The 57,671-nt window shown below is 40.0% G+C and carries 42 protein-coding genes, 1 tRNA gene and 1 other RNA gene (1 of these 44 running past the window's edge); 29 read left to right on the plus strand and 15 right to left on the minus strand.

The genetic code is table 11. From position 1 onward, the window contains the following. Position 1 precedes the first annotated feature (1 nt). From Q0791_RS08165 to Q0791_RS08195, 7 genes are all read left to right on the plus strand, one after another. Positions 2–77: transfer RNA gene (locus Q0791_RS08165), tRNA-His, on the plus strand. A gap of 409 nt (positions 78–486) precedes the next feature. Beyond that, entirely contained in the window at positions 487–1,791 is a 1,305-nt protein-coding gene (tig, locus tag Q0791_RS08170) for a trigger factor (RefSeq protein ID WP_299004668.1), read from the plus strand. Between the two features lie 91 nt (positions 1,792–1,882). Beyond that, positions 1,883–2,494, plus strand: coding sequence for an ATP-dependent Clp endopeptidase proteolytic subunit ClpP (gene clpP / locus Q0791_RS08175; protein ID WP_299004670.1), 612 nt, complete (start codon positions 1,883–1,885; stop codon positions 2,492–2,494). An 83-nt stretch (positions 2,495–2,577) separates the two neighbouring features. Next, positions 2,578–3,855: an ATP-dependent protease ATP-binding subunit ClpX gene (clpX, locus tag Q0791_RS08180; protein ID WP_299004673.1), complete on the plus strand. Its 1,278-nt coding sequence runs from the start codon at positions 2,578–2,580 to the stop codon at positions 3,853–3,855. A gap of 148 nt (positions 3,856–4,003) precedes the next feature. After that, positions 4,004–6,361 (plus strand): endopeptidase La, encoded by a 2,358-nt coding sequence (gene lon / locus Q0791_RS08185; RefSeq protein ID WP_299004676.1) that lies wholly within the window; start codon positions 4,004–4,006, stop codon positions 6,359–6,361. A gap of 257 nt (positions 6,362–6,618) precedes the next feature. Further along, a complete protein-coding gene (gene hupB, locus Q0791_RS08190) occupies positions 6,619–6,891 on the plus strand; it encodes a nucleoid-associated protein HU-beta (RefSeq protein ID WP_298769307.1) in 273 nt (90 codons plus the stop codon). 233 nt (positions 6,892–7,124) lie between these two features. Continuing rightward, positions 7,125–8,993, plus strand: coding sequence for a SurA N-terminal domain-containing protein (locus Q0791_RS08195; RefSeq protein ID WP_299004679.1), 1,869 nt, complete (start codon positions 7,125–7,127; stop codon positions 8,991–8,993). Positions 8,994–9,104: 111 nt separating this feature from the next. Here Q0791_RS08195 and Q0791_RS08200 read toward each other — a convergent pair whose 3' ends face one another. Together Q0791_RS08200 and Q0791_RS08205 are read right to left on the minus strand one after the other, a co-directional pair. After that, positions 9,105–9,452, minus strand: a complete 348-nt coding sequence (locus Q0791_RS08200) for an Hsp20/alpha crystallin family protein (RefSeq protein ID WP_366942487.1) — start codon at positions 9,450–9,452, stop codon at positions 9,105–9,107. Between the two features lie 307 nt (positions 9,453–9,759). Continuing rightward, positions 9,760–10,014: a hypothetical protein gene (locus Q0791_RS08205; protein ID WP_299004682.1), complete on the minus strand. Its 255-nt coding sequence runs from the start codon at positions 10,012–10,014 to the stop codon at positions 9,760–9,762. A gap of 298 nt (positions 10,015–10,312) precedes the next feature. Here Q0791_RS08205 and Q0791_RS08210 point away from each other — a divergent pair, with 298 nt between their 5' ends. Then, complete coding sequence (locus tag Q0791_RS08210) at positions 10,313–10,750, plus strand: hypothetical protein (RefSeq protein WP_299004685.1); 438 nt, start codon at positions 10,313–10,315, stop codon at positions 10,748–10,750. A gap of 75 nt (positions 10,751–10,825) precedes the next feature. Here Q0791_RS08210 and fabV read toward each other — a convergent pair whose 3' ends face one another. From fabV to pspF, 7 genes are all read right to left on the minus strand, one after another. Continuing rightward, positions 10,826–12,028: an enoyl-ACP reductase FabV gene (gene fabV / locus Q0791_RS08215; RefSeq protein WP_299004687.1), complete on the minus strand. Its 1,203-nt coding sequence runs from the start codon at positions 12,026–12,028 to the stop codon at positions 10,826–10,828. Positions 12,029–12,132: 104 nt separating this feature from the next. Further along, positions 12,133–12,915: an ATP-binding cassette domain-containing protein gene (locus tag Q0791_RS08220; protein WP_299004689.1), complete on the minus strand. Its 783-nt coding sequence runs from the start codon at positions 12,913–12,915 to the stop codon at positions 12,133–12,135. After that, positions 12,912–13,937 carry an oligopeptide/dipeptide ABC transporter ATP-binding protein gene (locus Q0791_RS08225; RefSeq protein ID WP_299004691.1) on the minus strand — a complete coding sequence of 342 codons (1,026 nt, stop codon included), beginning with the start codon at positions 13,935–13,937 and terminating at the stop codon, positions 12,912–12,914. The genes Q0791_RS08220 and Q0791_RS08225 overlap by 4 nt, the downstream gene beginning before the upstream one ends. A 3-nt stretch (positions 13,938–13,940) precedes the next feature. Next, positions 13,941–14,831 carry an ABC transporter permease subunit gene (locus Q0791_RS08230; RefSeq protein WP_299004693.1) on the minus strand — a complete coding sequence of 297 codons (891 nt, stop codon included), beginning with the start codon at positions 14,829–14,831 and terminating at the stop codon, positions 13,941–13,943. Continuing rightward, positions 14,818–15,849, minus strand: a complete 1,032-nt coding sequence (locus Q0791_RS08235) for an ABC transporter permease subunit (protein WP_299004695.1) — start codon at positions 15,847–15,849, stop codon at positions 14,818–14,820. Before Q0791_RS08235 ends, Q0791_RS08230 begins: the two co-directional genes overlap by 14 nt. After that, the gene (locus tag Q0791_RS08240; RefSeq protein WP_299004696.1) at positions 15,849–17,486 is read right to left on the minus strand and encodes an ABC transporter substrate-binding protein; all 1,638 of its coding nucleotides are present in this window, start codon (positions 17,484–17,486) and stop codon (positions 15,849–15,851) included. The genes Q0791_RS08235 and Q0791_RS08240 overlap by 1 nt, the downstream gene beginning before the upstream one ends. 64 nt (positions 17,487–17,550) lie before the next feature. Continuing rightward, a complete protein-coding gene (pspF, locus tag Q0791_RS08245) occupies positions 17,551–18,636 on the minus strand; it encodes a phage shock protein operon transcriptional activator (protein ID WP_299004698.1) in 1,086 nt (361 codons plus the stop codon). A 178-nt stretch (positions 18,637–18,814) separates the two neighbouring features. On the opposite strand from pspF, the gene pspA reads away from it, so the two are divergent. From pspA to Q0791_RS08315, 14 genes are all read left to right on the plus strand, one after another. Then, entirely contained in the window at positions 18,815–19,498 is a 684-nt protein-coding gene (gene pspA, locus Q0791_RS08250; RefSeq protein ID WP_299004700.1) for a phage shock protein PspA, read from the plus strand. A 15-nt stretch (positions 19,499–19,513) separates the two neighbouring features. Next, on the plus strand, positions 19,514–19,753 hold the full coding sequence (pspB, locus tag Q0791_RS08255) for an envelope stress response membrane protein PspB (RefSeq protein WP_299004703.1): 240 nt from the start codon (positions 19,514–19,516) through the stop codon (positions 19,751–19,753). Next, on the plus strand, positions 19,740–20,135 hold the full coding sequence (gene pspC, locus Q0791_RS08260) for an envelope stress response membrane protein PspC (RefSeq protein ID WP_299004706.1): 396 nt from the start codon (positions 19,740–19,742) through the stop codon (positions 20,133–20,135). The genes pspB and pspC overlap by 14 nt, the downstream gene beginning before the upstream one ends. 98 nt (positions 20,136–20,233) lie before the next feature. Further along, positions 20,234–21,685 (plus strand): YcjX family protein, encoded by a 1,452-nt coding sequence (locus Q0791_RS08265; protein ID WP_299004767.1) that lies wholly within the window; start codon positions 20,234–20,236, stop codon positions 21,683–21,685. 24 nt (positions 21,686–21,709) lie between these two features. Further along, entirely contained in the window at positions 21,710–22,813 is a 1,104-nt protein-coding gene (locus Q0791_RS08270; protein WP_299004708.1) for a TIGR01620 family protein, read from the plus strand. A gap of 97 nt (positions 22,814–22,910) precedes the next feature. Continuing rightward, complete coding sequence (locus Q0791_RS08275; RefSeq protein ID WP_299004710.1) at positions 22,911–24,137, plus strand: PLP-dependent aspartate aminotransferase family protein; 1,227 nt, start codon at positions 22,911–22,913, stop codon at positions 24,135–24,137. A gap of 169 nt (positions 24,138–24,306) precedes the next feature. After that, positions 24,307–24,630 (plus strand): ComEA family DNA-binding protein, encoded by a 324-nt coding sequence (locus Q0791_RS08280; protein WP_299004713.1) that lies wholly within the window; start codon positions 24,307–24,309, stop codon positions 24,628–24,630. 200 nt (positions 24,631–24,830) lie between these two features. After that, positions 24,831–24,927, plus strand: an RNA gene (gene ffs / locus Q0791_RS08285) — signal recognition particle sRNA small type. 115 nt (positions 24,928–25,042) lie between these two features. After that, a complete protein-coding gene (gene xylB / locus Q0791_RS08290) occupies positions 25,043–26,506 on the plus strand; it encodes a xylulokinase (protein ID WP_299004716.1) in 1,464 nt (487 codons plus the stop codon). Positions 26,507–26,776: 270 nt separating this feature from the next. Continuing rightward, positions 26,777–28,105: a xylose isomerase gene (xylA, locus tag Q0791_RS08295; RefSeq protein WP_299004719.1), complete on the plus strand. Its 1,329-nt coding sequence runs from the start codon at positions 26,777–26,779 to the stop codon at positions 28,103–28,105. 41 nt (positions 28,106–28,146) lie between these two features. Then, complete coding sequence (locus Q0791_RS08300) at positions 28,147–29,556, plus strand: sugar porter family MFS transporter (protein WP_299004721.1); 1,410 nt, start codon at positions 28,147–28,149, stop codon at positions 29,554–29,556. Positions 29,557–29,789: 233 nt separating this feature from the next. Beyond that, positions 29,790–31,181, plus strand: a complete 1,392-nt coding sequence (locus Q0791_RS08305) for a sugar porter family MFS transporter (protein ID WP_299004724.1) — start codon at positions 29,790–29,792, stop codon at positions 31,179–31,181. 27 nt (positions 31,182–31,208) lie between these two features. Further along, complete coding sequence (locus tag Q0791_RS08310) at positions 31,209–32,609, plus strand: sugar porter family MFS transporter (RefSeq protein WP_299004725.1); 1,401 nt, start codon at positions 31,209–31,211, stop codon at positions 32,607–32,609. Positions 32,610–32,703: 94 nt separating this feature from the next. Beyond that, the gene (locus Q0791_RS08315; RefSeq protein WP_299004727.1) at positions 32,704–34,101 is read left to right on the plus strand and encodes a sugar porter family MFS transporter; all 1,398 of its coding nucleotides are present in this window, start codon (positions 32,704–32,706) and stop codon (positions 34,099–34,101) included. A gap of 61 nt (positions 34,102–34,162) precedes the next feature. On the opposite strand, the gene Q0791_RS08320 is transcribed toward Q0791_RS08315, so the two are convergent. The 4 genes from Q0791_RS08320 to dinG all read right to left on the minus strand — a co-directional run bounded on the left by Q0791_RS08320 (position 34,163) and on the right by dinG (position 38,422). Further along, positions 34,163–34,837, minus strand: coding sequence for a DUF2057 domain-containing protein (locus tag Q0791_RS08320; protein WP_299004729.1), 675 nt, complete (start codon positions 34,835–34,837; stop codon positions 34,163–34,165). A 68-nt stretch (positions 34,838–34,905) separates the two neighbouring features. Next, a complete protein-coding gene (locus Q0791_RS08325; protein ID WP_299004731.1) occupies positions 34,906–35,571 on the minus strand; it encodes a primosomal replication protein in 666 nt (221 codons plus the stop codon). Beyond that, positions 35,568–36,341: a TSUP family transporter gene (locus Q0791_RS08330; protein WP_299004733.1), complete on the minus strand. Its 774-nt coding sequence runs from the start codon at positions 36,339–36,341 to the stop codon at positions 35,568–35,570. The genes Q0791_RS08325 and Q0791_RS08330 overlap by 4 nt, the downstream gene beginning before the upstream one ends. Before the next feature lie 8 nt (positions 36,342–36,349). Continuing rightward, positions 36,350–38,422 carry an ATP-dependent DNA helicase DinG gene (gene dinG / locus Q0791_RS08335; RefSeq protein WP_299004770.1) on the minus strand — a complete coding sequence of 691 codons (2,073 nt, stop codon included), beginning with the start codon at positions 38,420–38,422 and terminating at the stop codon, positions 36,350–36,352. A gap of 168 nt (positions 38,423–38,590) precedes the next feature. Here dinG and Q0791_RS08340 point away from each other — a divergent pair, with 168 nt between their 5' ends. The 5 genes from Q0791_RS08340 (at position 38,591) to Q0791_RS08360 (ending at position 53,368) form a co-directional block, all read left to right on the plus strand. Further along, complete coding sequence (locus Q0791_RS08340; protein WP_299004735.1) at positions 38,591–40,975, plus strand: DNA polymerase II; 2,385 nt, start codon at positions 38,591–38,593, stop codon at positions 40,973–40,975. A gap of 250 nt (positions 40,976–41,225) precedes the next feature. Further along, entirely contained in the window at positions 41,226–42,425 is a 1,200-nt protein-coding gene (locus Q0791_RS08345; protein ID WP_299004738.1) for a porin, read from the plus strand. Between the two features lie 1,018 nt (positions 42,426–43,443). Next, positions 43,444–46,230 carry a TonB-dependent receptor gene (locus tag Q0791_RS08350; protein WP_299004740.1) on the plus strand — a complete coding sequence of 929 codons (2,787 nt, stop codon included), beginning with the start codon at positions 43,444–43,446 and terminating at the stop codon, positions 46,228–46,230. 1,182 nt (positions 46,231–47,412) lie between these two features. Further along, on the plus strand, positions 47,413–50,238 hold the full coding sequence (locus Q0791_RS08355) for a TonB-dependent receptor (RefSeq protein WP_299004742.1): 2,826 nt from the start codon (positions 47,413–47,415) through the stop codon (positions 50,236–50,238). Positions 50,239–50,476: 238 nt separating this feature from the next. Beyond that, complete coding sequence (locus Q0791_RS08360) at positions 50,477–53,368, plus strand: TonB-dependent receptor (protein WP_299004744.1); 2,892 nt, start codon at positions 50,477–50,479, stop codon at positions 53,366–53,368. A 397-nt stretch (positions 53,369–53,765) separates the two neighbouring features. On the opposite strand, the gene Q0791_RS08365 is transcribed toward Q0791_RS08360, so the two are convergent. Beyond that, positions 53,766–54,533 carry a hypothetical protein gene (locus Q0791_RS08365; RefSeq protein ID WP_299004747.1) on the minus strand — a complete coding sequence of 256 codons (768 nt, stop codon included), beginning with the start codon at positions 54,531–54,533 and terminating at the stop codon, positions 53,766–53,768. A gap of 226 nt (positions 54,534–54,759) precedes the next feature. Here Q0791_RS08365 and cysB point away from each other — a divergent pair, with 226 nt between their 5' ends. Further along, positions 54,760–55,734, plus strand: coding sequence for an HTH-type transcriptional regulator CysB (gene cysB / locus Q0791_RS08370; protein ID WP_299004750.1), 975 nt, complete (start codon positions 54,760–54,762; stop codon positions 55,732–55,734). 77 nt (positions 55,735–55,811) lie between these two features. On the opposite strand, the gene Q0791_RS08375 is transcribed toward cysB, so the two are convergent. Beyond that, the gene (locus Q0791_RS08375; RefSeq protein WP_299004752.1) at positions 55,812–57,188 is read right to left on the minus strand and encodes an L-serine ammonia-lyase; all 1,377 of its coding nucleotides are present in this window, start codon (positions 57,186–57,188) and stop codon (positions 55,812–55,814) included. 260 nt (positions 57,189–57,448) lie between these two features. Between Q0791_RS08375 and nagZ the strand changes: the two genes are divergently transcribed. After that, positions 57,449–57,671: the start of a beta-N-acetylhexosaminidase gene (nagZ, locus tag Q0791_RS08380; protein WP_299004754.1), read on the plus strand. The gene runs 791 nt beyond the window's last position; the window shows 223 of its 1,014 coding nt (coding positions 1–223); it begins with the start codon at positions 57,449–57,451; its stop codon lies beyond the right edge, outside the window.

The following is a 57,671-nucleotide window of genomic DNA, read 5'->3' on the forward strand; positions in this document are numbered from 1 at the left end:
GGTGATTGTAGCTCAGTTGGTAGAGCCCCGGATTGTGATTCCGGTTGTCGTGGGTTCGAGCCCCATCAGTCACCCCACTTATTCAGTGTTAGAATACAAAAAAGCGACCTTAGTGAGGTCGTTTTTTTGTGTCTGTAATAAAAGTAATTTAAGCAAATAACCCGCCATGTATCACGGGTATAATCTGATTTTTTCCATTTGAATATATTCAGAGTAAACCCGTTACTCCGTCTGTTTTTTGAAAGAAAATATGCGCTATTGTTGTTCTTGTTATTAAATGTATTCCATTTACTGTTGAATTTTGTATTTCCAAAGGATTTGAGTATATAATATCGCGTCTTGATATCTATCAATGAATAAGTGACCAGTGCTAGACGCCAGTCTTTACGGGTAGACTCGTTAGATTAACGGATCAAGAAACGAATATTAGAATGGTTGAATTTTTCGACTATTTAAAGGACGTTAGACATATTTCGAGGTAATAAAATGCAAGTTTCTGTTGAAACCACTCAAGGCCTAGAGCGTCGCTTAACGATTTCTGTTCCTGCTGAGCAGATTGAAACGCTTATTTCAAACAATTTGAAGAGTGAAGCGAAAAAAGCACGTATTCCAGGTTTCCGTCCAGGTAAAGTCCCTGTCAGTGTTATCAAGCAACGTTATGGTAAAGCGATTCGTCAAGATGTGACGGGTGAAGTGATGCAGCGTAATTTCGTTGAAGCTATCATGGCCGAAAAATTAAACCCTGCAGGCGCACCGACTTTAACACCTGGCAACACTGAAGGTGAGAATTTTGAATTTATCGCCACGTTTGAAATCTACCCTGAAGTCGAGTTAAAAGATCTTGATGCCATCACTGTTGAGCAGCCAAAAGCGGAAGTGACAACGGCTGACATCGATGCCATGATTGAAACACTGCGCAAGCAACATGCTAAATTTGAAGTGGTTGATCGTGAAGCGGCGACAGGTGATAAAGCGAAAATCAACTTCACAGGAACCATCGATGGTGAAGAGTTTGAAGGCGGAAAAGCAGAAGACTTTGAATTAGAGCTAGGCAGCGGCCGTATGATCCCAGGTTTTGAAGCGGGTGTTGAAGGACATAAAGCTGGTGATGAATTTGAAATCGATGTAACTTTCCCTGAAGATTACCACGCTGAAAACCTAAAAGGTAAAGCGGCTAAATTCGCTATTACAGTCAATGAAGTACAAGGTGCTGATTTGCCAGAAGTGAACGATGAGTTTGCAAGCTTGTTTGGTATTTCTGAAGGCGGAATCGATGCGCTGCGTGCTGAGATCAGCAAAAACATGAGCCGTGAACTTGAGCAAGCGTTAAAAGCGAATGTGAAAGAGCAAGTGCTTAATGGTCTTTTAGAAAAAAATGACATTGAGCTGCCTAAGGCATTAATCGAAGGTGAAGTGAAAGTTTTACGTGAGCAAGCCATGCAACGTTTTGGCGATCAAGCGGCAAACATGCCTGAGTTACCTGCCGATTTGTTCACTGAACAGGCTGAGCGTCGTGTGAAAGTGGGCTTATTATTAGGTGAAGTGATTAAGACAAATGAACTAAAAGCAGAAGAAGATCGTGTTCAAGCTTTAATTGCTTCTATGGCTTCAGCTTATGAAGATCCAAGTGAAGTGGTTAACTACTACAACAACAATAAAGAGCTTATGCAGAACATGCGTAACGTTGCTTTAGAAGAACAAGCGGTTGAAGCTTTGTTAAAATCTGCTACATTGACAGAGAAAGAAGTCAATTTTGAAGAATTTATGAACAAGGCTACGGCTCGCGGTTAAGCTTAGCTTGACTTAAACGGCTGTTCGTCATTTATAATGGCTCGTATGAGGTTCGCTCATGCGAGCCATTTTTATTTAGGGAAGGTAAAACATGAACCAAGCGCCAGAAACAGTACTTAATGCACTCGTGCCTATGGTTGTTGAACAAACGGCTAAAGGTGAACGTTCTTATGATATCTATTCTCGCTTATTAAAAGAGCGTATCATATTCTTAGTGGGTCAAGTTGAAGAACATATGGCAAACCTTATTGTGGCTCAATTACTGTTTTTGGAGTCAGAGAGTCCCGATAAGGATATTTTTCTTTATATTAATTCGCCAGGTGGCTCAGTTACCGCTGGCATGGCGATATATGATACGATGCAGTTCATTAAGCCAAATGTGAGTACCGTTTGTATCGGTCAAGCGGCAAGTATGGGATCATTTTTACTTGCAGGTGGAGCGAAAGGAAAACGTCATTGTTTGCCTAACTCTCGTGTGATGATCCATCAGCCATTGGGTGGTTTCCAAGGGCAAGCATCCGATATTGCCATTCATGCACAGGAAATTTTAGGGATAAAAAGTAAACTCAATTCGATGCTGGCTGAGCATACAGGTCAGCCAATGGAAGTTATTGAACGTGATACGGATCGAGATAATTTTATGAGTGCGGCAGAAGCGGTTGAATATGGACTGGTTGACTCAATATTAACAACTCGAGGCTGATTTTTGTTTTAGGCTGAGCTATGCTGAGTTTAATGCAATGAAATGATTCAGGCAGTAAAGTAACTGCAAAAAGAGGTAGAGTAATGGGCGACAACAAAGATAACGGTGACAGTGGTAAGCTACTGTACTGCTCTTTTTGTGGAAAGAGCCAGCATGAAGTAAGAAAGCTGATTGCTGGGCCATCTGTGTATGTTTGTGATGAGTGTGTTGAGCTCTGTAACGATATTATCAGAGAAGAGATTAAAGAAATCTCACCTAAGGAAGAGCAAGATAAGCTACCTACACCTCATGAGTTAAGGGCACATTTAGATGATTATGTCATCGGTCAAGATAAGGCTAAAAAGGTCTTGTCTGTGGCGGTCTATAATCATTATAAACGCCTAAAAAATAGTGGTTCAAAAGATGATGTAGAGTTGGGTAAGAGTAATATCTTATTACTTGGCCCAACAGGAAGTGGTAAAACACTTTTAGCTGAAACCCTCGCGCGTTTTTTAAATGTGCCTTTTACAATGGCGGATGCAACCACATTAACCGAAGCGGGTTATGTGGGGGAAGATGTAGAAAACATCATTCAAAAGCTATTGCAAAAGTGTGATTATGATGTTGAAAAAGCAGAGCGTGGCATTGTCTATATTGATGAAATCGATAAAGTCAGTCGCAAATCTGATAATCCTTCTATTACTCGTGATGTATCGGGTGAAGGGGTACAACAAGCACTATTAAAACTTATTGAAGGGACGATTGCAGCTGTTCCGCCACAAGGTGGGCGAAAACATCCCCAACAAGAGTTTTTGCAAGTTGATACATCAAAAATTCTATTTATCTGTGGTGGTGCTTTTGCCGGACTTGAAAAGGTGATTGAGCAAAGAGCACATACAGGAACAGGCATCGGGTTTGGTGCGCAAGTTAAAGGTGAGAATGATAAAGCCACTATCTCTGATACTTTATTGCAGGTCGAGCCTGAAGATTTAGTGAAGTATGGTCTCATTCCTGAATTTATTGGCCGTTTACCCGTATTGGCGACTTTAGCTGAATTGGATGAGTATGCGCTAATAAAGATTTTATCTGAGCCTAAAAATGCATTGACTAAGCAGTTTGCGGCTTTATTTGAAATGGAAGACGTTGATCTCGAATTTCGTGAAGATGCATTGAAAGAAATTGCTTTAAAAGCCATGACGCGTAAAACCGGTGCACGGGGCTTACGTTCAATTGTGGAAGGCATTCTACTTGATATTATGTATGACTTACCATCAATAGAAAATGTCGCAAAAGTGGTTATCGATGAGTCTGTAGTGAAAGGTGAATCCGATCCTATTTTAATCTATCAAAATAGCGATGCAAAAACCGCCGCCGCAGAGTAATTTTTAGAACAAGTGCTATTCTTAATAAAAAGGAGTCAATCAGGCTCCTTTTTTTGTGCCATTTTTCATTTAATTTTTTATCTTCCATTGAAACCAAAGGTTTTATCCCAATATACTCAGTAAGAATTATATAAAACGGAATCGAGCTATGACACTAGAGCGTGAAGCGCGAATCGAACTACCCGTGTTACCACTGAGGGATGTAGTGGTATACCCCCATATGGTAATTCCGTTATTCGTCGGACGAGAAAAATCCATCCGTTGTTTAGAAGCGGCGATGGAGCAAGATAAACGGATCATTTTAGTGGCTCAGCGTGATGCTGAGTTGGATGATCCTACAGGTGATGATATTTTTGATGTGGGCACTGTTGCGTCTATTCTACAGTTACTCAAGTTACCTGACGGGACAGTGAAAGTGCTTGTTGAAGGTGGGCAAAGAGCGAGAATAGAGCGGTATTCCGATGAAAATGATATCTTTGTTGCGACGGCAGAATATTTGGAGTCAGCGCCCCTTGAAGATAAAGAAGAGGAAGTGCTTGTTCGCTCAGCTGTTAGCCAATTTGAAGGCTACATCAAACTCAATAAAAAGATCCCACCAGAAGTATTAACCTCATTATCAGGCATCGATGAAGCGGCTAGATTGGCCGATACCATGGCTGCTCACATGCCGCTCAAATTAGAAGACAAGCAATCAGTATTGGAAATGATTGATGTTGGTGAGCGTCTTGAATATTTGATGGCGATGATGGAAGCGGAAATTGACTTATTGCAGGTTGAGAAACGCATTCGTTCTCGTGTTAAAAAGCAAATGGAGAAGAGTCAGCGCGAGTACTATTTGAATGAGCAAATGAAAGCCATTCAAAAAGAACTGGGTGATATTGATGAGTCTCATGACGAATTTGAATCTTTAGCGCGCAAAATCGAAGAAGCCAAAATGCCCAGTGAGGCGCAAGAAAAGGCCACATCAGAGCTTAATAAGCTTAAAATGATGTCACCTATGTCTGCTGAAGCGACGGTTGTGCGTAGCTATGTCGATTGGATGATTTCTGTTCCTTGGGTTAAGCGATCTAAAATCAAGCGTGATTTAGCCAAAGCCCAAGACGTGTTAGATACAGATCATTTTGGACTTGAAAAAGTCAAAGAACGTATTTTAGAGTATCTCGCGGTACAAAGCCGAGTGAAGCAGCTTAAAGGTCCTATTCTATGCTTAGTGGGCCCACCAGGTGTGGGTAAAACTTCTTTAGGCCAGTCAATTGCGAAAGCGACAGGGCGCAAATATGTGCGTGTTGCTCTAGGTGGCGTGCGTGATGAAGCTGAGATCCGTGGTCATCGCCGTACTTACATTGGCTCAATGCCAGGTAAAGTCATTCAAAAGATGTCTAAAGTGGGAGTGAAAAACCCCTTATTCTTACTCGATGAAATCGATAAAATGAGTTCGGATATGCGCGGCGATCCGGCTTCGGCATTGCTTGAAGTACTTGATCCTGAACAAAACACTAGCTTTAGCGATCACTACCTGGAAGTGGATTATGATTTATCCGATGTGATGTTTGTTGCCACATCGAATTCGATGAATATTCCCGGTCCTTTGCTCGATAGAATGGAAGTTATTCGTCTTGCGGGTTATACCGAAGATGAGAAACTCAATATTGCCAAGCAACATTTATTGCCTAAGCAAATTGAGCGCAATGGATTGAAAACGTCTGAGGTCAGTGTGGATGATAGTGCCATTATTGGTATTATTCGTTATTACACTCGTGAAGCGGGCGTGCGTTCATTAGAGAGAGAACTCTCTAAGATTTGCCGCAAAGTGGTTAAGCAAATTTTACTCGATAAGAGTATTAAAAAAGTTGATGTTAACCAAGATAATTTAAAATCTTTCTTAGGGGTGCAACGTCACGATTACGGTAAAGCGGAGTCCAATAACCAAATTGGGCAAGTGACGGGACTGGCCTGGACTGAAGTGGGTGGCGATTTATTGACCATTGAAGCGACGTCTGTTGCAGGTAAAGGTAAGCTCAGCTACACCGGCTCTTTAGGCGATGTCATGCAAGAGTCTATTCAAGCGGCAATGACGGTTGTACGTGCGCGTGCCGAGCAGTTGGGGATCAATCCTGATTTTTATGAAAAACGTGATATTCACGTTCATGTACCAGAAGGTGCAACACCTAAAGATGGTCCGTCTGCGGGTGCGGCAATGTGCACTGCGTTAGTATCGAGCTTAACGGGCAACCCTGTTCGTGCTGATGTGGCAATGACAGGTGAAATTACGTTACGGGGTGAAGTGTTGCCCATTGGTGGCTTGAAAGAGAAGTTATTAGCGGCACATCGAGGCGGAACTAAACGTGTACTCATTCCAAAAGAAAATGAGCGTGATTTAGAGGAAATTCCTGCCAATGTTATTGCTGATCTTGAAATCCATCCTGTGAGATGGGTGGACGAAGTACTGAAATTATCCCTTGAAAGACCCATTGAAGGCTTTGATGTGGTCACAAATGTCGGATAATTGCTTAAAAATTAGCTACGCGACAAAAAAAATGCAAAAAAGAGGCTTAACAATGCCTCGACCTGTGGTAGCCTAGGTCGGTGCTGATCCAGTGAGCCAGCCCTTGGCTTCACTGGATTTAAGCGGTATCTTATTTATATTTATTAGGTTTTCTTATAAGACTTGAACTTTAGTTCTAAGCTTGTTATAAAAGCCTCCGCGGACCGCTCTAGACAAGGATTTGGTTGCGGCGCAACAATTACAATCAAGGGGATGACATGAACAAATCTGAACTAATCGAGAAAATTGCTTCTGGTGCTGATATTTCTAAAGCTGCGGCTGGCCGTGCATTAGACTCTTTCATTGGTGCTGTGACTGATGGTCTAAAAGAAGGTGATAAGATTTCTCTTGTTGGTTTTGGTACTTTCGAAGTACGTCAACGTGCAGAGCGTACTGGCCGTAACCCACAAACGGGCAAAGAGATCACTATTGCTGCTGCGAATATTCCCGCTTTTAAAGCAGGCAAAGCTTTGAAAGACGCTGTTAACTAATCATAGGTTGATAGTTAGCCTTTTATGAGGCTTTCGTACTTTCGTAGCAAGATAAACACAGTGTCGACAGTGTTTTTACGAATAGAAAGGGTGATCCCAGTGTGATTGATCATCTCAGAGTGATGAAATGGCCAATGTCAAACTTGGTAACACATCCTCTAACTTAACCATAAAAGGCGCATTCTTGAATTGATGCGCCTTTTTTTTATTAATCGCAACAAGCGAGAAGTCAGATGTTAGAAAAGATCCGTGAAGGTTCACAGGGCGTGATTGCAAAAAGCATTCTAGTGCTGGTGATACTTTCTTTTGCATTTACGGGGATTAGTAGCTACTTGAGTTCTTCGACTGAAGAGCCTGCAGCGACGGTAAATGGTGAGAAAATTACCCAACCCGCCTTAGAACAAGCTTACCAAAATGAGCGTGCTCGATTACAACAACAATTAGGCACCATGTTTGATACATTAGCGGCTAATGATAGCTATATGCAAAGTGTTAAACAGAATGTGCTTGAACGATTGGTCGCAGATAAATTGCTGGATCAGTCTGCAGCCTCTTTGGGGCTGAGAGTATCCGATGAGCAAATTAAAAATGCCATCTTAAACGAGCCTGCTTTTCAAACCGATGGCAGATTTGATAATGATCGCTATCAGGCGATTTTGCGTCAATTAGGTTATCAAGCACAAACATTTAGAGATATGATGCGCACTGATATGACGCGCACTCAGCTGGTTCGCGCCTTGATAACTTCTGAGTTTGTCTTGCCGAATGAAACAGATTATTTGGCAAAATTGCAAGATCAAACCCGTGACTTACGTTACCTTATCGTGAAGTCTCAGCCATTTTTAGCTGATGTAAAAGTGACCGATGAGCAAGCTAAGCAGTATTTTGATGATAATTCAGCACAATTTATTCGCCCTGAATCAGTTAGTTTAGAATACGTTGAACTCGATGCTAAGCAAATGGCAAAAGGGATCACTGTGACTGATGAAGAGGCAAAAACCTATTATGATGACAACAAGTCACAATACCGTACACCTGAGAAACGTCTTGCTGCTCATATTTTGATTGAGAAGGGCAATGATGAAGCGGCGAGTAAAGCAAAGGCTGAGTCTATTTATAAACAGTTACAAGATGGAGCCGATTTTGCTGAGTTAGCGAAAAAAGATTCAGATGATACCTTTAGTCGAAATGAAGGTGGAAAACTGGATTGGTTTGAAGAAGGCGTAATGGAACCCGCTTTTGATAAAGCGTTATTTAGCTTGAAGAAAGGGCAATATTCAGATGTGATTAGCACTGATTTTGGTTTTCAAATTGTGAAATTACTTGATGTCGAAGGTGGCCAAGAAGTGCCCTTTAGCGATGTTGAGACAAAAATCAAAGATCAGTTAAAAGAAAAACAAGCTGTTGATAAGTTCTATGAATTACAACAAAAGCTTGCTGATACTAGCTATGAAGTGCCTGATACCTTATCCGATGCGGCTAAAGCGGTTGATGGAAAGGTTGAAACTACGGCAAGTTTTACACGTAATAATGTCCCTGCGTTATTTAACCAACCACAAATTGTGAAAGCCATTTTCTCATCGAATGTTCTAACCGATGGCATGAACAGCGATGTACTTGAGGTGGAACCTAATCATGTGGTCGTGCTGCGTGCTAAGACCCATACGCCAGCTGGGCCTATGCCTTTTAGTGATGTGAAAGAAGGTATTGTTGCGCAGTTGAAACAAGAGCAAGCCAATGAAGCGGCTCGTGCAAAAGCACAAGAAGTGATGATGGCGGTGGAAAATAAAGACAGCACTGCGGAGTTTACCACCAAGAAGGATGTGACCCGTAACGATCCTGATGTGGATAATGCGATTGTTCAAAAAGCTTTTCAAATGCCCCATTCTGACACTGAATCTGTGGATACTGTTGCCTTAGGCTCAGGTTATGCTGTGGTGATTTTGGATAAAATTAATGCCGCAAAACCTGCAGATGAAGCTCAATTAAAGGCATTGAAAGAAAAATTAACTTCTCAGTACAGTGAAGCGGATTATCGCGCCATTATTGCCTTGCTAAAATCACAGGGCGAAGTGACTTATCCAACGGTTGAGAAAAATTAGTCATAGTTAATTGAGACTTTTCTTTAGCTTGCTCAATCAGCTGGCTGTGAAAGCTTTAATAGAAATGCCAATCATGCTGAGTGATTGGCATTTTTTATATCGATATGAGGCTTAATGAGTTTGATTGATGGGGATGTGTTTCATTTTGGTTTCATCGAGAGGCTCTCGAGGGATAATAATGGATAAGATCCCCTCTTTTAAGCTTGCTTGAATAAGCGTGATAACAGCATCTTTTGGCAGAGTGAGTTCTCGAGAGAATACGCCATAGGATAACTCATTGTGATAAAGGTGTTGTTCTTGCTGGGTTAATTTATTCTCTTTGTCTCCACTGATGATTAACTTATCGCCATTAACGGCGACATTCACCTCGGTTTCTTTCATTCCTGGCACTTCAAGTAAGACGGTATACTGCTCTTGTGTCGTGATAATACCAATTCCATTATATAAGTGATCTTTCAGCGGGAATTCAACATGCTGTAGGCAAGGTCGTTAATTGCTCCTGCATTAACAGACAGTCCCACCATCCATGGTGGTCGCAGATGATTGAAGCTAATAGTTATTCTCGGCTTGGGTTCAAACGTCGCCCTACCTCCCTCATCCATGAGGTCGTATATCGAAAGCAGCTAACGTAGCATAAAGTATGTTGAAACCCGCACACAGTGAGCTTCTCAGACATTCCACTTCAGCGTTGCATTCAATTGAAAGGGAATCACCATTACTGCATAAATGCGCCTTGAATTGAAAAGCCTGAGAAGCTCTGAATTGATCATCTATATAATGGAATTGGTATAACATCCAGTTTAGGTTTGAACAATACCCTATGTTGGATGAGATCTTGGCCAAAAACATGACTCGTTAGGCCAATACTACGAAGTGAGTCATCAATAAGGTGATTCATTTCTTGTTGAAGGTAAGACAGTGAATGTAAGTGTTTAGCAGTATTATTACCTGCTTCAGAGGATGTGCTTGATTGAGTATGGTGAGATAACCAGTTCCATGGATTAAGGCGTTCACTATTCATGACTTACTCCTTAATAGAACAAGGTGGATTTAAATTGAATCAACTTTGTTTTATGTACAATAAATTTAAATAAATCATACATTAGCATAATCTAAAGCAGTTGAAATATTCAAGATAAGCTGTTCAAAGAGCAACTTCAAGCAAAGTTATAGATTAAATTTTGCTTTAAATAGGCTTTTTATTCGATAAGATTGTAGGGGAGTCAGTTTGTTCGTTGTTGCGTGTAACTGATTAATACATAATAGATAGTAGAGTGTAACTCGGAATAGAAGGGACTAATAATATGGAAGGGATTGCAATGAAATATCAACGTACACAATTAGGCATTACCATATTGATTATCATGGGAGTGGCTTTAGGTTTGGTTTTGATGGCGCACCATGTTGAAGAGCAGGCTATACCTTGGTGGATCTATGCTGTGATTATCGTCATCAGTATATTGTTTTCAACATTAACCATTAAAGTGTCTAATGCGCACATTAGTTGGTTCTTTGGCCCTTACTTTTGGCGAAAAAAAGTGTTATTAAAGGAAGTGGTCTCTATCAAAAAAGTCCGTAATAAGTGGTATTGTGGATTTGGAATACGGCTACAATCAACTGGGTGGTTATATAATGTCTCTGGTTTAACGGCGGTTCAGTTGACGTTAAAAGATGGCACTCATATTAGTCTTGGCACTCATGATGCGGATAATTTACTGAAAGTGATAGAAGCACAGATGCCATCGAATGGCATTTAGCAGGTATACAGTGAAAAAAACAGCGGCGTAGTGCCGCTGTTGTCTGTATGAAATCATTATTCCATCACATTGTCATTATAGCTGGATAACATCAAATTCAACGTTGAGGTTAACGTCTTGTTCATAATCGATGCCGTCAATCCCAAAACCAAATAACTTTAAGAATTCTTCTTTGTACTCTCGGTAATCAGTGAGTTCACTTAAATTTTCAGTGGTGATCTGTGACCAAAGTTGTTGACAGTGCGCTTGAATATCATCGCGCATTTCCCAATCATCAAGGCGTAATCGGTTATTATCATCAACCTCAGGTGCTTGGCCATCATTGCGATATAAACGCTCAGTAAACATACGATTGATTTGTTCAATACAGCCTTCATCAATGCCTTCTTCGCGCATCTTTTTAAAGACCATAGCTATGTATAATGGCATAACAGGAATCGCTGAGCTGGCTTGGGTCACAACACTTTTTAACACGGCGACATTGGCACTACCGCCGGTTTGAGACAGCTGATCATTAAGGGCATGGGCGGCTCTATCGAGATCTTTTTTCGCTTCACCTAATGCACCGTGCCAGTAAATTGGCCAAGTGATTTCTGTGCCGATATAGCTATAGGCCACAGTTTTACATGTAGGTGCTAAGACATTGGCTTCACTGAGTGCTTTTATCCACAGCTCCCAGTCCTCTCCACCCATGACTTTGACAGTATCAGCAATTTCTTGCTCGTTTGCTGGCTCAACACTGGTTTGGATGATCTCATCTTTATTGGTATCGACAGCTGTTGTGGTATAAGTATCACCAATAGGCTTTAAGACTGAACGGATCACCTCACCGCTGTCTGGCATTTTGCGCACAGGTGATGCCAATGAGTAGACCACCATATCCACTTGACCTAAATCTTGTTTGATAAGCTCAATGGTTTTTGCTTTTGCTTCATGACTAAATGCATCGCAGTTGATGCTTTTTGAATACAAGCCATCTGCTTTCGCAAATTTATCAAAGGCGGCAGAATTATACCAACCGGCTGTTCCTGCTTTTTTGTCTGTTCCAGGCTTTTCGAAAAAGACGCCTAAGGTGGCTGCTTGGTTGCCAAAAGCTGAAGTAATGCGAGAAGCGAGGCCATAACCACTTGAAGAGCCAATGACTAATACTTTTTTTGGCGCATTAGTATTAACGCCTTTGGATTTGACGAAGTTAATTTGCTCTAATACATTGGCCTCACAACCCACTGGGTGGGTTGTTGTACAAATAAAACCGCGAATTTTAGGTTTAATGATCATGTTTATATTTCTCTTGAAAAATTAACGCTAGGATAAATAAACCGACGGAAAATGACACTTTTTTTTAGTAAAAAAACAGTGATTTTGTCAGTGGTTGGATCAGTTTACTTTTTACGTGAATATAAGGCTTGCTCTTGTATAAGGCGTTGAGTGTATTCATGTTGCGGTGACGTAAAAAGTTGTTCTGTATTTGCTTTTTCAATTAATTCACCTTTTTGGAGTACCATGACTTTGTCACTAAAATGGCGAACAATATTTAAATTATGAGAGACAAAGATGTAAGAAAGGCCGATGTCTTTTTGAAGCTGAATAAGCAAGTTGAGTATTTGCGCTCTTACGGATAAATCTAAATCACTTAAAGCTTCATCGGCAATGATCATTTTAGGGTTTAACATTAATGCCCTTGCCATGGCGACGCGTTGCTTTTGTCCTTCTGAAATCATGTGAGGATAAAAATTGCTGTGCTCAGGGAGTAGCCCTACCTTGATTAACTTTTCACACACTTGAAACTGTCTTTGTTTTTTATTGAGGCGTGTATTAAATCTAAGGGGCTCTTCTAATAACGCACCTATAGTGATCCTAGGATTTAATGAAGTATTGGGATCTTGAAATATCATGCGGATCAGGCGGCACCGATGTTTTAAATCGTGATGTTTTAAGACTTGCCCTTCAAAAAGGATATTGCCTTGAGTAGGCGATTCCGCCCCGACCAGCAAACGAGCGAGTGTGCTTTTCCCGGATCCTGTATTGCCCACAATCGCTAAGGTTTCCCCTTTATTTAAGGAAAAAGAAATGGGTGATAATGCTTGAGTATATTGGCGTTTAAAACCTTTATAACCCGTAAAATAGCTTTTACTTAAATGATTGACCTCTAAGATTGGTGTCATGGATTATTACTCGAATCTTTACTGTCGATAATCTTACTTTGCTCACTATTATAGGGAAAATGACAAGCAAAGGATCGATTTTTTTTCTGGGTCATCGAAGGGGGATTGACACATTTTTTTTGTGCTTCAGGACAGCGTGGCCCTAAGCGGCATCCTATGGGTAAATGTTGTAAAGCCGGAGGTGCACCCGCTAAGGTTTTCATTAAGGATTTGTGTTCTATCGTGCCCGAATAATTAGGAATGTTATCCAAAAGCGCTTTGGTATAATGATGGTAAGGTTTGTCGAGTACTTGGGTTGTGATGCCTGTTTCCATCACTTGCCCGCAATAGAGGACAGTGAGTTTATGGCACCAATTCGCTATGGTGTCTAGCTCATGACTGATGAGCAAAATAGAGACATTTTGGTTTTGATTCAGTTTGCTTAATAACCTGAATATTTGCGCTTGAGTACTTAATTCCATTGAGTCTGTTGGCTCATCTGCGATGAGTAAGCGGGGCTTATTGGCAACGGCCATGGCAATCATGATTTTTTGGCATTCACCTTCAGAGAGCTCCCAGGCATAGCGAGAGATGATGCTGTCAGCATGCTTGATGCCTACTCTGTGTAACCATTTTACTGCGGTATCTTTTTTATGAGCCCGTTGTTTCCATATTGGTGTTTTTTTATCTGTGGGCATGGCTTCGATCATTTGGCTGCCAACCGAGCGAATGGGATCAAGGCAGCTGGAAGGATCTTGGAAGATCATGGCGATATCACTGCCCATCAGATTACGTCTTTCTTTTAAAGACATTTCTAATAAATTTCGTCCATCCCACATCATACGGTCGGCGCGTATATGCCAGTTTTGTCCAGGGATCCCTAATATCGCTCTGGCTAATAAACTTCGGCCGGATCCTGATTCACCGACAAGACCATGGAGTTCTCCAGAGTTAATGCTTAAGCTCACTCTGTCAATTGCATTGACGCGGCCATAAGGCGTATCGAGCTCAATGGTGAGATTTCTAATATCGAGTAAAGGCATAATTTAATGTCTAATGGGCGCAAGGGCCGATCGTAGGCCATCACCGACGAGATTGATGGCAAATACACTGATGAGAATGGCAAATCCTGGGGCTGCCATTGTCCAAGAGGCGGTTAATAAATCATCATAACCTTGTGCAAGGAGTGACCCCCATTCAGGGCTGGGGGCTTGAGCACCTAGGTTTAAAAAGCCCATTGCCGCGATTTCTAAAATAGCGGTTGAAATGGCTAAGGTGGTTTGAATGATGAGCTTTTCCCACACATTTGGCATGATCACATACCAAAACACTTGTAATGTGTTCGCACCATCGAGTTTAGCTGCAATCACATATTCTTTTTGTCTTTCTTCATGGACCGCTTGATGAATTGCACGAACAAATAAAGGGGTGAGTGCAATCCCCACAGCCCAGAAAACATTTTCTAAGCCCGGCCCTTTAATTGCGACCACTAATATCGCCATTAATAGCGAAGGAATTGAAAGTAAAACATCGAGTAAATGACTTAAAATACTGGATTTTAAACCTTTCATCATGCCTGATAGCGACCCAATTAAAAAACCAATACTCAATGAGGCAGCAACGACCAGCAGAGCCATTCCAAAAGTGAGGGAAGCACCATGTAAAATGAGGCTAAAAATATCTCGGCCTAGGTCATCGGTACCTAAAAAATGTTCGACTGTACCTGACACTTCCCATGATGGGGGAAGTAATATGGCTAAAGGATCTTGTTGTTGAGCCGGATAAGGTGCCAACCAAGGGCCCCAAATAGCAATAATGATGAAGCCAATAACAATCCATAAACCGACAAGTGAAAAAGGGTTACTAGAGAAATTTTGCCATAACCTTTGCCTTGGAGAAGGAATGGTATCCTCTTGGTAGGTTCTAATTTGAGGCATATACTTCCTTTTTACTCAATGGGTTATAAGCAGTATGAATGATATCAATGACAATACTTAAAAAGATAATATTTAAAGATACAGCCAAGATACCTCCTTGTACGACAGTGTAATCACGTTGCTCTATGCCAGAGATTAACCAAAAACCGACACCAGGCCAAGAAAAGACCATTTCAACAAGAATACCGTAACCAGTGAAGCTGCCTAACATCAAGCCTAAATTTTTTAATACGGGTATGAAGGCATTGGGCAGAGCGTGGCGCAATACAATACTGCGAGTATGTAATCCTCGAGCCTCTGCTGCCTGAATGAATGGCTGATTCATGATATTCATCATGGCTGCACGGGTGATGCGGACAATGGCGGTAAAAGGTAATATGGCTAAGGTTATCGCAGGTAAAATAATGTGGCGGACGGCGCTGTAAAAAGCGGAAAGACGATGAGGTGAATCGGACAGTAAGGTATCGATAAGCATGAAGCCCGTGACAGGTTGAATATTGTAAAGTAAGTTGATTTGTCCCGAGGTGGGTAACCAGCCAAGCTTTATGCCAAAGCCAAGTGCGATAAGAGGGCCAAGCCAAATAACGGGGTTTGAATACCCTGCAAGAATGAAGGCCATAATAGTATGTTGGCTAATTTTATTTTTACTTAAAGATACCAGCATTCCGATAGGAAAACCAAAGAAAAAGGCTAAAAAACCAGCCGTTAGGGCTAATTCATAAGAGGCAGGTAAGACCCTTTTTAATTCTTCACTTATAGGTTGTTGAGAGGTGGTTGAGACGCCCATATTACCGTTAATTTTTTGCCATAAATAGGCGAGAAACTGTTGAGGTTTACCCCCATCTAGCTTGAACTCTTCGTTTATTTTCAGTGATTCTGAAAGTGTTGGATGAGGTATTCCACTGAGAATAAAATGCTTATTTGCAGGGAATAGTTCAGTAGCGATAAAAAGGACAGCAATTAAAATAATGGAAGTGGCGATAAAAAGATTAAAGCGGCGAAGTAAATAGCGGCCCATTATTGTTTTTCCTTAAAGGCTTTTATATGAATATTCTCGAAAGCAATGCCATTATAAGGATTAATTTGAAATGATGATAATGATTTATCGAGTAATGTGATTTCCTTTGCATGTGCAATGGGCAAAATAGGGTAATGATTGGCAACCATACTCTCAGCTTGTTGATATAATGCTTTTCTTCTTGTTTTGTTTTGTACGGTGCGAGCATGATTAAGCAATGCATCGAGCTTAGGATCGCACCAGCGGGAAAGGTTAGTGCTCGCTGCAATGCCTAAACAGCTAAATAATGGGTAGAAAAAATCATTAGGATCGGTATTGTCAGCATTCCAGCCCGTTAATATTAAGTCATAGCTGCGAATATTCTTGTGCTCGAAATTGACCCATGTAAAAGGAATGATTTTTGTGTTAATACCAATATGATTTAAGTCAGATTGAATGAGTTCTGCCATTTTTTCAGCATCTGTATTGTAGACTCGAGCTTCATATTGCATCCAAATGTTAAGAGATAATGTCTCTATGGATGCTTCTTTGAGTAAGCTTTTTGCTTTGCTAGGGTTATAGTGAATATCATGACTGTGTTTTGTAAAAGCCCATGAGGAAGGGGGTAATATACTATTGGCTTCTTGTGCTGTATTTTTGTATACAGAGTGCAGTAAATTTCTTCGATTGATGGCAAAAGAAATGGCTTGTCGCACATGGCGTTTATCCAGTGGTGGTTTGTTCATATTAAAGGCTAAATAAGCCAAGTTGTGCCCATCTTGCACGTCTATGTAGACCTTGTCATTTTTTTTTACATAGTTAATGTCACTGATTTTTGGCAGCGCTGATACTTCACAATCTTGAGTGATAAAGTGTGATAAGCGTTTAACGTTATTAGTAAAAATATTAAAAATTAATTGGTTAAATACTGAGGGAGTGTCCCAGTAGTGCTCATGACGTTGATAACGAATATATTCGTTTGGTAAATATTCAACAAAACGAAATGCGCCTGTACCGATTGGACGCCAATCGATAGTCCGTAATGGCGTATCGGATGTGATTAAGTGTTCAGCGTATTCTTTTGATAAAATGATACTGTGGGCCGAAGCGAGTGTGGATAAAAAGGGCGCATCGGGCTGATAAAGGTGAAATGCGACTTCATTATCACTGAGCTTGACAATTTTTTTGACGCGTTTAGAAAAGGCTATACTTTCAAAAAATGGATAGCCAGTGATTGACACTGAGTAAAAGGGGTGTTGTTTATTGAGAATACGGTTAAATGAAAAAAGCACATCATCGGCATTGAATGGGCGAGTTGGGGTAAAATAAGCAGTATGATGAAATTGAACATTATTTCTTAGAATGAATGTGTATGTCAGTCCATCATCACTCATGTGCCAGCTTTTAGCTAATGAACCTTCAAGGTTACCCGCTTTTGTTTTGTAATTGATTAATCCGTTATAAATTTGATGGAAAGTGGCGTCAGTGGTGGTATTGGATGCTGTCGTTTGAGGGTTGAATGATTCAGGATTACCTTCAGAGCAGTAGACGAGTCCTGAAGGGGCATTGGAGCGTTCACAACCCGACACTATGAGTAGAATAAAAAGACTGGTGATGAAATGAGCGAGTCGTAATAAAGGCTTTGTCATCGAAACCATTATGTATGCCTGAGTGTAAATATTATTTTAGCAGTGCAGCTCAAAAACCCCAATTAGATTGGTATTACTTATCTAATAAATTGTATTTTTTTAAAATCCCTCTTAATTGATGGTAACTGAGATTCAAAAGCTCTGCGGTTTTCTTTTGGTTAAATTGGCCTGCTTTGAGGGCTTGTTGTAAAATTTGGGTTTCATAGTCTTCACTGAGTTTTTTAAAATCGGTTGGAAAAGAAAGCGGGCTTAATTGAGGGGGAGTTGCACTTTTGTCCATTGATGGAGGTACAGAGATGGGAGCGTGTGGTGCATCCTCATTCAAGCGTGGATTATCATGGCCAGTGGATAACTTTTTAGTACGTTTTTTAGGGCGATAGGGAGAATCAAAAGGATCGATGACGATATTGTCGATTGCATCGGGTGAATCGCCATGCCGATAGACACTGCGCTCAACGACATTTTTCAATTCACGAATGTTACCTGGCCAAGCGTAATCCATGAGTTGCTTTAATGCTCGAGAAGAGAAACCGGTAAATAAGGATTGTTCGAGTTGTTTTGCCATATTAATCCCAAAGTGTTCGGCCAATGGCATGATGTCGTCAGTGCGATGGCGTAAAGGGGGCAAAGTGATCACATCAAAGGCGAGTCTGTCTAATAAGTCTGCGCGAAATTCTCCCGAATCGGCTAATGTGGGTAAATCTTCATTGGCGGCACAAATTAATCGTACATCCGCTCGTATTGTTTGGCTGCCTCCAACACGTTCAAATTCGCCATATTCTATGACTCTCAGAAGTTTTTCTTGAACAAGCGCTGAAGTATTGGCTAATTCATCTAAAAACAAGGTGCCGTTATCGGCGCGTTCGAAACGGCCTTGATGTTTTTTATTGGCACCAGTAAAGGCGCCAGCATCATGGCCAAAGAGCTCACTTTCTAATAAGCTTTCACTTAATGCACCACAATTGAGCTTGATGAAATTTTGTTCCCATCGCTTGGATAAATAATGTAAGCGTTCAGCGATAAGCTCTTTTCCCGTTCCTCTTTCACCAATAATGAGTACAGGCTTTGACAAGGGGGCTATTTGAGAGATATGTTCAAGCACTTCCAATAGTGCATTAGATTGACCGATAAGGTTGTCTTGCTTAAATGAGTTCGCCACGATAAATTTTAGTCTTTTACGCCAATATGTAGTGAAAATAATAATAAGGCGCTAGCCATATAAAAGAAAGTAAAACTTAACATACCATCTAAATAGCTATAATATAAAGAATATTCATAGTTGGCACGAAAAGTGATTGTCTCACTTTGAAATTAAATAAATTTAAAGGGATAACATTATGGGTATTTTTTCTCGATTTGCAGATATTGTAAATTCAAATATAAGTGCATTACTGGATAAAGCAGAAGATCCTGAAAAAATGGTTCGCCTCATTATTCAAGAGATGGAGGATACGTTAGTTGAGGTGCGCTCAACATCGGCCAAAGTCTTAGCAGAAAAGAAAGACATTTTACGCCGTGTTGGTTACGCAGAGGCACAAGTACAAGATTGGCAAGACAAGGCAGAGCTGGCCTTGTCAAAAGACAGAGAAGACTTAGCTAAGGCGGCGTTAGCTGAAAAACGTAAAGCGAATGAGGTGAGTGTACGCCTAAGGGATGAACTTCTGATTATTGAAGAGCAAATTCAAAAGTTAAAAGAAGAAATCACTACATTACAAGAAAAGCTGGCTGATGCTAAAGTTCGTCAAAAAGCCATGATAATGCGCAAACAAACGGCCAGCTCTCGCCTTGAAGTGAAACGTCATTTGGATTCTGGCAAGATTGATCATGCAATGAATAAATTTGAGCAGTATGAACGCCGTATAGAGGGGTTAGAATCTCAAGTGGATGCCTATGAGTTGAGTAACCAACCGTCACTGAAAGATGAATTTGCCGCTTTAGAAGCCGAAGATTCAGTGAATGCAGAGTTAGCGGCATTGAAGAAGAAAGTGCAAGCAAAGAAAAAAACAAAAACTGAGCAATAAGTTGTCGGAGGAGATATGGATACGGAAATATTGATAGTACCAATTATTATTTTTTTAGTGATTGTTGCACCTATTTGGCTTGTGTTGCATTACCGCAGTAAACGTAAAATTGAACAGGGGCTCACAGAAGATGAGTTTGTATTGCTCAATGATTTAAAGCAACAGGCAGATAAAATGTCACAAAGGATTGAGACATTAGAAACCATTTTAGATTCTCAGGCCCCGCAATGGAGGAAAAGCGATGAAGGACACTAACGGAAAAACCTTGTATCGCATACCCCGTTTAGGAAAAATAGCAGGTGTGTGCGCGGGAGTGGCTGATTACTTTAATGTTGAAGTGTGGTTAGTGAGAGTGGTTACCGCTTCCATGTTTCTATTAGGGGGGTATGGCATTATATTGATTATTTATGCATTATTGTGGATGATTTTAGATATCAAACCCTTGACAGAACAGGCCAGTTTTGAACATCAAGATATTGAAATAAAAAACAAAGTTTGGCGACCTGGTGAGCCTGCTCAAACCGTGTTAAGGGAAGTGAACACACAATTCAAATCCTTAGAATCCCGGTTACAGCGCATGGAGCGACATGTTACATCCGATAATTTTGATCTAAAAAATCAAATAAATAATTTATAACCTTTCATAATGAGTCATGCCGTATCCTTCCTTTATAGGCAGCGCGATAAGTTCGCGTTGCTTGTTTATTTATTCATCTCGAGGTGATTTGAGCGATGATGCTGAACATTGAAAATGCCGTAGAAAGAGCGGTTAATCGCATTAACCGTAAAGCACAATCATTGATGCATAGAAGTGTTGATAAACATTTACGTTTAGCGGTTACTGGGCTATCGGGAGCCGGAAAGACTGCCTTCATTACCGGATTAGTGAATCAATTACTGGCGTCAGGAAATCAAGGACATTATGCTCATTTGCCTTTGTGGCATGTTGCAAGGGAAGGGCGTTTATTGGGCGTTAAAAGAGTCCTTCAGCCTGATCTGACCATCGCCAGTTTCAATTATCAAGATGCCATGGCAATGTTAACGGCACAAATGCCTCAGTGGCCACATTCAACGAGTAATATTAGTGAACTAAGACTGGCGATACGTTATCAACCTGAAAAAGGGGTATTGGCAAAATTAACCGATAATGCGACTTTATATCTGGATATTATTGATTACCCAGGAGAGTGGTTGCTTGACTTACCCTTGTTGAAGTTGTCATTTAAGGCTTGGTGTCTATCACAGCAGCTAAGGCAAAAGCAATTAGCTCAATCTTCCCTGTATTTGAGTTTTCAACAAGCATTCGCTCAGTTGAATTTAATGGAAAAGGCTGATGAAAGTCAGCTTAAAACTATAGCCAAACATTATCAGGCCTTATTGGTGGACAGTGTCAATCAATTAGGTTTTTATCATGCTCAGCCCGGAAGAATGCTGCTGCCTGGAGAATTAGTTGATGCGCCTATATTGGCTTTTTTTCCGTTATTTGATATTGAGGAAGTTACGTTTGAAAAGCTGGAATCGAGTGCATCAGACAGTAACTATCACGTATTAAAAACCCGCTATCAAGAATATGTCAAGAAAGTGGTTAAGCCTTTTTATCAAGATTATTTTTCACGTTTCGATAGGCAAGTTTTATTGGTGGATTGTTTGACGCCGCTGAATAAAGGCAAAGCACAGTTTGAAGACATGCGCCAGGCTCTTGATGATATTATGCAGAGTTTTCGTTTCGGACAGTCTCATTTTTTAAGGCGGCTCTTTGCGCCTCGTATCGACAAATTATTATTTGCAGCCAGTAAGGTCGATCATGTGACCCGCTCGCAGCAAGGTCATGTTTTATCATTACTATCAGAGCTCATTAAATCCTCTCATCAAGGGGCTAAATTTGAAGGATGTGATGTTGAAACCATGGCCATTAGTGCAATAAAGGCAACCCGCCATAAAATGGTTAAACACGACCAAGAACAGATTGAGGTGCTTCAAGGTGAGGATTTGATAACTCGTGAATCCATTACTATCTTTCCTGGGGAGGTGCCGCAAACTTTGCCTCAGGGGGACTTTTGGAAGCAGCAAGGATTTGATTTTGTTAATTTTGCTCCCCCTAAACAACTTCCTTTAAAAGGGGCGGATTTTGAACATATTCGAATGGATCATTTATTACAGTATCTCATTGGGGATAAGCTCATATAATAATGTTAGTTTGTTGGAAGGTGCATGATGGAAAAAGAAAAAGCCGATGAGCTTAAGCCAAAACAAGTGTTTTCTTCTAAGGAAGCTTCAAAAGAGGAGTCACTAAAACCCAGTCAGTATTTTAATGCTCAAGATGCTTATGATGATATTGAAGAGGCTTTACCTGATGCGTTGCTTAATACGCTCGATGAAGTGAATGATGCGGTATTGGAGCCTGCAATGAAGCCGCCTAAAAAACGCCATTGGTGGATGAGGCTTATGTTCGTTCTTTTTATCTTGTTAATCGGCTCTGAACTTTATTTAGGCTTACTCAATGCATGGAAGCAAAGTCCTTGGTTGTTTAGCCTTTATACCAGCTTGGTTGCATTAGTGAGCCTTGGTACAATAAAGTGGATTGTGCGGGAATGGCGTAAACTATTAAAACTGAAAGGTGTCGAAGAGACTCAGCAAATTGGCATGCGTTTGTCTGATAGTATGCAAATGGGGGAAGCGGATCCCTTTGTTGAGAGTATTGTGACGCGCTTACCTTCTTCCCCTGCCATTAAGGCTTATTTTAGTGCTTGTACCGATGAGCATAATGATGCAGAAAAACTGATTTTATTTGAAAAAATAGTGTTGCAAGACAGAGATAAGGCAGCAAAAAAATTGGTGAGCCGTTATGCTGGGCAATCCACGCTATTATTAGCGGCCAGCCCATTAGCCTTTATGGATATGGCTTTCATGCTTTGGCGTAATCAACGTATGATCAATCAAGTGGCGGCATGTTACGGTATTGAACTGGGTTATTGGAGTCGCATTAAGCTTATTCGTGGTATTTTAGTGAATATTATATATGCGGGCACCTCTGAGGTGATGACTGATATTGGTACGCAATTGTTATCCGTTGAAATGTCAGGAAAATTGTCTGCAAGGTTAGCTCAAGGGCTAGGGGGGGGATTATTAACGGCAAGGCTAGGTTATCAAGCCATGGCCCTGTGTCGACCTCTTGCATTTGACCAAAGATCAAAGCCAAAATTATCTCATATTCATAAAGAGTTACTCCTAGAATTAAAAACACTTTCAAGCTCAGTGCTTTCAATGAATACATTAAGTAAAGATCGGCAATGTAAAAAGGATTTTACACCTTAAGTGAAACTAATTTATCCTTTTTAGTGTGATTTTTCCTCATCTTGGTTCATGGTGCGTCAGTGCGACTGAACAATACTGAACCTATTGGAGTAGAAAAATGCAGAATAAATGGAAGCTTGCAACACAAACTATTCATGCGGGTCATCAAAAAAATAGTGAAGGGGCGTTAGTCACCCCTCTCTGCCAGAGCGCCACCTTTGTTTTTGAAAATGCAAAACAAGGTGGCGCACGATTTTCTGGTGAAGAGCAAGGTTATATCTACACACGGTTAGGCAATCCCACTACCGCAGAATTAGAACGAAAAATGGCGGTGTTAGAGGGCAGTGAAGAAGCTGTCGCTGTCGCATCCGGTATGGCAGCGATTTCATCTGCGCTATTGGCCAATTTAACTCAAGGTGATCACCTCGTTGCTTCAAAAGCGGTTTATGGCTGTACATTTTCATTGATGAAGGGGCAACTGGCAAAATTTGGGATACAAGTGACCTTAGTGGATTTTAATGATCATCACGCCATTTGTGCGGCCATTAAACCGGAGACGAAAGTCTTGTTTTGCGAAACTCCCGTTAATCCGCATTTGGATGTCTTTGATTTAAGTGCTATTGCTGATATCGCAAAACGATATGCTTTGGTGAGTATTGTTGATAATACCTTTATGACTCCGCTGTTACAGCGCCCGATTAGCCACGGTATTGATATTGTTGTACACAGTGCCACGAAATACCTCAATGGTCATGGTGATGTAATAGCGGGGATGATCTGTGCAAGCTCAGCTCAAATGGAAGTCATCAAATATGAAATTATAAAAGATTTTGGCGGAGTGCTTTCTCCCCATGATGCTTGGCTCATTTTAAGAGGGTTGAAAACCCTTGATGTGAGATTATCGCGGCATTGTGATAATGCGGAAAAAGTTGCTGAGTTCCTAGCATCACACCCTCTTGTTTCCAAAGTGTATTATCCAGGACTGCATTCTCATACGGGGTTTGCGCTATTGGGATCTCAAATGAAGCGTGGTGGTGGTGTTATCGCTTTTGAGTTGCAGGCAAGCTTAGAGCAAGCGATTTTATTTGTGGATAGATTATCTTTGATTTCGATTGCTGTGAGTTTAGGCGATGCCGAAACGCTTATTCAACATCCCGCATCTATGACTCATTCTCCTTACTCATTAGAAGAGCGAACTGAGGCGGGGATCAGTGATAGTTTATTACGTATCTCTGTTGGTCTTGAATCGGTTGAGGATATTATCGAAGACTTAAGTCAAGCGTTAAGCAGTATTGATTATTATCGAACTGAATTAACAGCCGAAATAGAGCATACCATGGATTGATATTGGTACAAAATGAACAATTAATCCAGTTTTAATAAGGCTTTTTTCTTAGTAAAAAAGCCCTATTATTGGCAAATATGAGACTTGTACCCTACATTGGTATGATATGCATTGCTTTGTTATTCACTCATGGAGTAATGCCGATATCTAATTTATATGGAGATGAATTATGAAATATATCTTATGTAGTATGTTATTTGCCCTTTTTTTTATGGGAAACATTTATGCTGGCAGTACTCCTTCAGCGACTAGTTCAGTTAATCAAGACACTTCAAACGTGCAAACGGCTCAAGTGCAGTCTGATAAAATTAATGTCAATACTGCCTCGGTATCAGAGTTGGCGACATTAAAAGGTGTGGGTTCAGTCAAGGCTCAGGCCATTAAGCAGTACCAGCAAAGTCATGGTGATTTTACTTCTTTTACGGATTTAGAAAAAGTCAAAGGTATTGGGAGTAGTGTGATCGAACAAAATAAAGATCGTATTGAGTTTTAGTTTTTTTATTATTTTTTACGTAAATTGGATGACAAATACGTATTGTTGTCGGAATTTACATCTGATTGATGGTGAAGTAATCAGTTGGCATTTAATTGAGGTGGAATTGTGAATTTTAACTTGATTGCATTGAGTGCTTAGTAGATAATTCATTTGTTCTTGAGAAGCTAGTTATTTTCTCAACGAAACCTCTGGTGACCTTAGGGTCCCCTCGCAATGATAGCTTGTGAACTCGGCCAGGCCTGGAAGGGAGCAACCGCAGCAAGTGACTCATGTGCCGAGGTGTGGCTCTAGGGAAACCTCCAAACTATCAATTCATATCAAAATAATCCCCAGAATTTATCAGATCATTACCTTGTATTTTTCAAATATTCGCTAAGCTTAAATGAGTTTTATTGTGCGGAGATAAGCAGTGTATTTAGGCATTGATCTTGGTACATCGGCGATTAAAGTGATGTTACTTGCAGATGATGACCGTGTGATCGCAATAAAAGAGCAAGCAATATCGATATCTCATCCTCATGCATTGTGGTCTGAACAATCACCTGATGAATGGTGGACTGTGCTCGTTAGCTTATTAGACGGTTTATCCTCAACCTACTCCTTTATTGATATTAAAAGCATTGGCTTAACGGGTCAAATGCATGGTGCGATAGTGCTTGATAAAAAAGATCGAGTATTAAGGCCTGCAATATTATGGAACGATGGGCGGAGTTTATTGCAATGTTATGACATTGAACGTTTATTACCTCAATCCAGACAGCTATGCGGTAATCAGATGATGCCTGGCTTTACTGCGCCTAAATTGCTGTGGCTTCAAGAGCATGAACCTAATATTGCTAATTTAATACATAAGGTACTGCTGCCAAAAGATTTTATAAGATTAAAACTCAGTGGCGAATATGCTTCCGATATGTCAGATGCATCAGGTACGGGGTGGTTAAATGTTAAGCTGCGCAGTTGGTGCGAACTTTTACTTCAAGTCACCGAAATGACTGTGGAGCAAATGCCTAAATTATATGAAGGTAATGATATCACAGGTTATTTACGCGCTTCTTTGGCTAAACGCTGGAAAATGTCTTGTGTCCCGATAGTGGCTGGCGCGGGTGATAATGCTGCGGGAGCTCTAGGTATGGGGGTATGCCAATCAGGGCAAGCCATGTTATCCCTAGGGACATCGGGCGTCTATTTTATGGTAAGTGATGGGGCTAAACAAAATGTACAGTCGGGCGTTCACAGTTTTTGTCATGCATTACCCAATCAATGGCATCTGATGTCGGTTATACTCAGTGCAGCCGCTTGCTTAAAGTGGTTTGCGCAAATGATAGGTGAGGTGTCAGTCTTTCAGTTATTAAAAGAAGTCGAGGATTGTGGTGATTTTGCGCCATCAAGAGTCAGTTTCTTACCCTATTTGTCCGGTGAGCGGACGCCTCATAATAATCCGAATGCCAAGGGAGTGTTTTTTGGCCTATCACATTCAACTACCCGTGTTGAGATGACAAAAGCCATATTAGAAGGTGTGAGTTATGCGTTGGCAGAAGGCGTGGATGCAGCTTGCGAAGTAGAAAAGGCGCCCAATAGTATTGCCTTGATCGGTGGAGGAGCTAAGAGTGTTTATTGGTGTCAATTGTTAGCGAATGTGTTAGGCCACGAAGTGGAATATCGCCAAGGTGGAAATATTGGGCCTGCATTGGGGGCTGCTAGATTGGCGAAATCAGCATTTATGCCTAACAATAAGGTAGAGGATATTTTTCTTAAGCCTCCATTAATTGAGACTTATGTTCCAAATAAGCCATTAAATGAGGCACATGCAGATAAGCGAATTAAATTTCATAAGCTGTATTTAAACTTAGTGGATATATTTAATGACCAATAAATCACACTATTAGCCTAGGATGGGTTGAATTTTTGTGGGCTATTTTCATTGCTGTTTGTGCGATCGATATAGGTGTTCTTATTTTTTATTAAGCAAGATCCGGTGACAGGTGTTTGACGCTTTCTTACAAGCCCATTTACGTAAAGAGAGGATTGAGAACATTAGCTATTACCCCTTCCACCGTGATTGCAATAGGTTTAGCTGCACATCATTTATCACTGGAAGAGCAACGGGTCCTTATTAGGTGATGTTGTTTTTTAGGAGGGAGTTATGGATGAATACTTTAGTGGTTTAAGTCGCATAAAATATCTCGGTGCTCTTGACTCGAATCCACTTTCTTTTCGCTTTTATGATGAAGAACGTTTAATTTTAGGACGTTCAATGAAAGCTTTATGCCGTTTTTCAGCATGCTATTGGCATAGTTTTTGTTGGATGGGCGGGGATATGTTTGGAGAGCCTGCATTCAATCGGCCTTGGCATGGATCAAAATCCTTACTTGAAATGGCGCAACTTAAAGCTGATGTAGCCTTTGAGTTTTTTACCAAGCTTGGAGTGTCTTTTTATGCCTTTCATGATACAGATGTCTCTCCCGAAGGGGAGAGTGCGGCAAGTTATCTTTATAATTTGAAAGTCATGCAAGAAGTATTAGCCAAAAAACAACAAGAAACGGGATTATTGCCTTTGTGGGGAACGGCAAATTTATTTAGTCATAAGCGTTATATGTCTGGTGCTGCCACCAATCCCGATCCGGATATTTTTGCTTATGCGGCAATGCAAGTATGTTGTGCAATGGATCTCACTTATGAGCTAGGTGGTGAAAATTATCTTATTTGGGGAGGAAGAGAGGGGTATGAGACATTATTAAATACGGACTTACGTCAAGAAAGAGCCCAAATGGCGCGTTTTTTAAACCTCATAGTGGAGCACAAACATAAAATAGGATTTAAAGGGCCATTGCTTATTGAGCCTAAGCCAAAAGAGCCGACTAAACATCAGTATGATTATGATACCTCGGCAGTTTATGCCTTTTTAAGCCAGTATGGATTAGAGAAAGAGTTTTTGGTGAATATTGAAGCGAATCATGCCACCTTGGCGGGTCATTCTTTTCATCATGAAGTGTGTAACGCGTTTGCATTGAATATCTTTGGTTCTGTCGATGCCAATCGAGGTGATCCTCAATTGGGTTGGGATACAGATCAATTTCCTAATAGCGTGGAAGAAATGACATTAATTTGTTATGAGATATTGAGGCACGGTGGGTTTACCTCTGGTGGTTTTAATTTTGATACAAAACTTCGCAGGCAGAGTATTGATAAATTTGATTTATTTCACTCTCATATTGGTGCCATGGATACGATAGCATTAGCGTTAATCAATGCAGAAAAAATGATCTTAGATAAGTATTTATCAAAAACGGTAAGGGAAAGATATCAAGGTTGGAACACTTTATTTGGAGAGGATATTTTAAAAGGGGATATGAGCTTACAAGTGCTAAAAGATTATGTGCTACAAAATAAGTTGGCGCCGAATATTAAGAGCGGTCAACAAGAGGCATTAGAAAATTATATTAATTATATGATTTATAATAATATTAAGTAGTAGGTTATCAATATAACCGTTCACATTAGCAGGGGGAACCTGTGTTAAATCAGAACATTCATCAAGATGAAAACAAATTTTTGGTGGTATTGATCACTTGTGTTGCGGCGATTGGGGGTTTTCTATTTGGTTTTGATAGTGGCGTGATCAACGGCACTATTGAAGATTTACAGCAAGCGTATCACTCTAATTCGGTTGGATCGGGTTTTAATGTCGCATCCATGTTATTTGGGTGTGCAATAGGGGCTTTCTTTGCTGGGCGATCAGCGGATAAATGGGGGCGACGGACAATATTAATCATATCCGCAGTTTTCTTTATTCTCAGTGGTTGGGGCTCTGGTATTGCTAACACATCGAGTATGTTTGTTTTTTCTAGAGTTTTGGGAGGTTTTGCCGTTGGCGCGGCGTCAATTCTTTCACCTATTTATATTGCAGAAGTAGCTCCTGCTCGTTATCGAGGGGCCTTGGCAACCTTACAACAGGTGTCCATACTTGCGGGTTTATTAGGGGCATTTTTAAGTAATTATATTCTCGCTAATATGGCGGGTTCTTCTATGGCTGTTTTTTGGCTCAATTTTGAAGCATGGCGATGGATGTTTTGGGTTGAGATTATTCCTGCGTTAATCTTTTTATGTGCGCTTTTTTTTATTCCTGAAAGTCCTAGATACTTAGTGGCTGAAAACCAAAATGCAAAGGCGCGAAAGGTATTAACTCGCTTGTATGGATTACATAATGGGCGTATCAAGTTGAGCGAAATTCATGGTTCTTTGTTGTCTGATCATCCTCCGAGTTTTACTGATTTAAAAAACACACAAACGGGTAAGCTTCATCACGTTGTTTGGGTGGGGGTGATATTGGCTGCTTTACAACAGTTAATGGGGATCAATGTCATTTTTTATTATGGCAGTATACTTTGGGAAGCGGCGGGTTATTCAGAAGACAATGCACTCTTGATTAACGTATTGACAGGTGTAGTGAGTATCTCAGCTTGTATTATAACGATGTTTCTCATTGATTCATGGGGACGAAAACCTTTTTTATTATTGGGCTCAATAGGAATGTCAATTACCTTATTGTTAATGGTTTATGCTTTTTCACATGCCAATATGGGCGCTAATGGGGATTGGCAATTGGGAGATTTTGGACTATTAGCGTTAATATCGGCAAATGCTTATGTGTTTTTTTTCAATATCTCTTGGGGGCCCATCATGTGGATCATGCTGGGTGAAATGTTTCCTAATCAAATTAGGGGTTCTGGTTTAGCGGTGGCAGGGCTTATTCAATGGGGTGCGAATTTTTGTGTGACGATAAGCTTTCCTCTTTTATTGGCTTTACTTGGATTAGCTGCAACTTATAGTGTATATGCTATATCAGCTCTAGTCTCGATTGTGTTTGTCATTTTTTATGTTTATGAGACAAGAGGAAAAGAATTGGAAAGTATGCCTTATTAAAACAAATAGGAAAAAGTGTGACTGGCTTTGAAAAATGCCATAGTGGTTAATGGGGAAATGATTGAATGAGCTAAGAAAGGATAGTTGAGAAAAGTTTTGATTAAATTCAGTGTATTTTAAGTGGGCTAAACATAAATATTCTATTATTAGCAAAGGATCGACATTGAATAATTTGACTTCAACTTTCATTGTATTGACACTTGCCTGTGATTAGAAAGGGATATATATAATCAATGAAATATAGCAATAACAATTTTCCTCTTATCATGTCTATTAGTTGTATTGCGGCAATGGGATCTTTCTTATTTGGCTTTGATACCGGTGTGATTAATGGAACGGTGGGAGGGTTAAGACTCGCCTTTGATACCAGTTTATTTGTATCCAGTTTTAACATTGCTTCTATGTTGCTTGGTTGTGGGGTTGGCGCTTTTTTTGCGGGTTGGCTCTCTGATAGTTTTGGACGTCGTTCGATGTTGATGGTCGCAGCAGTATTATTTATTGTGAGTGCTGTGGGTTCTGGTATGGCTCATTCATCAGATGAATTTATTGTGTATCGATTCATTGGTGGACTGGCTGTGGGCTCCGTTTCGGTACTTGTGCCCATGTATATTGCTGAAATTGCGCCTTCACACTACCGAGGGGCTTACGGTACTTTACAGCAGTTTGGCATTATTCTTGGTTTTTTGGTGGTTTATATCAGTAATTATTTGTTGGTTAAATTAGCGGGGACGTCAATCAATGAATTTTGGTTTGGGTTTGAAACCTGGCGTTGGATGATATGGGGGGAATTATTACCTGCAGCTATTTTTTTCATTACTTTATTTTGGATTCCAGAAAGTCCTCGCTATCTTGTGGCTAAAGGTAAAAATAAGTTGGCGTTGCAGGTACTGATTAAGCTTTATGGACAGTTTCTTGGTGAAGCTAAGTTACTGGATATTTCTATGTCACTGTCCAGTGATCATAGTCCTCGGTTATCTGACTTAAAGAATAAAGAAACAGGCAAAGTACATAAAGTTGTATGGATTGGTGTGTTTATCACTGTTTTTCAACAGCTTATTGGTGTTAATGTGATATTTTATTATGGTTCTGTGTTATGGGAGTTAATTGGTTTTTCAGAACTCAATGCCCTTTTTATTAATATTGTAGTGGCATCTGTAGGTGCTGCTGGATGCCTTATTATGATTTTTTTGGTGGACGTTTGGGGAAGGCGTCCACTATTAAAAATGGGCAGTATTGTGATCTTTTTTACGCTATTAACGCTGGCTTTTATTTTTATGAATGTCGAGAAAGACGTCTATGGCGTGATAAATTTAGGTCATTATAAGATACTGACATTAGTGATAGTTAATCTATATGTATTTGTTTTTAATTTATCTTGGGGACCTGTTGTTTGGATAATGCTAGGAGAAATGTTTCCTAATCAAACGAGGGGATCAGCCCTTGCTATTGTTGGCTTATTTCATTGGTTCGCCAATTTTTTGGTTGTGATGACCTTTCCTTTGTTGCTCCGTTCAATAGGGATTGCTGGGGTTTTTAGTGTATATGGGGGTTTCACGTTAATATCAGGGATTTTTGTCTTTTATTATTTAAGTGAGACGAAAGAGAAAGAGTTAGAAGAGTTTTGATTGTACTGGCTCATATTGGGTAAAAATATGACTAAGCATAGCAATGAAAATACGATTCTTATTATGTCCATCAGCTGTGTTGCTGTGATGGGGGCTTTCTTATTTGGTTTTGATACTGGCGTGATTAATGGCACTGTGGGAGGGATAAGGCTAGCCTTTAATTTATCTTTAGTTGCATCTAGTTTTAATGTTGCGTCGACATTGCTTGGCTGCGCCATTGGGGCTTTTTATTCTGGTCGGCTTGCTGATGTTTACGGTCGTCGGTTCATGCTCGTGATTTCGGCGATACTTTTCATTGTCAGCTCTTGGGGGTCGGGAATCGCCGATACATCCAATGTTTTTATTTTCTATCGCATGGTAGGAGGGCTAGCGGTGGGGGCAGCTTCTATTCTCGTTCCCATGTATATTGCAGAAGTGGTACCTGCACGTTATCGAGGCGCTTATACCGCCCTTCAACAAGTTGCGATTAATGTTGGACTCTTTTTTGTTTTCGTGAGTAATTACCTGCTTGTTCATTGGGCTGGGACTTCTATTAATACCTTTTGGCTGGGTTATGAAGCTTGGCGTTGGATGTTATGGGGGGAATTATTACCTGCTTTTATTTTTCTGTTTACCCTTTTTTTTGTGCCTGAAAGTCCAAGGTATTTGGTCGTAAGAGAGAAAAACAAGCAAGCACTAGAAGTGCTAACAAGATTGTATGGACAGTTTTTTGGTGAAGCGAAATTGATGGAGATTTCTTTATCGCTTTCCAGAGATCATAAACCTAGGTTATCTGATTTAAAAAATCCCACTTCTGGAAAAGTAAGGCGAATTGTTTGGGTCGGTATGGGGATTGCTGCTTTTCAACAGTTAATTGGGATCAATGTTGTTTTTTATTATGGTGCTATTTTATGGGAAGTCTCGGGTTTTTCTGAATCTGATGCGTTACTTATTAATGTTGTCAGTGCTGGGATCAGTGTTGGAGCATGTATTTTTACCATACTGTTTGTTGATAAATGGGGAAGAAGGCCATTTCTTTTCATTGGCTCAGCTGGCATAACGGTTTGCTTACTACTGTTACTCTTTGTATTTTTTAATTCTAAACCAGATATTTATGGCGTATTGGATTTAGGGGAATATAGCACCTTAGCATTAATTGCAGCGAATGCTTACGTGTTTTTCTTCAATTTATCTTGGGGGCCTGTTATGTGGATCATTCTAGGCGAGATGTTTCCAAATCAAGTCAGAGGATCGGGATTAGCTGTAACCGGTTTTGTGCATTGGATGACTAACTTTGCTATCACGATGAGTTTCCCATTATTACTGACAAATATAGGATTAGTTGGCGCGTATGCAATTTATAGCTTCTTTGCTTTTCTTTCGATTCTATTTGTGTATCGATATTTGAATGAGACAAAGGGGAAAGAGTTGGAAGAAATGAGTATGTAAGTTTGCTGATTTTTATTGTGATGCATTATTTAAAGACGCTTTTATACCTTTTTTATACTGTTTAGTAATGCGTTGAATTCGATTAGGTAATGGTATGACACATAACAACGAACGAATGCTTTTTATTATATTAATTTGCTTTATTGTGTCAATTGCATCATCTTTATTTGGTTTTTACACTGGAGTGATAAATGGCACTTGGGGCGGATTAGAGCTGGCATTTAATTCTCATTATACTGGGTTGAGTGTTAACGTCGCTTCTATGCTTGTGAGTTGTGCTATTGGGGCTTTTTTTGCGGGCCATTTGGCCGATGTATATGGTCGTCGTTCAATATTATTGATTATCGCATTATTATTTATGGTCAGTGCTTGGGGCTCTGGTATATCCGACACACAAGAAGCCTTTATTTTATATCGATCTTTGGGTGGGTTGGGGGCGGGAGCGGCATCTGTTATCGTTCCTATGTACATAGCCGAGGTTGCCCCAGCGCGTTATCGTGGTTCGCTAGGCGCTATTCTACAAGTCGCCGTTATTATTGGTTTATTAGTTGCGTTTGCTAGTAATTATGTTTTAGTGAATGTGGCGGGCGGGGTAAATCAAGTATTCTGGTTTGAATACGCTGCGTGGCGTTGGATGTTTTGGGTTGAGTTGCTGCCATCGTTTATTTTTCTCGTGGGGTTATTATTTATCCCTGAAAGCCCTCGCTATTTAGTGTTACATGGACAGCATCAAAAAGCCATAACAGTATTAACGCGTCTTTATGGCAGATTCATTGGTGAAGCCATGTATCTCGAGATTTCATTGACTTTATCCGAAGCGCATTTACCTCGATTTTCTGATTTAAAAGATCAAACAACAGGAAGAATGAAGAAGGTTGTTTGGGTTGGGTTAGGTCTTGCTGTTTTTCAGCAGATCACGGGAATTAATATTTATTATTACTATGGTGTTATTTTTTGGCAGGCCGTGGGTTTTTCTGAAACCGATGGTTTGTTATTTAATATTATTCTTGCTGTTATTTCTTTAGTGGCTTGTTTGTTTACCTTAATCTTTATAGATAGGTGGGGACGTAAGATATTCTTACTGGTTGGTTCAGTTGGAATGACAGTATCGTTAGCTGTGTTGTTATTTGTTTTCTTTCAGAAAGAGAGTGGAATACCGAAAGCCTTCTTACTGGAGCACACTGACTGGATAATTATTATCGCTACGAATGCTTATGTGTTCTTTTTTAGCTTGTCATGGGGACCTGTGATGTGGGTGTTATTAGGGGAGATGTTTCCTCATCAAATAAGAGGTTCAGCTTTAGCTATCTGTGGAATGGCTTTGTGGAGCGCAAATTTACTCACAGTGACCCTTTTTATTGTTCTTTTGACCTTCTGGGGTCTTATGAACGCTTATATTCTGTATACCTTAATGGCATTGTTATCCATTATTTTTGTTTATAAATACGTATATGAAACAAAAGGAAAAAAACTAGAATCAATGGAGAGTTGAAAGTGGCTGAACTTCAACATTTGAGCACTCGATGCTTGAGTGCTCAATGGTAAAAATGAGCTTACATTTGTTGAATAGCCCAGCTCATAAAGGCTTTTCTTGTGGGTTCATCGGCTTGTTTCCACCAATATTTTAACATTTGTTGTGCCTCTTTTGCTGATTGACTCGATGTTGGCTCAGTGGCAAGGTTGAGTGGATCGTGTGGTGAAGGCGTTGTTACTATGGCTTGTGAATGGCCTTTCATTGTCGCCGCAGTTGCGGCAGCTGTCGGGCTGGTTTCTTGTTTATTTCGAGTAAATAGTTGGGATACAAGGCTTTCTTCAGTGAAGTTAGTCTGTTTGACTTGAAAATCAACTTTCTCTTTATTATTTTGTTTAATCACCACTTGAGGAGATTTTGAGAAAGTTTTGGGATCTTTCACTGGCAAGCCACCGACAGGTTCTAGTTGATACTTGCTACCTTCAATGACGTTTAACGTCACAATAAAAGGCGAAGACTCGACTCTGTACTCACTATCGCTGTAATCATCTTCAATCATATCGCTATATCGAATCGCAATTTTATGAGTGCCAGGTTGTAATTTAAGGGTAGATTTATGAGTAAAAAAGTTCGTTTTAATTTTTTGACCATCAATTGCTAAATATTCAAACGACATTGGAATGGTTAAGCTGGACGCTAGGCTAGAGGTACTTGTTAGAAGGACAAGTAAAGCAGTGATAATACGTATTGATTTCATATTCATTCCTTAAAGCGCTAACACTTTTCAATTATTATTGTTATGTGGCGAAATTATCATGACATATTTTATGAGTAATTTCGATTTTTGTTTGGTCTTTCATAAAGCTGGATCCGCTCTTCGATGTAAGTAATGGCTTGACGACACTTACCTAACCGTCGATGCAGTAACAGGATTTCATTTTGCCGAGTGATTTTGTCACTTTCATGGCAATGGGCTAATTCTGATTGCAATATATCAATTTTATATTGCATTTTCTTTTGCCAATTTAAATGCTTATTGAGTTCCTCATAGAGTTTATGACTATTTTGCATCACATGGGAAGCTATCCAGCTGAAGCCGCTTTCTTGGTGAGCTAATTGGTGACGTTTCACGGCCATTTTGCGTTTGATTGTTTTTTTATGTTGCGCTGTTTTTATATCTAAAGGAGTGGCTTGCAAGGCTCGTTTTACCGCAGTAAATTGATCTTGGATCCGTTGGCAATGATATAGCATGGTTTGTTGAGCCAGCTTAAAAGTAAACTGTTTTTCCAGCTGTTCGATGTTTTTTGCAATTTGTTCAATACAGGGAAACAACTTGGCACCTGATTGAATAAATAGAGAACGATTAAAACGTTCGATATCCAGTAGCATTTTTTGTTGTGTTTTAGGTAGTTGACTATCATGTTGAAGGACATCTTGTTCAAGGCGTTTAAGTTGTTGCTTCAGTTTATTCATTAACTCATTTTTTGTCATATCCATGCACTCCAAGTGAGCTTAGCGGCAATGATGATAATAATCGTAATAAACAAAGGACGAATAAAAGGAAATCCAAATTTAATGGCGGAATGCGCGCCAATATAAGCGCCTAACATCATGCAAACCCCCATGGAAAGACCCAAAGGGATATCCACTTTCTGTAATATGAAAAAGATCAGCAATGAAGTCACATTACTGGTAAAAGTCATGGCACGGGCAAGACCGCAGCAATGAAGTAAAGGTAATTGATGAAGACGACTGCTTGAAACTGTCCAAAATGCCCCTGTACCTGGACCTGCAAATCCATCGTAAAACCCTAATGGAATGGCTTGTAACCATTGTTTTAGACGGGGGGCAGGGCGCTTGGGCACTGTTAGGTTTTTGTCTCCCATCGCATTGGGCTGCAGTAAGGTATAGAGTGCAATAATGATGATGATTAAAGGCAAGGCTTTTTCTAACCATGCATTATTGATAAGAGTAACTAAAACTGTGCCAACAACAGCCCCAATAAAAACGGCGATAAAGCTGTGATACCAAAGGGTTGGAGAGAATAACTTTTGTTTATAATAGGTAAAAGCTGCCATGGAGGAGCCAAAGGAAGCAGCGAGTTTATTGGTGCCTAAGGCCATATGAGGATTGATCCCCATTGTGAGTAATGCAGGGATCGATAGCAGCCCACCGCCACCGACAACAGCATCAATGAACCCTGCGATAAACCCGATTAATGCCAAAATCGCCCAAGAGTGAGGCTCAAGTAATAAATCCAAAAGGTTTCCTATTCGATGACTTGTCTAAATGGTGGGAGAGAATTGAGTAAAGACTTCCCATAGCGTTTGCTGACTAATCGCCTATCTAAAATGGTGATCCGTCCATAATCTTGCTCTTTGCGTAATAAGCGACCGCAACTTTGTACTAGTTTACGCGAAGCATCTGGAATAGTCAGTTGCAAGAAAGGATTTCCCCCCTTTATTTTAATATATTCTGCATGTGCTTGTTCAACGGGAGAGGTGGGAACAGCAAAAGGCAGCTTAGTGATAATCAAATTCGTTAAGTAATCACCGGGTAAATCTAATCCTTCAGAAAAACTACCGGTTCCAAAAATAACACTCGATTTTTGTTCATCACAGCGCTTTTTGTGAGCTGATAAAATGGCTTGTCTTGATGCGGTGCCTTGAATGAGAAGTGGATGTGGAAGCTTAGATCCTATCAGTCCAGCGACTTTTTCCATTTGCCAATAAGAAGCAAATAAAACTAGGGTGGCTTGCTCATCTTCAATTAAGGTGATAATTTTTTTAGCCAGCTCTTCAGTGAAGGCTTCATGAGTGGGCTCATTGTCCATCTTAGGCAAATATAAAGTGGCATTGTTTTCAAAATCAAAAGGTGAATTCATGGCTAAATAGCGACTGCCATCGTTGAGGGATAAGCCGACTTGCTGAGTAAAGTGATTGAAGTTATTTAATGCTCTTAATGTGGCACTACACAATACCACTCCAGCCGCTTTTTCCCATAATAATGATTCCAGCATGAAGCCCACTTCAATGGGAGAGGCATTAAACAAATAGTCATTTTGCTTTCCAGTTAACTGCTCTATCCATCTTGCTTGAGGCGCGCCTTGAGGATTATCTTTTTTTGCCATCATTTTCCACAGTTTTTGCAGGTTTTCTAGGCGCTGTAGCATAAACCCTGTTTCAGACAATAAGGCTTCTGATTGATGTTTGGCAATATCGCCATCTTTAATGGCTTCATTGAGCAAGGACAACATCTTGTTAAATTGTTTCAGTGCATTATTAGACGCTGTGGCGGCATTTTCAGCTTGAATGAGCAAGCCTTCAGGTAAAATACCATGTTCAAAGCGAAATCGATTTTCAGGATTATCAAAGCGAGCGTTTTGAGCATCGCAATAAGCAGCAATTTGAGTGAGTTGGGTACTGAGGTCGGCAATATGATCTTCCAAGGCCTGTGCTGGTGCGATGATAGCCTCGCTTTTAATTTGGTTTTGAAGCTTTGCACAGGTTTTACTCATTTTATCTAACCAATCAATTGCCCCACGCAATGTGGCTTGAGCGCTACTAAAGTCACGGGCGACATTAGGAAGATGGTGGGCTTCATCTATGATATAAAAGAGGTTGTCAGGTTCAGGTAAAATGACCCCCCCTCCTAATTCTAAATCCGCGAGTAATAAACTGTGATTAGCAATGAGCACATCCCAAGTATCCAGATCTTCTCGCGCTTTGTGAAAAGGGCAATGTCGATGGCTGGTATGTTGTTTGTGGCAGCTGTGTTTATCACACGCAATTTGTTGCCATAAATGTTCCGCCAACGGTTGGTTTAATGTATCTCTTTCACCGTTCCACTTTTGTTGGTTGTAGTCATCAAGTAAGGCCTTTAGTGTACCTAACTGGTGAGGATCGGGTTTTGTTTGCCACAGCGCCATTTGAGTTGTATTGGTTTGTTCAACCATCATGGTGAGTTTAGATAAACACACATAACGTTGGCGGCCTTTGACTAGGCCATACTTAAAATCCAAATTCGATTGCTCACGAAAAAAAGGCAGATCTTTTTGTAGGAGTTGTTCTTGTAAAGCAACGGTGGCAGTCGCAATACAAATTTTCTTTTTGTGTGCCAGTGCCAGTGGTATCGTACCGAGTAAATAAGCTAATGATTTACCTATGCCTGTACCGGCTTCAACGACAATAATACGCCTGTGTTTATCATATTCACCCGCTAAGGTTTTTGATATCTCAGCGACGATATAATTTTGTTCTTTGCGCGGACAAAAGTGAGGAAGTGTGTCTGCAATACCTTTATAAATGGAGCGTATTTGGGTTTTGACATCTGCCGATAACATGATTTTACAAACAAAAAGAAATAATGCTGTATATAATAACAGTGAATGCATAGTCTAAGAAGCTTTTAAATGTTAAATATAGACTTTTCTAGTTTGGCCTTCCTGAAAGCGGTCTTTGTATAGGGAATAATTTGAATGATGACGTTTGAAGTTGAGCGAAAATAGCCCATGAGTGAAATGCCAGTCGTAAGTATCAAAGGACGAGTGCTGACCCGTCAGGGCGTTCATTATCATGATGATTATTATTTACAGTATTATATTCAAACTGTCACTGGTGCCAGACAAGTATTGGTGAAAGATGACATTGTCTGTTTTTGTCAAACCCGTGATGCAAAACGTATTCAGGCTTTAATGCAAGGGCGAAGCATTCGAGTACAGGCGGTACCTCTTAAAAATTTTAATCATGACGATGTTTCTGCTGTTTACTCTTCTACGGTTTCACTTCACCGTCAATTGACTCGAGTGGCAACAGATGCGGGTATTATCTTATATGAGTCAGATATTAAGGCTGAAACTCGATTCCTGATGGAGCGATTTGTGACCTTAGATGTCGAATTTAGAGGGTATGATAGCCAGCATTCTGAGTTAGGTGATGTTTTTATCGCGAATAAAGCACGGCAATCTAATATGAAATTAGCTTTTAAAGCGGTTTCGCTGGATTTTGAATGCAGCCCACAAGGCGAGCTTTACAGTGTTGCCTTATATGGCAAAGCGCCGAACGGCACAGTTTATCAGAAAGTGTTGATGGTCGGAAAATACCAGCAGTTTGATAAGTCAATCGATTATATTCAGTGGGTTGAAAATGAAGTGGCATTGATCTATGCACTTATTCACTGGTTTAACGTCTATGATCCTGACTTTGTTATTGGTTGGTCTGTGGTGAATTTTGATTTAGCACTGCTTTATAAGCGTGCCAAACGTCATGGTATTCCACTGACTATCGGCCGAGGCGGCCATGAGATGGGATGGAAAGTGGCAGACAAATATCGTCCTGAAACCTTGTTATTACCGGGGCGTGTTGTTTTAGAGGGCATTGACTGGTTAAAAGCGGCTTTTTATCAATTTGAACGATATTCATTGGATTTTGTCGCCCATGCGTTATTAGGTGAAGGGAAAGCGATTCATCAGGTGGATAATCGACTTGACGAAATTGTATTGCTTTTTCAGCAGGATAAAATAGCCCTTGCGCATTATAATATCACCGATAGTCGATTAGTTTGGGATATTTTTGAAAAGACGCAACTTTTTGATTTTGCCATTGAAAGAGCAAAATTAACAGGACTTGAACTGGGACGTGTGGGAGGCTCAGTAGCGGCGTTTAATTTTTTGTATTTGCCTCATTTACATCGCGCAGGTTATGTTGCGCCCGTCATGCCAAATAGTGCATTGCCAGACAGTCCAGGGGGATATGTCATGGATTCTAGGCCTGGGTTATATAAAGATGTATTAGTGCTAGATTTTAAAAGCTTATACCCATCAATTATACGCAGTTTTTTAATTGATCCTAAAGGGTTAATAGAAGGAGAAAGCGTAAAGGAAGAAGAAACTGTGAAAGGCTTTTTAGGCGCAAAGTTCTCACGGCACAATGCGATTTTACCTAAAATAGTATCCAATCTCGCGATACAAAGAGAAAAAGCTAAATGTGACAATAACGCCCCCTTATCCCAAGCGATTAAAATCATCATGAATTCATTTTATGGTGTGTTAGGATCGCGTGGATGTGTGTTTCATGATCCTCGACTCGCCAGTTCAATCACTTTACGGGGGCATGAAATCATGAAACAAACTCGAACTTGGATTCAGAATATGGGTTATCAAGTGATTTATGGTGATACGGACTCTACTTTTGTCTGGTTAGGTGATAATCCTCCAGAATCTCAACAAGGGATCGATGAGTTAGGTTTGCAGTTAGCGAAAAGGATAACCGATAAGTGGTCAAGTAAGCTTAATCGAGAATGGCAATTGGACAGTTTTTTAGAATTAGAATACGAATGCCATTATCAGCACTTTTTTATGCCTACATTACGTGATTCAAAGGAAGGGTCGAAAAAGCGTTATGTGGGCGCGACGGCTCGTAGCGATGATTCCCTTAATATGGTTTTTAAGGGGATGGAACAAGTGCGAAGTGATTGGAGCCCAATTGCAAAACGTGTTCAATATGAACTTTATTTAAGGTTATTTCAGGGGCAAGATGTTGTTCTTTTTTTGAGGGAAACGTTACATAATTTAACAAGTGGGCAGCTAAATGAGGAGCTGGTGTTTACTAAACGATTAAAAAGAGATGTAGGTGATTACAAAATCAAGTCAGCACCGCATCTTGATGCCGCAAAGCGCTTATCTCAATGGACAAAAGAGACTCATTATTTAAAAAAAGGTACGCGAGTTGATTATGTGATGACAGTCAATGGGGCGGAGCCGGTTGGTTTGAGGCGATCTAGAATCGATTTTGATTATTATGTCGCAAAACAATTGGCTCCAATTGCTGAACCTGTACTGACAATCCTAAATAAAAGCTTTAGCGAGGTTGCTAGTAACCAAATAATGTTAATTTAAATGTTATTATGTTGCTAAAAGTGTTTTTGAGTGTTTTAATTTGGTTTTATTGCATGGTGTGGCATGGTTTCTTTAGTTAACGTGATGCGGAAATCTCAGTTTTTTGTAATATTCGTCTTTAAGTAGAGACTTATTTGTTGCTAACATTCAAAGCAACGAAGGACGCGAAAAAACAACGGAATGATTAAAATAAGTTAAATATTAAAAACAAATTTTAATTATACTAAAAACAAATAAGGTTAGGGATCATATGAAAAAGACTCTCGTTGCATCGGCATTAGCAGCAGTTATTTTTGTTCCATCAGCATCAGCAATTGAAATTTATAAAGATAATAAAAATGCAGTTGGCATCGGCGGTTGGATCGATGCAAGGGTACTGAATAACCAAGGTGAAACTGACGTATCTAATGGCTCGACTCGTATCAATTTCAATTTTACTCGTCAATTGACCCATGACTGGAAAGCGTTTTCAAAACTTGAGTGGGCCGTCAACATGGTGGGGAACACGGAAGTCAATTATAACGGTAGTGATGGGTTGACATCTAATGATAGTGATTTTTTATCTAACCGTTTAGGTTATGTGGGCCTGAGTAATGACACTTATGGTTCGGTAGCCATCGGTAAGCAATGGGGTGTTTGGTATGATGTGGTGTATAACACTAACCTTTTAGGTTGGGACGGTAACACCTCAGGAACTTATAGCTACAATGCGACCGATGGTGGCATTAATGGTACGGGTCGTGCCGATAAAGCCGTACAGTATCGTAATGCTTTTGGTAATTTTAGTTTTGCATTACAAGGGCAGCTGAAACAAGATACCTTTACGACCAATACCGAAGTTGATAATAGCAGTTTATTTGTGACCTCTCAGAGCGTACAGGAACTGGATTATGATAACACTTATGGTATTTCGATGACTTACCAAGTGACAGATAATTTTGTGTTAACTGCGGGTGGAAACCGAGGTGAGTTTGATGCATGGACAGGTGATGTAGGGTCTAGTCGTTCAGCTTGGACTAAGCATAACTATACGGATTCAATTTATGGCGCTGGTGCCACTTATGGTAGCTGGAATGGTGAAGGTTTTTATGCCGCAGCAAACGTTAACCAACAAAAATATCATGACACAGATCCAGCGGGCCGTTTAATCCCAGAAGCGGTTGGTTTAGAGTCTTTGATCTCTTATAAGTTTGAAAATGGTTTACGTCCGGTTGTTGCTTATAACGTGCTAAAAGCAGATGGCAGTTATGGTGATGATTACAGTGGTGATACCTTTAAGCGCGAATTCTTCGTTGTCGGATTGCACTATGTCTGGACGCCTAAGACAGTGGTTTATGTTGAAGCGCGTAAAGACTTAAGTAATTCAAAGAGCAATACAGCAGCCGTTCAAACTTTGATGGATAATGATGAGAGTGATGCGGTTGCACTAGGTGTACGCTACTACTTATAAGCCTCTTTTATAAGGCTTATTAATGAGCACCCTTTAAGGGTGCTTTTTTGTTTTAAGCCTAAAACACCTGCTTCAGTAGGTGATTATCATTCGGTTAGGGGTTGCTGTAGTTCAACTCATGTTTAATGCTCTGTTGATTTTTATCGAAGTCAGAGAGGACAAATAACATGAGTAGATACAATCATGCTTCCAGAATAGCAATAGTTAGCGCTGGGTTAAACACAGGCGCCTTTTAGGGGGTTACACAAAGCCACCTTTTTTATAAGGTGGTAATTTACTTGCTCAGCGAAGCTGGCAAGCTCACTAGGTTGCAAGAAACTCGAATCATTCCGATTGAGGGAAGAACTGTTTTATTAAATGATGATAAGTTATTGAACAGTTCAATAAACAGTTGAGTGATTTCAAGTTGATATAGGTTAATGCTGTGAATGATTTTTGTGCTTTAGCGGCTTAAAATTAATCTTCTGGATCATCTTTGCAAATTTGCAAAAGAGTACAGCATTTGCCCTTTGTCCTTTATCTTTTGCCCTTCCGTTTTTATCTTGTTTGCTTCTTTGAGTGCATCTTTAGTATTAGCTATTTGGTGCTGGTTTTTCTGGTGCTAGTCATTTGGTATTCATTATTTAATGTGGGATCTTAAGTATTACTCCAATAGCAATCTTTATGTTGAATGCTTCACATTTTGAGGTGGTATTGATATTTTATGTTTTATATCAAGTGGTTGATAAAATTCTTTTCGGTGGCTTAGACAGTTTTTCCTAATATTATAAGTGCTTGCTAGCTGGTATTTATTGTAACTAATGCGTGATTTTATCTTTTTTGACCCTTTCATGTTTTTATTCACATAAGTCTCACTCTTAAGTAATCATTGTGATTATAAAAGGTTTTTTGTTGATAAAATGTTTTTTTTGTGTTTTTATCTGTACCCGATGTATCAGATGTATCAAATGTGGCCCAAAGTTACTTTAAAAAATCTGAGTCGTTAAAAAAATAAAAAAAGTCTAGGGAGATTGACTATATGTATAAGAATAATTATCTAGCCAATTCGGTTCGGTTTGCATTAATGAGTGCAGTGACAGCCAGTGCTATTACTGCACCGTCCGTTGTTGCTGCAGAAGCAGAAGAAAAAGCGGCTAAAGTGGAGCGCATTTCGGTCACAGGTTCACGCATTCAACGCTCTGACATGGAAACAGCCAGTCCAGTGACGGTTATCGATGAGTCTGCTATTTTGGCATTAGGTAGTACTTCTATCGATGGTGTATTACAGCAGTTAACGGCTGCTGGTGGCGCTATGGTAAGTGCAACGACCAATAATGGTGGTCGTGGTAATGCAACGGTTAACTTGCGTGGTTTAGGTGAAGAGCGCACATTAGTATTAGTGAACGGTCGACGTATGATCCCATCGGGAACAGGTGCAACTTCTACCGTTGATTTAAATACCATTCCTGTGTCTATGGTACAACGTATTGAAGTATTGAAAGATGGCGCGTCGGCGACATATGGCTCAGATGCGATTGCGGGTGTAGTCAACATTATTCTAAAGCGTGATTTTGAAGGTTTTCAGTTTAATGCTCAAACGGGCGTGAGTGAGCATGGTGATGGGGATGAAACTATCATTGATGCCACCATAGGGAGTAGCTTTGACAAGGGCAACCTTGTCATGAACATTCAATACACAAATCGTGGTGAAGCAAGTCAGGCAGATCGTAATTTTTCTGCTTGTCCATTAGCTGAAAAAGATGACTTAAGTGGTCTCTATTGTGGTGGAAGCGCGACGTCAGTTGGTGGCCATGTAAGAGGGGAGCAGAATTTTGGTATTACACCTACAGGACCTGAAGTCGCTGGTGAGCCGACTTATGCAATAGGGGATTCTGGATATTACGGACATTATATCGATGATGGTAAGGGTAATGCTAAGTTTGCTTGGAATGATGAGAATTTAAGGCCTGCAGACTTAAGTGGCCGTAATGGTGATGGTAAATACCATACTTATGACTATGATAGTGATGATAATGATTTGTTCAATTACAATGAATATAGTTATTTATCAACACCGCTTGAGAGAATCAACGTAACCGCTGCAGGAACATATGAGTTATTTGATTCAGTGACTTTCTTTACTGAAGCCATGTATAGCAAGCGTTGGTCGAGTCAGCAAATGGCTCCTCAACCAGTAGGTATGAGTTTTATTTATGCTCCTTTAGCAGATGGGAATACGACAGGTTGGATGAGTCCAGCATTAACGGGTGTTCAATCTGGTGAAAAAGTCTCTTACAGTCGCAGAATGCTTGAGTCGGGGACTCGTAATTTTGCTCAATCTGTTGACACAGTTCGGATTGTTGCAGGTCTTGAAGGTGAGTTTGATAATGGCTGGACATGGGATATGTCCTTAAACAAAGGCCGTAATGACGCGACTAGTACGTTAGAAAATCTGCATAATATGTCTGCAATCGCTGATGATATTGCTGCGAAAACATTTGATCCTGTGTTACAAACATCTTGGGCGGCCGATAACATTGCACAGTATAAATATACCTCAGTAGAGAAAACTTACACTGAGATGGATATTTATTCAGCCAACTTGTCTGGTGAAATCATGGAGCTACCTGCTGGTGAGTTAGGTTTTGCCACAGGTGTGAGTCATCGTAAGGAATCAGCAGCTAAAACGCCTGATTCAATTACTGCACAAGGTTATGGAAGCGATCCTGCTGAAGAAGCAACGTCAGGCTCTTATACAGTAAAAGCGGCATATCTTGAATTAGCTGTGCCACTTTTGAGTGAATTACCTCTAGCAGAGCAAGTAGATTTAAGTGCCGCTATTCGCTACTTTGATTACAATACCTTTGGTGATGATAATACGTGGAAGTTAGGTTTAACTTGGAAGGTTAACGATAGCATCATGTTACGAGGGGTTCGCTCGACTGCTTTTAGAGCGCCTTCAGTTGATGAACTATATGGCGGTGCGAGCCCTTCTTATGAATATATTACACACGAAGCATCAGAATATGATCAAGCTGAGGTAACGACTGGTGGTAATGCTAATTTAACACCAGAAGAAGCTAATACTACGACATTAGGTGCGGTTATTGAACCTAGTTTTATCGATAACTTATCTATTACTGTCGATTACTTTGACATTGATATTACGAATGCTATTACTATGATTGATAGTAATTATCTTGCAAATACCTGTTTAAGTGCTGATGGTTCAAAAATTAATACCGATAGAGAAATGTGTCAAACTGCTAATATTGGCTTAGATAGCAGTGGACGGATTGTTTTCGATAACCTTCAGCAAAATGTTGGTGGTGAAAGTACAAGTGGTTTTGATGTTAATATTGCTTATACTTTTGAAGGCTTAGGACTTGATTGGAGAACAAGTCTTGATTCAACAATTGTCACTAAGTTTGAAAAAACAGATCAAGATGGTAACGTGACAGATTATACTGGTACGATTACGAGTAATGATGGTTTTTATGCAAAGTATAAGACGAACTTTAATCTCACTGCTGCGGGTGATGATTGGAGCGCGACTTATCAAGTTAGATATATCGATGGTATGGATTCGTTAGCTTGTGTAGATGATCCAAGTGAGTGCTATGCACCAACGACGGATGCAGTTTTTTATCATTACCTATCAGCCACTTACAATCTTAATGAAACCGTTTCATTTGGTGCGGGTGTAAATAACTTATTTGATGAGCAACCTCCTTATTATACAGGTTATAATTCAGCTAATAGTTTACCAGAAGCTTATGATTTCTTAGGTCGTTACTATTACCTAAGAGGAACTGTTAGGTTCTAACCTTGCCGTTACTTTGTTAGTCAAAACGTCGCTTTATGCGGCGTTTTTTTATGATTTAACATTCTTCATTTCACTTATTATATGAATTTAGATTTAGGTTTATGTCCACTTAGTGATGACTATATATGGTGAAAAGAAGCTTTGTTAAATAGATGGCTTTCATTTAAAGATACTGACCTTTTATTGACGTGAATTTTATTTTCGATGTGATGCAGCATGATGCAATTATGAGCCATTAGTATTCATTGATTGTGTATTCATTCTGAAATGATAAGTTGAACAAAATAAGTATGACTTTTATCATACCTAACTAGCACTAAAGTATTGGTGTTAAAGTATTAACACTTAAAGGTGCATATCAAGTTTAATTTAAATTATGCTATAAAAGTCAATGAATGCGAACTAATGAGTGTTTTATTTTTTTTATATTTAAGTCATATTTTAATCTTGAGTGCTTTGTGTTTTATTTTATGTTTTATTGGAGTGTTGTTTATTTGATTTTAGTTGAATGATAGCTCGTATTAATCCTTATTTTTTATGCTATTTCAATGAATTTATTTAAGAATAATTCTGGCTGTTCGTAGTAAAATAAATCTGAATATTTTGTGAATAATATCTGTTCTAATAAGGTTACACTCGATAAAAAAGTTAATAGGTAGTGGATAGTTAAAGCGGATAGCTAAAAAGAGTGTGAATACCTAGGTCATCGTTATTTATAATTAATACTTTATTGTGAATATAAATATCCTCTTTATAGATGCATAGACTCATGCAATGGAATGGGGGGGTAATGTCAGCTTGATAATTTATTCAATAAATATTGATTTTTTATATATGTACATCTTTCCAAGTCAATGTTTTTAATTTTAAAAATTGACAAATGTATTTATCAAATGTTAATTATATCCTTGTTTGGTGTTTTCTTTACGTACTTTTGTTTATATACAAAATCTGTTTATTTACAAAGTCTGTTTATGCACAGAGTTTAGAGACATACTCTTTTTTATTTAGTAAAAGCAGATGTAACTAGAAAAAGACATAACCATAAAAGGTATCAATAAAAGACCTATTTGTTATCTAATGGCTTCTCAATAGATTGAATGAGTTATCAATTAAGTATTATTTATTGCAGAGTCATTGTTGTAGATGATTATGGAAAAATACATAAAATCATGGAGATTGATGATGTTTCATAAAAAAACAATAACAAAATCTATTAAACTTGTGTTAATAGGAGGAGCCACTGCGAGTGCGTTTTCTTTTCCGGTATTAGCGGCTGAAACAGAAGATAACGTTGAGCGTATTTCTGTAACCGGTTCGCGTATTAAACGAACCGACATGGAAACATCCGTTCCAATTACAACGATGACGCGAGCCGATATAGAGGCTACAGGTGCAATCAACGTCGCTGATTTATTAAATCAATCTCCGGTGTCGATTGCGGATGGAAGTACTGCAAATAGTGCTTTTCAAACAGTAGACGTGGGTTTGAGCTCTACATCTTTGCGGAATTTAGGCGATGAAAGAACATTGGTATTAGTCAATGGACGTCGTTTTGTTTCTGGCAGGGCACCAGGAAGTGGTTATGCGGTCGATTTAAATTCAATCCCAACTTCAATTATTCAACGTATCGACATTTTAAAAAGTGCATCGTCAGCAGTATATGGATCTGATGCGGTGGCGGGGGTGGTCAATATTATTACCCGTACGGATATCAATGGTATTGATATTAATGCGCAAACAGGCACATCGAGTGAAAATGATCGTGATACCAACACTGTTAATATTTTAGCGGGTAAAGATTTTGATGGCGGTAATACTTATGTTGCCTTTGGTGTCGATTATGATGATGGCATTAAATCGGTTGATCGCCCATTTTCCGCTAACGATAAAGGGATTCTTTTAGATGCTAATGGTAATGAATATGTAGGGGAGGTGAACTCTTCTTACCCACCTCAAGGCCGAATAACTTATGATGGCACTTCATTTAATGGTGATGGCACAGCTTATACTAGTAGCAGTTCTTTTAACCGTGCTGAATATCGCCAGTTGATGACTCCATTAGAACGGAAATATGTAGCAGCAGGGTTGACGTTTGAGATCAATGATAAGGTTTCTTTTTTCAGCGAAGTCAACTGGAATACAACTAAAACCAATGGTTCCACTATTGAGCCGACACCACTAGATGTGGTTAATGACATTTGGTTAAAAGATAGAAATGGCACAGGGGGATTAGCCTATGATTCACCATTGGTACCTGATTTATTAAGTAGTGAATTATATAAATTGGGGGTTACAAACCTAAATGAAACCAGTTTTGTGCGTCGTATGGTTGAAGTGGGCGCGCGCAGCACTGATGTAGAGCGAGATACCATTCGTGTTGTTGGAGGATTTGATTGGACTGTCAATGATACATGGACGAATAATACTTATTTTAACTGGGGACGAACAGATTCAGCTCAAGATAATGGTGGGCAAATTAATATTGAGCGAGCCAATCAGGCACTCAATGTAACCACTGATGCAACAACGGGTGAATTGGTATGTGCCGATAATCAAGCGGTGCTGCAAGGATGTGAGCCTTTGAATATGTTTGGAGAAGGGACGATTAGCACTGGTGCTGCTGATTATATTCGCTCTCCTGCACATGCGAGTAGTCAAGTGGAGCAAACTATTGCTGGTACCTCTTTTTCGGGGGAATTACCTGTTGAGTTGGCCGGTGGTTACATTGGTTTATCAGTAGGTTATGAATATCGTGAAGAGAGCGGTATTGAAAATCCAGCGGACTTAGCACAAACGGGGGCTTCTTCAACCAATCAATCTGATCCAACGGATGGCTCATATCATACCAATGATATTTTTGGTGAAGCGGTATTACCTGTTTTAGAAGAGTTAGATATTAGTTTAGCTGCGCGCTGGGCCGATAATTCTATTACAGGAGGAGATTGGACGTGGAATGTGGGGGTTGAATATTCACCGATTGATCAATTAAAGTTAAGGGCGTCGGCAGCAAGGGCGATTAGAACACCTAATGTATCTGATTTATATGCGGGTAACGGTGAAACGTTTGCAACGGTATCCGATCCTTGTTCAGGAATAACGGCAAGTACCACAGGCACTATTGCTGATAATTGTCGTTCAATTAAAGCCATTTCTGATCGTATTACTGCTGATGGTGAATTTATATTAACTCAAGCTGAGCTGCAAGGTACTGGTGGTGTTGAGGGGGGAAATCCTGATGTACAACCGGAAACCGCAGATAGTTATAGTGTAGGTTTAGTATGGCAAGCCATGGAGAAGTTGGCTGTCACAGTCGACTATTACAATATTTCCATTAAAGATGCGATTGATATTACTGACAGAGATGTTGTTTTGACTCGTTGTTATTCACAAAGTACTTCAACGTTTACTTCCGATTGTAATGGTGCGGCTATTCGTGATGAAAACGGCGCATTGATTGAGGTTAATTCATCGACTTCAAATGAAAATAATATCGATACATCAGGTTTAGACACTGAGGTTCACTATGCACTGGAGTTAGGTGAAGGTGAATTTAGTACTCATCTATTATGGAATTATATTTTTGAATGGAAACAAACGGGCATTATTGATGGTATCTCAGTTGATTATGCGGGTGAGGTTGATTATCCAGAGCATAGAGTGAATCTTGATTTACGTTATGATATCAGCGATTTTACTGTAAACTGGCGAGTTCGTTATTGGGATGAAGTTGTGGATTCAGTTGATGGTTCTAATTTTAACTTTACCGATGGTTTACCTTTAACGACTTATAATAATGTTGATGCTATTTTTTATCATGACTTGAGTGCGGGATACACATTTGATGAAAACTATAATATTTATGCTGGTGTGAATAATATTTTTAATCAACAACCTCGTATTCTACCTCAAGGGACATATTCAGGTGATACTGGAACAAATACTGCTACGAATGCTTATGACGTTGTGGGCCGTTATTTCTATGCGGGTGTGACGTTAAAATTTTAATCAGATTATTGCGATAAATTCATTGCGAATGAAAAAAACCGAGAAATAATGATCTCGGTTTTTTAATCTTCACAATTGACACAATTGTTTGTTAAGTGTTACTTATATGTCTCTTTTGTGTTTTTTGGGCTTTTATGCATTTATCTAATTGCTGTGTTTTTGCATTTATAAATAAGCTTAAATGAAGTAATTGTTGTAGATAATTATGGAAAATAATAAATAAAAATCATGGAGATAAATGATGTATCGTAAAAAAATAATAACGCAATCTATTAAGTTTGCTCTAATTGGGGGAGCCACGGCCAGTGCATTGGCTTTGCCTTTCGCATCCGCTGTAACAGAAGAAGAAAGTGTTGATCCAGTTGAACGCATTTCGGTGACAGGATCTCGCATTGTACGAGCGAATAATATTTCTACTAGTCCTGTTTTAGCCATTAGTGCGGCTGAAATCAAAGCGACGGGTATTACGCGTGTTGAAGATTTTTTAAATGAAATGCCACAAGTGGTTGCGGCGCAAAACTCAACGGTGGCAAATGGCTCATCGGGAACTGCAACCGTTGACTTACGTGGCTTAGGGGAAGACAGAACCTTAGTGTTAGTCAATGGTCGCCGATTACCGGCAGGAACGGTTAATGGTTCTTCTGCTGCCGATTTAAATAATATTCCGATGAATATGATTGAACGTGTGGATGTGCTAACTGGTGGATCCTCAGCGACTTATGGTGCCGATGCCGTAGCCGGTATTGTCAACTTTATTTTAAAGAAAGACTTTGAAGGGTTTGAATTCGATTATCAATACAGCTTTTATCAGCATGATAATGATAATACTTATATGCAAAATTTGGTAACAAGCTCTGGTTACGATGTTGAAAGTGGTAATGTGACAGACGGTGATACCAATAATTTCTCCATGCGTTTAGGTTCCAGTTTCGATGATGGTCACGGTAATGTCACTATGTATGCGGTTTACCGTAAAGTGGATGCCTTATTAAATGGGGCGCGTGATTATAGTGGGTGCTCACTTGGGGGAACCGCAAGCGATAAAACATGTCGAGGCTCGGGGACGTCTGCAACGGGGACTTTTCTTCAAGGTGATAATGCTTATACCGTTGAAGGCACGTCATTTACAGGCAATACACAAACTTATAATTTTGGGCCATTGAACTATTATCAGCGACCGGATGAGAATAAGTTATTGGGTGCGACAGGTTTTTATGAAATCAATGAGCATGCTGAAGTCTATGCCGAAGTGAGTATGATGGATGATCATACTGTGGCGCAAATTGCGCCTTCGGGTAACTTCTTTAATACAGACACCATTAACTGTGACAATCCATTACTATCAACCCAGCAATACGATACAGTGTGTAGTTCACCAGATGAAAATGGGGATGCAGAACTCATTATTGGGCGACGTAATGTTGAAGGGGGCCCAAGACAAAATGATATCAGACATACCACCTATCGCGGCGTATTAGGCGTTCGCGGTGAAATTAATGATGAATGGTCCTATGATGCCTTTGCCAATTATGGCAATGTGGTATATCAAAATACTTACCTTAATGATATGTCTAATACGCGTATTGCACGTTCATTGGATGTGGTCACAGATACCGATGGCAGTGTGGTTTGTCAGTCTGTGGTTGACGGCAGCGATCCAGATTGTGTCCCTTGGGATATCTTCTCTACGGGTGGAGTAACGCAAGAAGCAATTGATTATCTAGTACTGCCATTATATGCCACGGGGGAAACTGAAAATGTGCAAATCAGTGCCAGTGCCTTTGGGGATATGACGAATGCGGGCTGGGTATTACCAACAGCCACTACTGGTTTAGGCCTAGCATTAGGTATGGAGTTTCGGGATGAAAGTTTAACTTATTCTCCTGATTCTGGTTACCAGAGTGGTGATGGTGCAGGTCAAGGGGGGCCATCTACTGCAACCCAAGGCAGTTATCATGTGATGGATTATTTTATTGAGGTGAACCTGCCTATTTTAGAGGATAAATTTTTGGCCGAAGAGCTAGTCTTTGAAGGTGCGTATCGTTTTTCAGATTACTCTACCGACAATCAAACTAATACCTATAAGTTAGGCCTGAACTGGAAATTAAATGATCAAATGCGCATTCGCTCAAGTTTACAACATGCGGTGCGTTCGCCTAATTTAGGGGAGTTATATGATTCGCAAGGATTACAATTGTTTGACTGGGATGATGATCCTTGTTCAGGGACTACGCCGACATCGTCTTTGGCTGATTGTACACTAACAGGTGTGACTTCAACTCAATATGGTAATATATTAGCGAGTCCTGCCGGTCAATATAATCAATACGGTGGTGGTAATCCAGATCTCGATCCTGAAAGTTCAGATACTGTTTCTATTGGTCTAGTATTCACCCCTGATTTTATTGATAACTTCTCTATTGCTTTTGATTATTTTGATATTAGTGTGGATGATGCGATTGATGAAATATCTCCCGTTGTCATTGTCGAAGAGTGTATAGCAAGTGGGGATGCAACTAGTGATTTTTGTCAACAAATTCAGCGTAATACAGATAGAGGTGATCTCTGGATTGGCAGTACGTCTAGTAGTGGGTATGTGAGATCATTACAAGTCAATACGGGAAATTTGAGCACTCGAGGAGTCGATACCGATATTAACTATTTGCTTGAAACTAATATGGGAGACGTGCGTTTCAATTTAGTGGGGACGTATTTAGATTCATATAAGATTCAAAGTTTTAGCGGTAGTGAAACCATTGAGTGTGCGGGTAAATGGGATCGCAGCACTTGTGAAGCGCCTAAACCTAGATGGCGCCACTTAGCGACGGCGACTTGGGCGACGCCTTGGGATGTCAATCTTACTGGTCGCTGGCGTTATATTGGTGATGCCGACGAAGAAGGGAATAGTGATGATCCTATGACTTTTAAAGCGGTTAACTACTTCGACTTATCGGGCAGTTGGCAGGCACTTGAAAACCTTAACTTCCAGTTAGGTGTCAATAATATTTTTGATGAATCGCCACAAACTATGGTCGTAGCGCCTTCAGGAATTAGTAACGGTAATACCTTCTCAGGGACTTACGATGCATTGGGACGCTATATTTACTTAGGGGGAACAGTCGTATTCTAAGTATGGAATAATGAGCTGTATGGCCATGTATTCTTCAATGGAATAAAGCAATATAAAACACCGAACATGACAATGTTCGGTGTTTTATTTTTAATGTATAAAGTAATGAAAATAAATATATTGATTGATATATAAACTCAGCCTGAAACCAATGAATAATATGAATGTTTTTGTGGATCGGTTTATTCACATCACTATAAGCATGATATTGACTCATCTCTTTAATGTTAGAGCATGAGGTCATTGGTTAATGCTGGAGTCATGAGGGCGACTGTCGTTTGGATGTGTGGTTTTATGAGGATGGCTTTACTCAAGCGATCAAAAAAGCGTTAAACGCTCACTCGTTAAGCCGTTTATTGTGTGAGCGTTTAAGTTTTACGTGTTGGAAGAGCTGCTGTTACCATTTTTTCTTTGGTTGAAATAACACGTCGATATCGGCTGCTTCTTGAGTGGTTTTTGTTGGGTTAGTGACTTGTTCACCCATAATGTCTTTTAACATGCTCTTGGCTTCATCGACTTTTTGAATGATAAAAGGATCATTAGGCGTTTGCGCTTTTATGGTGTGTAAGGTGGATAAAGCTTTAGTGATCATTTGCTTGGCAGAGCCGAATTGCTTGATGTAATAAGCGGCTTTTGCTCTTGATAGCATAGCATCGACATTGATCCGTAATTGTAAACTGTCAATGTGGTTTTCTTCCAATGTAAACAGTTGTGGATCCACTTTACCTTTATGATATTCAGATTTCAGTATTGCTTTCATTTTTTTAAGCATTTGTACTAGTACTAATACCTGTTTATCTTGTTCGGGTAATTGAAATTCTTCTATGGGCGGAAAAGGGCTAGGTGCATTTTGTAAGGTTTGAATTTGTTGGGTCAAATCCAATAAACGTCGTTCATATTCTGTGTGGGTTTTAGGGGCTAAACTTTTCGCCATTTCAAGGGCTTTTTGAACACGGAGATACAAGATAAGTAACATATGAGAAGAGCTAGGTATTAGATCTATATTGGACAAGACTTCATCGGTTTCATCTATGATAGCCCGCTGGCGAGCCAGCTCGTTGCGTTTTTCAGCGTCAATTTTTGCTTTATGTTGTTGTATGACATTGATGCCGATCACTAATAAAAGCAGTGCTCCAATGAGGAGCAACACTAAAGTAAATATCATAAAATAACCCATTCAATAACAATTATATCAATATTACTACATATCAATACGCTAAGGTAGCAATCAACTCAGGATATTGTGTTTATCTTAGGTGTAATTATTCCTCTCTGTGATATATTCCTATTTGATTTAATTATCTCGGTAGACTATAACCAATTAATATAATTAAATGCCAATTGAGCCAGCTGTTCTGGCTGTGTATGACGAGCGAATTGAAGGAAAAAAGATGAAACTGCAGCAACTTAGATATATTGCAGAAGTTGTAAATCATAACCTGAATGTTTCTGCTACTGCGGAGAATTTGTATACGTCACAGCCTGGTATTAGTAAGCAGGTTCGTATGCTGGAAGATGAATTAGGTATTCAAATTTTTGGACGAAGTGGCAAACATTTAACCCATGTCACTCCAGCAGGCTCTCAAGTTATCGCTATTGCGAACGACATTTTGGGTAAAGTTGAGAGCATTAAAAAGGTTGCGGAAGAGTATACTAAGCCAGATCAAGGTGAATTAAACATTGCCACAACGGATACTCAAGCCAGATATGCGCTGCCGCATATTATTAGAGGCTTTATTAAGCGTTATCCGAAAGTGAATTTGCATATGCATCAAGGCACACCTTCGCAGATCAGTGAACTAGCCGCCCGTGGTGATGCCGATTTTGCCATTGCCACCGAAGCCATGCATTTATATTCTGACTTGATCATGTTGCCTTGTTATCATTGGAATCGCTCAATTGTCGTGACGCGGGATCACCCTTTAGCGGCTCGCAGCCAAATTAGTATTGAAGATTTAGGTAAGTTTCCGCTTGTGACCTATGTTTTTGGCTTTGACCGAGCATCTGAAATAGAAAAATCTTTTAATCGTGCAGGCTTAGAGCCAAGAGTCGTGTTTAGTGCAACCAGCGCCGATGTGTTAAAGACCTATGTGCGATTAGGTTTGGGCGTTGGTGTGATAGCCTCTATGGCCATTGATGAGGATATGGATCAAGATTTAGTGGCGATCGATGCAAGCCATTTATTTGCTCATAGTACGACTAAAATAGGGTTTAGAAAAGGTAACTTTTTAAGAACTTATATGTATGAGTTTATTGAGCATTTTGCCCCTCATTTGACCAGAGATATGATAGAGAAAGCGGTTGCACTCAGAGATCCACAACAAATTGAGGCCATGTTCGCTAATATGGAGTTACCTGTGAGGTAAACAGGCTTTTATCAAAGATTACACAAAGATAAAAGCACCAACAATATGTTGGTGCTTTTTTGTAAATAAATGAGTTACTAACACTCCACGATATTTACCGCTAAGCCGCCTTTGGCTGTTTCTTTATATTTGCTGCGCATATCTCGGCCTGTGTCCATCATGGTTTTAATGACTTTATCTAATGTCACTTTGTGGTTACCATCGCCTCTCAGTGCCATTCTTGAGGCGTTGATGGCTTTAACTGCTCCCATTGCATTGCGTTCAATACAAGGGACTTGTACCAGTCCGCCTACAGGATCGCAGGTGAGCCCAAGATTATGTTCCATACCGATTTCAGCCGCATTTTCTACATGCTCAACGGTGCCGCCCATGATTTCAGTTAACGCGGCAGCTGCCATAGAACAAGCAACCCCCACTTCACCTTGACAGCCGACTTCTGCACCAGAAATGGAGGCATTTTTTTTATACAAAATGCCGATGGCTGCCGCGGTGAGCAAATATCGGCAACAAATATCCAAATCCACTGATTCGACAAAGGTATCGTAGTAACATAAGACGGCGGGAATGATCCCAGCTGCGCCATTGGTTGGAGCGGTCACAACACGATCCCCTGCGGCATTTTGCTCATTTACCGATAAAGCAAAGAGATCGACCCAATCAAGAGCCGTTAACGGATCTGTGGTATGTTTACCTTCGGCTTTTAAGCGGCGATACATCGACGGGGCTCGCCGTCGAAGTTTTAAGCCTCCGGGTAAAATGCCTTCTTTTTGATAGCCCCGTTCAACGCAATGTTTCATGGTTTGCCAAATATGCCATAGCTGTTGTTGAATGTCTTTTTCAGCGCGAATACTGAGCTCATTTTGCATCATCAGTGATGAGATACTTAAGCCATGCTCGGTGCATAAATCCAGTAATTGAGAGGCAGAATTAAAATCAAATGGAGCCGATTTGATGGGTGCGGCAGGGGAAGCATCTTGGGCTTTGATTTCTTCTTCATCAAGAATGAAGCCGCCACCTACAGAGTAATAAGTCCGTGAGTAAAGACATTGTCCTTGCCCATAGGCATGTAAGGTCATGGCATTGGCGTGAGCTTCTAAGGTTTTCGTGCGATGGAAGGTAATGCCGTGTTCACGGGTAAATGCGACTTTTTTACCTGTGGTGAGTAAAAGAGACTCAGTATTAAATACTGTTTTTAAAATAGCAGGCACGCTATCAGTATCAACGGTATCTGGTGCTTCACTCATTAGACCTAAAATAACGGCTTTATCTGTACCGTGGCCTTTACCTGTTTGTGATAATGAACCAAATAACTCTGCTCTTAATTCATCTGTTTTTTCAATAAGATCACGATTGATGAGTGTATTAATAAAAATATTGCCCGCTTTCATTGGACCGACAGTATGGGAGCTTGATGGCCCAATACCAATTTTGAACATATCAAATACACTGATCATTCTAACATACCTTATTGTTGTACTATTTGTTGTATTTTGTACTCGTGGGAAAAGTATCCCACATTTTGTACTTAAGCTAATCATTATATTTTCTATTGCCATTTTTTTGATATTAGCAAAAGTAATGATAAAGGGCTGATATCTTTGTTGCATCATGGCTTAGACTAACTATGAATAGGCTTAACCTCAGCATAAGAATATGTTATTAATGAGCAGCCAGAAACTTTAATATCAATCAATGACAATCCTTTGGAGCCTTCGTGAGTTATTTAATGTTAGATTTAATGTCAACTCAACTGTCCGCTATTGAGTCTGAGCAAGTGATGAACCCAAAAGTGGGAGGGGTGATCCTATTTAGTCGTAATTTTGCTGATCGATGTCAATTGATCGCATTGGTGCAATCACTCAGACAGCTTCGCCCAGAATTATTAATCGCGGTTGACCATGAAGGTGGCAGAGTGCAGCGTTTTCGAGACGGCTTCA

The sequence above is a fragment of the uncultured Shewanella sp. genome, from assembly GCF_947495455.1.
Taxonomy (GTDB): domain Bacteria; phylum Pseudomonadota; class Gammaproteobacteria; order Enterobacterales; family Shewanellaceae; genus Shewanella.

Coding starts and splice junctions, on each gene's coding strand:
- tig (WP_299004668.1), top strand. CDS start 487: ATGCAAGTTTCTGTTGAAACCACTCAAGGCCTAGAGCGTCGCTTAACG.
- Q0791_RS08230 (WP_299004693.1), bottom strand. CDS start 14,831: ATGCCTCAAATTAGAACCTACCAAGAGGATACCATTCCTTCTCCAAGG.
- Q0791_RS08235 (WP_299004695.1), bottom strand. CDS start 15,849: ATGGGCCGCTATTTACTTCGCCGCTTTAATCTTTTTATCGCCACTTCC.
- pspC (WP_299004706.1), top strand. CDS start 19,740: ATGAAGGACACTAACGGAAAAACCTTGTATCGCATACCCCGTTTAGGA.
- clpP (WP_299004670.1), top strand. CDS start 1,883: ATGAACCAAGCGCCAGAAACAGTACTTAATGCACTCGTGCCTATGGTT.
- Q0791_RS08345 (WP_299004738.1), top strand. CDS start 41,226: ATGAAAAAGACTCTCGTTGCATCGGCATTAGCAGCAGTTATTTTTGTT.
- Q0791_RS08350 (WP_299004740.1), top strand. CDS start 43,444: ATGTATAAGAATAATTATCTAGCCAATTCGGTTCGGTTTGCATTAATG.
- Q0791_RS08270 (WP_299004708.1), top strand. CDS start 21,710: ATGATGGAAAAAGAAAAAGCCGATGAGCTTAAGCCAAAACAAGTGTTT.
- Q0791_RS08275 (WP_299004710.1), top strand. CDS start 22,911: ATGCAGAATAAATGGAAGCTTGCAACACAAACTATTCATGCGGGTCAT.
- Q0791_RS08315 (WP_299004727.1), top strand. CDS start 32,704: ATGACACATAACAACGAACGAATGCTTTTTATTATATTAATTTGCTTT.
- Q0791_RS08280 (WP_299004713.1), top strand. CDS start 24,307: ATGAAATATATCTTATGTAGTATGTTATTTGCCCTTTTTTTTATGGGA.
- Q0791_RS08205 (WP_299004682.1), bottom strand. CDS start 10,014: ATGAATAGTGAACGCCTTAATCCATGGAACTGGTTATCTCACCATACT.
- Q0791_RS08305 (WP_299004724.1), top strand. CDS start 29,790: ATGAAATATAGCAATAACAATTTTCCTCTTATCATGTCTATTAGTTGT.
- lon (WP_299004676.1), top strand. CDS start 4,004: ATGACACTAGAGCGTGAAGCGCGAATCGAACTACCCGTGTTACCACTG.
- hupB (WP_298769307.1), top strand. CDS start 6,619: ATGAACAAATCTGAACTAATCGAGAAAATTGCTTCTGGTGCTGATATT.
- pspB (WP_299004703.1), top strand. CDS start 19,514: ATGGATACGGAAATATTGATAGTACCAATTATTATTTTTTTAGTGATT.
- Q0791_RS08325 (WP_299004731.1), bottom strand. CDS start 35,571: ATGACAAAAAATGAGTTAATGAATAAACTGAAGCAACAACTTAAACGC.
- cysB (WP_299004750.1), top strand. CDS start 54,760: ATGAAACTGCAGCAACTTAGATATATTGCAGAAGTTGTAAATCATAAC.
- pspA (WP_299004700.1), top strand. CDS start 18,815: ATGGGTATTTTTTCTCGATTTGCAGATATTGTAAATTCAAATATAAGT.
- Q0791_RS08355 (WP_299004742.1), top strand. CDS start 47,413: ATGATGTTTCATAAAAAAACAATAACAAAATCTATTAAACTTGTGTTA.
- Q0791_RS08365 (WP_299004747.1), bottom strand. CDS start 54,533: ATGATATTTACTTTAGTGTTGCTCCTCATTGGAGCACTGCTTTTATTA.
- clpX (WP_299004673.1), top strand. CDS start 2,578: ATGGGCGACAACAAAGATAACGGTGACAGTGGTAAGCTACTGTACTGC.
- Q0791_RS08195 (WP_299004679.1), top strand. CDS start 7,125: ATGTTAGAAAAGATCCGTGAAGGTTCACAGGGCGTGATTGCAAAAAGC.
- Q0791_RS08210 (WP_299004685.1), top strand. CDS start 10,313: ATGAAATATCAACGTACACAATTAGGCATTACCATATTGATTATCATG.
- Q0791_RS08375 (WP_299004752.1), bottom strand. CDS start 57,188: ATGATCAGTGTATTTGATATGTTCAAAATTGGTATTGGGCCATCAAGC.
- Q0791_RS08310 (WP_299004725.1), top strand. CDS start 31,209: ATGACTAAGCATAGCAATGAAAATACGATTCTTATTATGTCCATCAGC.
- Q0791_RS08220 (WP_299004689.1), bottom strand. CDS start 12,915: ATGACACCAATCTTAGAGGTCAATCATTTAAGTAAAAGCTATTTTACG.
- Q0791_RS08240 (WP_299004696.1), bottom strand. CDS start 17,486: ATGGTTTCGATGACAAAGCCTTTATTACGACTCGCTCATTTCATCACC.
- Q0791_RS08265 (WP_299004767.1), top strand. CDS start 20,234: ATGCTGAACATTGAAAATGCCGTAGAAAGAGCGGTTAATCGCATTAAC.
- Q0791_RS08320 (WP_299004729.1), bottom strand. CDS start 34,837: ATGAAATCAATACGTATTATCACTGCTTTACTTGTCCTTCTAACAAGT.
- dinG (WP_299004770.1), bottom strand. CDS start 38,422: ATGTTATCGGCAGATGTCAAAACCCAAATACGCTCCATTTATAAAGGT.
- Q0791_RS08360 (WP_299004744.1), top strand. CDS start 50,477: ATGATGTATCGTAAAAAAATAATAACGCAATCTATTAAGTTTGCTCTA.
- fabV (WP_299004687.1), bottom strand. CDS start 12,028: ATGATCATTAAACCTAAAATTCGCGGTTTTATTTGTACAACAACCCAC.
- Q0791_RS08340 (WP_299004735.1), top strand. CDS start 38,591: ATGAGTGAAATGCCAGTCGTAAGTATCAAAGGACGAGTGCTGACCCGT.
- Q0791_RS08225 (WP_299004691.1), bottom strand. CDS start 13,937: ATGCCTTTACTCGATATTAGAAATCTCACCATTGAGCTCGATACGCCT.
- xylA (WP_299004719.1), top strand. CDS start 26,777: ATGGATGAATACTTTAGTGGTTTAAGTCGCATAAAATATCTCGGTGCT.